The sequence below is a fragment of the Mesorhizobium sp. ESP-6-4 genome (assembly GCF_020164735.1).
Lineage (GTDB): Bacteria > Pseudomonadota > Alphaproteobacteria > Rhizobiales > Rhizobiaceae > Mesorhizobium.
The window spans coordinates 389102-444758 of record NZ_JAIUGS010000003.1 but is presented as its reverse complement, the minus strand read 5'-3'; the positions used below and the strand labels follow the sequence as shown (position 1 = coordinate 444758).

57 protein-coding genes and 1 tRNA gene (1 of these 58 only partly in view) are annotated in these 55657 nt (G+C 63.8%); 22 read left to right on the top strand and 36 right to left on the bottom strand.

The features are described 5' to 3' along the window. The first annotated feature begins 428 nt into the window (after nucleotides 1-428). Entirely contained in the window at nucleotides 429-1631 is a 1203-nt protein-coding gene (locus LB523_RS09310; protein WP_224602331.1) for an aromatic ring-hydroxylating oxygenase subunit alpha, read from the top strand. A gap of 44 nt (nucleotides 1632-1675) precedes the next feature. Here LB523_RS09310 and LB523_RS09305 read toward each other — a convergent pair whose 3' ends face one another. Then, nucleotides 1676-3094: an aminotransferase gene (locus tag LB523_RS09305; protein WP_224602330.1), complete on the bottom strand. Its 1419-nt coding sequence runs from the start codon at nucleotides 3092-3094 to the stop codon at nucleotides 1676-1678. A gap of 291 nt (nucleotides 3095-3385) precedes the next feature. On the opposite strand from LB523_RS09305, the gene LB523_RS09300 reads away from it, so the two are divergent. Genes LB523_RS09300 through LB523_RS09290 form a run of 3 tightly spaced genes read left to right on the top strand, consistent with a single transcriptional unit; the run spans nucleotide 3386 to nucleotide 6232 of the window. Continuing rightward, nucleotides 3386-4303 carry an ABC transporter permease gene (locus tag LB523_RS09300; RefSeq protein ID WP_224602329.1) on the top strand — a complete coding sequence of 306 codons (918 nt, stop codon included), beginning with the start codon at nucleotides 3386-3388 and terminating at the stop codon, nucleotides 4301-4303. After that, on the top strand, nucleotides 4300-5121 hold the full coding sequence (locus LB523_RS09295) for an ABC transporter permease (RefSeq protein ID WP_224602328.1): 822 nt from the start codon (nucleotides 4300-4302) through the stop codon (nucleotides 5119-5121). The genes LB523_RS09300 and LB523_RS09295 overlap by 4 nt, the downstream gene beginning before the upstream one ends. Nucleotides 5122-5158: 37 nt before the next feature. Continuing rightward, nucleotides 5159-6232: an ABC transporter ATP-binding protein gene (locus LB523_RS09290; RefSeq protein ID WP_224602416.1), complete on the top strand. Its 1074-nt coding sequence runs from the start codon at nucleotides 5159-5161 to the stop codon at nucleotides 6230-6232. Here LB523_RS09290 and LB523_RS09285 read toward each other — a convergent pair. The 4 genes from LB523_RS09285 to LB523_RS09270 form a co-directional block, all read right to left on the bottom strand. Further along, nucleotides 6196-7494 (bottom strand): flavin monoamine oxidase family protein, encoded by a 1299-nt coding sequence (locus tag LB523_RS09285; protein WP_224602327.1) that lies wholly within the window; start codon nucleotides 7492-7494, stop codon nucleotides 6196-6198. The two genes, LB523_RS09290 and LB523_RS09285, sit on opposite strands and share 37 nt — an antisense overlap. Further along, the gene (locus tag LB523_RS09280; protein ID WP_224602326.1) at nucleotides 7491-8573 is read right to left on the bottom strand and encodes an ABC transporter substrate-binding protein; all 1083 of its coding nucleotides are present in this window, start codon (nucleotides 8571-8573) and stop codon (nucleotides 7491-7493) included. Before LB523_RS09280 ends, LB523_RS09285 begins: the two co-directional genes overlap by 4 nt. Before the next feature lie 94 nt (nucleotides 8574-8667). Beyond that, entirely contained in the window at nucleotides 8668-9354 is a 687-nt protein-coding gene (gene betI, locus LB523_RS09275; RefSeq protein WP_224602325.1) for a transcriptional regulator BetI, read from the bottom strand. Between the two features lie 6 nt (nucleotides 9355-9360). Further along, nucleotides 9361-10155, bottom strand: a complete 795-nt coding sequence (locus tag LB523_RS09270; RefSeq protein WP_224602324.1) for a class I SAM-dependent methyltransferase — start codon at nucleotides 10153-10155, stop codon at nucleotides 9361-9363. Nucleotides 10156-10355: 200 nt separating this feature from the next. Here LB523_RS09270 and LB523_RS09265 point away from each other — a divergent pair, with 200 nt between their 5' ends. From LB523_RS09265 to LB523_RS09250, 4 genes are all read left to right on the top strand, one after another. Beyond that, nucleotides 10356-11975, top strand: coding sequence for a phytoene desaturase family protein (locus tag LB523_RS09265; protein ID WP_224602323.1), 1620 nt, complete (start codon nucleotides 10356-10358; stop codon nucleotides 11973-11975). After that, a complete protein-coding gene (locus LB523_RS09260) occupies nucleotides 11962-13536 on the top strand; it encodes a phytoene desaturase family protein (RefSeq protein ID WP_224602320.1) in 1575 nt (524 codons plus the stop codon). The genes LB523_RS09265 and LB523_RS09260 overlap by 14 nt, the downstream gene beginning before the upstream one ends. A 211-nt stretch (nucleotides 13537-13747) precedes the next feature. Further along, the gene (locus LB523_RS09255) at nucleotides 13748-14977 is read left to right on the top strand and encodes an aminomethyltransferase family protein (RefSeq protein WP_224602318.1); all 1230 of its coding nucleotides are present in this window, start codon (nucleotides 13748-13750) and stop codon (nucleotides 14975-14977) included. Between the two features lies 1 nt (nucleotide 14978). Then, nucleotides 14979-15245 carry a hypothetical protein gene (locus tag LB523_RS09250; RefSeq protein ID WP_224602317.1) on the top strand — a complete coding sequence of 89 codons (267 nt, stop codon included), beginning with the start codon at nucleotides 14979-14981 and terminating at the stop codon, nucleotides 15243-15245. 252 nt (nucleotides 15246-15497) lie between these two features. Here LB523_RS09250 and LB523_RS09245 read toward each other — a convergent pair whose 3' ends face one another. The 4 genes from LB523_RS09245 to LB523_RS09230 form a co-directional block, all read right to left on the bottom strand. Continuing rightward, entirely contained in the window at nucleotides 15498-16556 is a 1059-nt protein-coding gene (locus LB523_RS09245; RefSeq protein WP_224602315.1) for a dipeptidase, read from the bottom strand. Between the two features lie 289 nt (nucleotides 16557-16845). Continuing rightward, a complete protein-coding gene (locus LB523_RS09240; protein WP_095767389.1) occupies nucleotides 16846-17145 on the bottom strand; it encodes a GNAT family N-acetyltransferase in 300 nt (99 codons plus the stop codon). A 1-nt stretch (nucleotide 17146) separates the two neighbouring features. Then, the gene (locus LB523_RS09235) at nucleotides 17147-17776 is read right to left on the bottom strand and encodes an alpha/beta hydrolase (RefSeq protein WP_224602314.1); all 630 of its coding nucleotides are present in this window, start codon (nucleotides 17774-17776) and stop codon (nucleotides 17147-17149) included. A 4-nt stretch (nucleotides 17777-17780) separates the two neighbouring features. After that, a complete protein-coding gene (locus LB523_RS09230; RefSeq protein WP_224602313.1) occupies nucleotides 17781-18713 on the bottom strand; it encodes a VOC family protein in 933 nt (310 codons plus the stop codon). A gap of 214 nt (nucleotides 18714-18927) precedes the next feature. Here LB523_RS09230 and LB523_RS09225 point away from each other — a divergent pair, with 214 nt between their 5' ends. Continuing rightward, a complete protein-coding gene (locus LB523_RS09225) occupies nucleotides 18928-20481 on the top strand; it encodes an alkaline phosphatase family protein (RefSeq protein WP_224602312.1) in 1554 nt (517 codons plus the stop codon). Between the two features lie 162 nt (nucleotides 20482-20643). On the opposite strand, the gene LB523_RS09220 is transcribed toward LB523_RS09225, so the two are convergent. Further along, complete coding sequence (locus tag LB523_RS09220; protein ID WP_224602415.1) at nucleotides 20644-22008, bottom strand: PRC-barrel domain-containing protein; 1365 nt, start codon at nucleotides 22006-22008, stop codon at nucleotides 20644-20646. Between the two features lie 242 nt (nucleotides 22009-22250). On the opposite strand from LB523_RS09220, the gene LB523_RS09215 reads away from it, so the two are divergent. Beyond that, a complete protein-coding gene (locus tag LB523_RS09215) occupies nucleotides 22251-23171 on the top strand; it encodes a diacylglycerol/lipid kinase family protein (protein WP_224602311.1) in 921 nt (306 codons plus the stop codon). An 8-nt stretch (nucleotides 23172-23179) separates the two neighbouring features. On the opposite strand, the gene LB523_RS09210 is transcribed toward LB523_RS09215, so the two are convergent. Beyond that, nucleotides 23180-23383, bottom strand: a complete 204-nt coding sequence (locus LB523_RS09210) for a hypothetical protein (protein ID WP_095767385.1) — start codon at nucleotides 23381-23383, stop codon at nucleotides 23180-23182. A 157-nt stretch (nucleotides 23384-23540) separates the two neighbouring features. Between LB523_RS09210 and LB523_RS09205 the strand changes: the two genes are divergently transcribed. Beyond that, nucleotides 23541-25067, top strand: coding sequence for a sensor histidine kinase (locus tag LB523_RS09205; RefSeq protein ID WP_224602310.1), 1527 nt, complete (start codon nucleotides 23541-23543; stop codon nucleotides 25065-25067). 15 nt (nucleotides 25068-25082) lie between these two features. On the opposite strand, the gene LB523_RS09200 is transcribed toward LB523_RS09205, so the two are convergent. From LB523_RS09200 to LB523_RS09190, 3 genes are all read right to left on the bottom strand, one after another. Next, nucleotides 25083-25547, bottom strand: coding sequence for a phage holin family protein (locus LB523_RS09200; RefSeq protein ID WP_224602309.1), 465 nt, complete (start codon nucleotides 25545-25547; stop codon nucleotides 25083-25085). A gap of 6 nt (nucleotides 25548-25553) precedes the next feature. Continuing rightward, nucleotides 25554-25880 (bottom strand): YqjD family protein, encoded by a 327-nt coding sequence (locus tag LB523_RS09195; protein WP_095767382.1) that lies wholly within the window; start codon nucleotides 25878-25880, stop codon nucleotides 25554-25556. Between the two features lie 73 nt (nucleotides 25881-25953). Next, nucleotides 25954-26706: a Crp/Fnr family transcriptional regulator gene (locus LB523_RS09190; protein ID WP_224602308.1), complete on the bottom strand. Its 753-nt coding sequence runs from the start codon at nucleotides 26704-26706 to the stop codon at nucleotides 25954-25956. 149 nt (nucleotides 26707-26855) lie between these two features. On the opposite strand from LB523_RS09190, the gene LB523_RS09185 reads away from it, so the two are divergent. Further along, nucleotides 26856-27239, top strand: coding sequence for a response regulator (locus LB523_RS09185; RefSeq protein WP_095767380.1), 384 nt, complete (start codon nucleotides 26856-26858; stop codon nucleotides 27237-27239). 142 nt (nucleotides 27240-27381) lie between these two features. Here the strand turns inward: LB523_RS09185 and LB523_RS09180 are convergent, their stop codons facing one another. Together LB523_RS09180 and LB523_RS09175 are read right to left on the bottom strand one after the other, a co-directional pair. Then, nucleotides 27382-27933, bottom strand: a complete 552-nt coding sequence (locus tag LB523_RS09180; protein WP_040985057.1) for an RNA polymerase sigma factor — start codon at nucleotides 27931-27933, stop codon at nucleotides 27382-27384. A gap of 3 nt (nucleotides 27934-27936) precedes the next feature. Further along, the gene (locus tag LB523_RS09175; protein WP_095767379.1) at nucleotides 27937-28140 is read right to left on the bottom strand and encodes a NepR family anti-sigma factor; all 204 of its coding nucleotides are present in this window, start codon (nucleotides 28138-28140) and stop codon (nucleotides 27937-27939) included. A gap of 219 nt (nucleotides 28141-28359) precedes the next feature. On the opposite strand from LB523_RS09175, the gene LB523_RS09170 reads away from it, so the two are divergent. The 5 genes from LB523_RS09170 (at nucleotide 28360) to LB523_RS09150 (ending at nucleotide 31575) form a co-directional block, all read left to right on the top strand. Beyond that, the gene (locus LB523_RS09170) at nucleotides 28360-29154 is read left to right on the top strand and encodes a response regulator (RefSeq protein ID WP_095767378.1); all 795 of its coding nucleotides are present in this window, start codon (nucleotides 28360-28362) and stop codon (nucleotides 29152-29154) included. A gap of 169 nt (nucleotides 29155-29323) precedes the next feature. Then, nucleotides 29324-29488 (top strand): DUF1328 domain-containing protein, encoded by a 165-nt coding sequence (locus LB523_RS09165; protein ID WP_018429836.1) that lies wholly within the window; start codon nucleotides 29324-29326, stop codon nucleotides 29486-29488. A 223-nt stretch (nucleotides 29489-29711) separates the two neighbouring features. Then, complete coding sequence (locus LB523_RS09160) at nucleotides 29712-30683, top strand: sensor histidine kinase (protein ID WP_224602414.1); 972 nt, start codon at nucleotides 29712-29714, stop codon at nucleotides 30681-30683. Nucleotides 30684-30901: 218 nt separating this feature from the next. Next, entirely contained in the window at nucleotides 30902-31072 is a 171-nt protein-coding gene (locus LB523_RS09155; RefSeq protein ID WP_224602307.1) for a hypothetical protein, read from the top strand. 257 nt (nucleotides 31073-31329) lie between these two features. After that, on the top strand, nucleotides 31330-31575 hold the full coding sequence (locus LB523_RS09150; RefSeq protein ID WP_095767375.1) for a YMGG-like glycine zipper-containing protein: 246 nt from the start codon (nucleotides 31330-31332) through the stop codon (nucleotides 31573-31575). Between the two features lie 76 nt (nucleotides 31576-31651). On the opposite strand, the gene LB523_RS09145 is transcribed toward LB523_RS09150, so the two are convergent. From LB523_RS09145 to xylF, 4 genes are all read right to left on the bottom strand, one after another. After that, nucleotides 31652-33274: a CHASE domain-containing protein gene (locus LB523_RS09145; RefSeq protein WP_224602305.1), complete on the bottom strand. Its 1623-nt coding sequence runs from the start codon at nucleotides 33272-33274 to the stop codon at nucleotides 31652-31654. Nucleotides 33275-33406: 132 nt separating this feature from the next. Continuing rightward, nucleotides 33407-34207 (bottom strand): ATP-binding cassette domain-containing protein, encoded by an 801-nt coding sequence (locus LB523_RS09140; protein ID WP_224602303.1) that lies wholly within the window; start codon nucleotides 34205-34207, stop codon nucleotides 33407-33409. 26 nt (nucleotides 34208-34233) lie between these two features. Further along, complete coding sequence (locus tag LB523_RS09135; RefSeq protein WP_224602301.1) at nucleotides 34234-35586, bottom strand: sugar ABC transporter permease; 1353 nt, start codon at nucleotides 35584-35586, stop codon at nucleotides 34234-34236. A gap of 232 nt (nucleotides 35587-35818) precedes the next feature. Next, the gene (gene xylF / locus LB523_RS09130; RefSeq protein ID WP_095767551.1) at nucleotides 35819-36859 is read right to left on the bottom strand and encodes a D-xylose ABC transporter substrate-binding protein; all 1041 of its coding nucleotides are present in this window, start codon (nucleotides 36857-36859) and stop codon (nucleotides 35819-35821) included. A 268-nt stretch (nucleotides 36860-37127) separates the two neighbouring features. Here xylF and LB523_RS09125 point away from each other — a divergent pair, with 268 nt between their 5' ends. Beyond that, complete coding sequence (locus LB523_RS09125) at nucleotides 37128-38369, top strand: ROK family protein (protein ID WP_224602298.1); 1242 nt, start codon at nucleotides 37128-37130, stop codon at nucleotides 38367-38369. Between the two features lie 333 nt (nucleotides 38370-38702). On the opposite strand, the gene phoB is transcribed toward LB523_RS09125, so the two are convergent. The 7 genes from phoB to LB523_RS09090 form a co-directional block, all read right to left on the bottom strand. Next, complete coding sequence (gene phoB, locus LB523_RS09120; RefSeq protein WP_010911896.1) at nucleotides 38703-39392, bottom strand: phosphate regulon transcriptional regulator PhoB; 690 nt, start codon at nucleotides 39390-39392, stop codon at nucleotides 38703-38705. Nucleotides 39393-39407: 15 nt separating this feature from the next. Next, on the bottom strand, nucleotides 39408-40115 hold the full coding sequence (gene phoU, locus LB523_RS09115) for a phosphate signaling complex protein PhoU (RefSeq protein ID WP_224602296.1): 708 nt from the start codon (nucleotides 40113-40115) through the stop codon (nucleotides 39408-39410). A gap of 20 nt (nucleotides 40116-40135) precedes the next feature. Then, a complete protein-coding gene (gene pstB / locus LB523_RS09110) occupies nucleotides 40136-40939 on the bottom strand; it encodes a phosphate ABC transporter ATP-binding protein PstB (RefSeq protein ID WP_095767369.1) in 804 nt (267 codons plus the stop codon). Further along, entirely contained in the window at nucleotides 40936-41787 is an 852-nt protein-coding gene (pstA, locus tag LB523_RS09105) for a phosphate ABC transporter permease PstA (RefSeq protein ID WP_224602293.1), read from the bottom strand. Before pstA ends, pstB begins: the two co-directional genes overlap by 4 nt. 3 nt (nucleotides 41788-41790) lie before the next feature. Continuing rightward, nucleotides 41791-42777, bottom strand: coding sequence for a phosphate ABC transporter permease subunit PstC (gene pstC / locus LB523_RS09100; RefSeq protein ID WP_140633161.1), 987 nt, complete (start codon nucleotides 42775-42777; stop codon nucleotides 41791-41793). 64 nt (nucleotides 42778-42841) lie between these two features. Next, nucleotides 42842-43900: a phosphate ABC transporter substrate-binding protein PstS gene (pstS, locus tag LB523_RS09095; RefSeq protein WP_224602291.1), complete on the bottom strand. Its 1059-nt coding sequence runs from the start codon at nucleotides 43898-43900 to the stop codon at nucleotides 42842-42844. Between the two features lie 492 nt (nucleotides 43901-44392). Next, complete coding sequence (locus LB523_RS09090; protein ID WP_224602290.1) at nucleotides 44393-47737, bottom strand: response regulator; 3345 nt, start codon at nucleotides 47735-47737, stop codon at nucleotides 44393-44395. A gap of 198 nt (nucleotides 47738-47935) precedes the next feature. Between LB523_RS09090 and LB523_RS09085 the strand changes: the two genes are divergently transcribed. After that, on the top strand, nucleotides 47936-48283 hold the full coding sequence (locus LB523_RS09085; protein ID WP_224602288.1) for a hypothetical protein: 348 nt from the start codon (nucleotides 47936-47938) through the stop codon (nucleotides 48281-48283). Nucleotides 48284-48460: 177 nt separating this feature from the next. After that, complete coding sequence (locus LB523_RS09080) at nucleotides 48461-48676, top strand: hypothetical protein (protein WP_095767549.1); 216 nt, start codon at nucleotides 48461-48463, stop codon at nucleotides 48674-48676. Between the two features lie 151 nt (nucleotides 48677-48827). Here the strand turns inward: LB523_RS09080 and LB523_RS09075 are convergent, their stop codons facing one another. The 6 genes from LB523_RS09075 to LB523_RS09050 form a co-directional block, all read right to left on the bottom strand. Continuing rightward, nucleotides 48828-49199: a hypothetical protein gene (locus tag LB523_RS09075; protein WP_224602287.1), complete on the bottom strand. Its 372-nt coding sequence runs from the start codon at nucleotides 49197-49199 to the stop codon at nucleotides 48828-48830. Nucleotides 49200-49481: 282 nt separating this feature from the next. Further along, nucleotides 49482-50330 (bottom strand): glutathione S-transferase family protein, encoded by an 849-nt coding sequence (locus LB523_RS09070; protein ID WP_224602286.1) that lies wholly within the window; start codon nucleotides 50328-50330, stop codon nucleotides 49482-49484. Between the two features lie 23 nt (nucleotides 50331-50353). Then, nucleotides 50354-50935 carry a VOC family protein gene (locus LB523_RS09065; RefSeq protein WP_224602285.1) on the bottom strand — a complete coding sequence of 194 codons (582 nt, stop codon included), beginning with the start codon at nucleotides 50933-50935 and terminating at the stop codon, nucleotides 50354-50356. Nucleotides 50936-51078: 143 nt separating this feature from the next. Next, nucleotides 51079-51153 (bottom strand) — tRNA-Glu (locus LB523_RS09060). A gap of 85 nt (nucleotides 51154-51238) precedes the next feature. Then, nucleotides 51239-51652, bottom strand: coding sequence for a VOC family protein (locus LB523_RS09055; RefSeq protein ID WP_224602284.1), 414 nt, complete (start codon nucleotides 51650-51652; stop codon nucleotides 51239-51241). Continuing rightward, entirely contained in the window at nucleotides 51649-52032 is a 384-nt protein-coding gene (locus LB523_RS09050; protein WP_140693096.1) for a fimbrial protein, read from the bottom strand. Before LB523_RS09050 ends, LB523_RS09055 begins: the two co-directional genes overlap by 4 nt. 26 nt (nucleotides 52033-52058) lie before the next feature. Between LB523_RS09050 and LB523_RS09045 the strand changes: the two genes are divergently transcribed. Both LB523_RS09045 and rpoH read left to right on the top strand, forming a co-directional pair. Next, entirely contained in the window at nucleotides 52059-53129 is a 1071-nt protein-coding gene (locus LB523_RS09045) for an RluA family pseudouridine synthase (protein WP_224602283.1), read from the top strand. Between the two features lie 215 nt (nucleotides 53130-53344). Then, on the top strand, nucleotides 53345-54256 hold the full coding sequence (gene rpoH / locus LB523_RS09040; RefSeq protein ID WP_095767360.1) for an RNA polymerase sigma factor RpoH: 912 nt from the start codon (nucleotides 53345-53347) through the stop codon (nucleotides 54254-54256). Between the two features lie 13 nt (nucleotides 54257-54269). Here the strand turns inward: rpoH and LB523_RS09035 are convergent, their stop codons facing one another. From LB523_RS09035 to LB523_RS09025, 3 genes are all read right to left on the bottom strand, one after another. Next, nucleotides 54270-54467, bottom strand: coding sequence for a hypothetical protein (locus tag LB523_RS09035; protein ID WP_224602282.1), 198 nt, complete (start codon nucleotides 54465-54467; stop codon nucleotides 54270-54272). A gap of 47 nt (nucleotides 54468-54514) precedes the next feature. Beyond that, nucleotides 54515-55174, bottom strand: coding sequence for a peroxiredoxin (locus LB523_RS09030; protein ID WP_140847021.1), 660 nt, complete (start codon nucleotides 55172-55174; stop codon nucleotides 54515-54517). 184 nt (nucleotides 55175-55358) lie between these two features. Further along, a protein-coding gene (locus LB523_RS09025; protein WP_095767358.1) for a cell division protein ZapA crosses the window boundary here: on the bottom strand, nucleotides 55359-55657 show its 3' portion. 67 nt of this gene lie beyond the right edge of the window; 299 of the gene's 366 nt are visible here — the last part of the coding sequence; the start codon falls outside the window, past its right edge — the gene reads right to left on this strand; the stop codon is at nucleotides 55359-55361.

Sequence of the window (55657 nt, the reverse complement as noted above, 5' to 3'; positions counted from 1 at the left end):
CGCACCAGGTAACTGCCGGATGGTCGGCGATGATTGCCTGTGTAACAGGATTGAAACAGATGCCGGGGGCGCCAGCCTTCCCAATCCGAGGCAACCATTCGAGCGGCCATCGAAATGGTCGGCGCAGATATGCGCCTGCCGTGCCGGCCCGACTGTAAACAGCCTCACACAGCAACGCCTGAATCGAGCGCTCCGCCGCTGTCTACGCACGCCCGTGACCGTCGAAACAGGCCTTCTCCGAGACGGGTATCCGCCTTCTGAATTACCCTTCCGCTTCCTCAATTAAGACCCGGATTTTCCGGGATTTTTCCAGCCCGGGCGGGGCCGGATTTGCCGCCATGGAATTTTCATATTTCCGCAAGCCATTGCATTTCAATGAAAAATATGCTTATATTGAATGAGCATTCAACAAAAAGCAGAGCATATCCATGAACCCGCACCTCCGTGACGTGGCGATCCCCAACGATTGGGACCGGCGGGGTTTGCCGGGGTGGAGCTACCATTCCAACGCCGTTCTCGAGCTTGAGAAGGAGTACGTCTTCCGCAACCACTGGCAGATTGCCGGCCACGTTTCCGACGTGCCCAATTCCGGCGACTATCTGACCATGGATGTCATCGGCGAGCGCGCCCTGATCGTGCGCGGCAAGGACGGCGTCGTGCGCGCCTTCAACAACATGTGCCGCCACCGAGGCAGCCGCGTCGTCGCCGACAGCCAGGGCACCTGCAAGAACGCCCTGGTGTGCCCATTCCATGGCTGGGTCTACAATCTCGACGGCACGCTGCGCGGTGCTGCCCGTCCGCGTTCCTTTCCCGAGCTCGACAGGACCGAGTTCGGCCTGATGCCGCTCGACCTCGAAATCTGGATGGGCTTCATTTTCATCCGCTTCCGCAAGGGCGGCCCGCAGCCTTCGGTGGCCGAGCTGCTGAAGCCGATCGAGGCCGAGATGGCGCATTACAATGTCGCCGACATGGTCCCGTCCTGGGGCATCTGGACCCAGAAATCGCCGGTCAACTGGAAGTCGGTGCGCGACGTCGACAATGAAGGCTACCACGTCGCCATGGCCCATCCCGCGTTGCAGGACCTCTATGGCGAGACCTATTTTGACGAGCCCTTCATCAACGGCGTGTCGCGGTCCCTCGCCACCTACAATCCGCATGCCGGGCGGCGCTGGAGCGTTCGCGAGTACATCAAGCTCGCGCCCGAGGCCACGCATCTGCCGGAACATCTGCGCAAGGCCTGGATCTATTACGGCATCTTCCCCAACAACGCGCTGTCGATCATGCCGGAATCCGTCCAGTTCTATCAGGAGTTCCCGCTGTCGACCGGCGAGACGCTGCTGCGCGGCGCCATCTACCGCTACAAGGACGAGACGCGCCAACAGGCGGCGGCCCGCTACCTCGCCTATCGCATCGACCGCGACACCATGAACGAGGACGTGCAGCTCTCGGTGTGGTCGAACGAATCCATGCTGTCGGAAGCCTTCGAGGGCTTTTACCTCTCCGACCTCGAATACGGTGTGCGCACCCACCACGACCATTTGCGCAGGCAGGTCCCGGTGCTCAATCTGGAGACGCCGCCCGAGGAGAAGGACATGTGGGGGCTGAACGAGGCGCTAAGGTCGAGGGGATGAGCTCGCACCTTCTCGCCGTTCCACGGGGAGAAGGAAAAGGGCCGTCACCCCCGCCAGACCCCTTCCTTCCTTAAATCATCCATGGTGCGTGAAATACCTTCGCGCAGGATCGCCACCATGTCGTCGACCTGCTCGCGGCTGATGATCAGCGGCGGCGACATCACGCACATATTGATCAGCGGCCGCACCAGAAGCCCTAGCTCGTGGCAATGCACATCGATGCGTTTGCCCACATTCTTGTCGAGCTGCAGCGGATCCTTGCTGTCGCGGTCGGCGACGCATTCGACGCAAGCCATCAGCCCGACGCCACGCACCTCGCCGACCAGCGGCAACTCTTCCAGCGTCTTAAGTCGCGCCTGGAAATAGGCCGCGATCTCGCGCGTGTGGGCGAGCACGCCCTCTTCCAGCAGATCGAGATTCTTCAGCGCGACGGCGCAGCCGATCGGATGGCTGGTGTAGGTGAGCCCATGGCCGAACAGCGCATCGGGATGGTTGGAGCGGCGCAGCTCTTCGAGCAGGCGCTCGGAGATGATGACGCCGCCGAGCGGGAAATAGCCCGATGTGACGCCCTTGGCGAAGGTGATCATGTCCGGGTCGATGCCGAACACGTCGCCTGAGGCAAAGATATGGCCGAGCCGTCCGAAGCCGGTCACCACCTCGTCCGAGACATAGAGGATGTCGTTCTCGCGGCAGATCTCGCGGATACGCTTCAGGTACCCGTCCGGCGGCACGATGACGCCTCCAGAAGCCTGTACCGGTTCGCCGACAAAAGCGCCGATGCGCTCCGCGCCGACGCGCGCGACGGTGTCGCGGAACTGGTCGACCAGGAAATCGATGAAGGCGGCGATGCTCATCTCCTTCGGCCGCCGGAACGGGTCGGGCGAGGACAATTTGACCACCAGATCGTCGGCGCCGTCCATCCAGTCGCGGTCACGCGGCCGGCCGTTGAGCGAGGCCGACAGATAGGTCGAGCCATGATAGGCGCCGCCGCGGCTGAGGATCAGCTTCTTCTCCGGCCGTCCGCGCACATTGTTATAGAACTGCATGAAGCGCAGCGCCGTCTCCACCGCCGAAGAGCCGCCGGTGGTGAAGAAGGTGTGGCTGAGATCGCCAGGTGCCGCATCGGCGATGCGCCGGGCAAGCTCGGCCGAGGGCGCGTTCATCGTATACCAAGGCGTGTTGTAGGAGAGCGCCATCGCCTGGTCGTACATGACCTTGGCCAGCTCTTCGCGGCGATGGCCGACATTGATGCACCACATGCCGGCCGGGCCGTCGATGAGGCGCTTGCCGGAAGCGTCGGTGATGTAGATGCCGTGGCCCTCGCCGATCAGCGCGCGCGCCTCGTTGCCGACCGAGCCGGCATAGGGCCAGGGCTGCAAGAGATGGCGCTTGGCGAGCTCGACCGCGTCGTCATCGCCGGCATCGATGAGTTCGCTTGCCTTGATCTTGCTTTGAGCCGCCATTTTCGCCTCGCATCTGCCAGGTTTTTGAATTTCCACCGGATATCAAATTGCGCGGAAAACCATGGAAACTCAGCTTTTCATCACTTCATTTTGAATATCCGTTCAATCAATATCGCAGAAATAGCGCTTGATTTCAATCGGCGGATGCGCTCATGATGAAAGAAAGCCGGCAAGCCAGGGAGCGATCGCGCTCCAAGCATAATTCGGGAACAGGCAGCCGGCGCCACGAATGGGAAGGCGCATGGCGGGACAGTCCGAGCCAGCTACCGAAATCACGCCCGGAGCGCTGCAATGACGGTTGCCGCGGAAGGGTCGCCCCCGTTGCGCATGGCGGGATCGAGACGAAGGCCCCTTCTGCAATCGGAAGCCGTCCAGGGCTTTGCCCTGATCAGTCCCACCTTCGTCTACGCTCTCATTCTCCTCGTCCTGCCGATCCTGGTCGTCATCGCCCATTCCTTCTGGACGCAGAACTATCTCACCATCGACCACACATTCACGCTCGAGAATTACCGGATCGCGCTGACCGAGCCGATCTACCGCGACCTGCTCTGGCGCTCGCTCTACATCTCGCTGACCGTCAGCCTGTTGACCGTGGCTCTGGCCTATCCGATTGCCTATTTCATTTCCTTCCATGGCGGCCGACACAAGAGCTTGTGGCTGTTCCTCATCACCATCCCGTTCTGGACCAGCTACCTGCTGCGCGTGATGTCGTGGAAGGTGATCCTCGGCTATAATGGCGTGCTCAACTCCGGCCTGATGGGCCTCGGCATCATCGACGAGCCGTCGACGGCGCTGCTCTACAATTCCACCGCCGTCATCATCACGCTGACCCATGCCTGGGCGACCTTCGCGATCCTGCCGATCTTCGTTTCGCTGGAGAAGGTCGACCGGACCCTGGTCGAAGCGGCGACCGACCTCGGCGACGGGCCGCTGCGCTCCTTCCTACGCGTCACCCTGCCGCTGTCGGCGCCCGGCGTCATCTCGGCGGCGCTGATCGTCATGATCCCGACAGTCGGCGACTACGTCACGCCGAAGCTCGTCGGCGGCAAGGACGGCGTCATGATCGCCAACGCAATCCAGGCGCAATTCGGCAAGGCGTCAAACTGGCCGCTGGGTGCAGCACTTTCCGTCACCACGATGATTATCGTCTCGTTGATGGCCGGCGCCACTGTGCTGGTCTTCCGCGCCCTGCAGAGGCTGGCACGATGACGGCGATCAGACGTTACCTGCCCGGCTGGCTGTCGAGCTATGCCGCCCTCTATCTGCTGTTCCTTTACCTGCCGGTGGTCTTCCTGCCGATCTTCTCGGTCAACACGGCGGCGACGCCCAAATTCCCGCTCGAGGGCGTCACCCTGCACTGGTACGAAGACCTGCCGCGCACGCCGGCGCTGATCGACGCCACCTGGAACAGCCTCATCGTCGGCGTCTCCGCCTCGATCCTGTCGACGGTGCTGGGCATCCTCGCCGCCCGCTCGATCACCCGTTACCGCTATCCCAGCCGCCGCGCCATCAACGGACTGATCATGGCGCCGCTGGTGCTTCCCGAAGTGATCGTCGCTATCTCGATGCTGCTGGTCATGCTGCAGCTCGGCCTGAGCCTGTCGCTGTTCACCGTGGTGCTTGGCCATGTGCTGGTCTGCATTCCCTATTCGATGACCGTGCTGACCTCCGGTTTCGAGGGTTTCGATCGCAGCCTCGAGGAGGCCTCGGCCGATCTCGGCGAGAGCGCGTTCGGCACCTTCCGGCGCGTGACGTTGCCGATGGTCGCGCCGGCGATCATCTCCAGCCTGCTCGTCTGCTTCACCATCTCGCTCGACGAATTCATCATCGCCTTCTTCCTCACCGGCACCGAGGCGACGCTGCCGATCTACATTTGGGGCCAGTTGCGGTTTGCGGCCAAGCTTCCCGGCGTGCTGGCGCTCGGCACGTTGCTGCTCTTCGCGTCGTTCCTGCTGATGACGATTGCCGAAATCCTGCGCCGCCGTGCGGCGAGACGCACCCAGAACGAGGGAGGCCTCTATGCTTGAGCGGGTCCAGTCCGAGCGCACGCAATCGGATCGCACCATGATCGAGATCCGCGACGTTACCCGCAGCTACGGCTCCTTCAAGGCGCTGGACAATGCCTCGCTGGCGATCAGGGAGGGCGAGTTCTTCTCCCTGCTCGGGCCCTCGGGCTGCGGCAAGACCACGCTCTTGCGCATGATCGCCGGTTTCGACACGCCGACCAGCGGCTCCATCGCCGTCGACGGCCAGCCGATGGACGGCATTCCCGCCAACCGCCGGCCGACCAACATGGTCTTCCAGAGCTATGCGATCTTCCCGCATCTCAATGTCGAGCAGAATGTCGCCTACGGCCTGAAGCGGCTGAAGCTCGACGCCGGCGCGGAGAAGCGCCGCGTCGAGGAAGCGCTGGCGCAGGTCTCGCTTACCGGTCTCGGCAAGCGCCGCGCCACCGAGCTTTCCGGCGGCCAGCGCCAGCGCGTCGCTTTGGCCCGCGCGCTGGTCATGCGGCCCAAGGTGCTGCTGCTCGATGAGCCGCTCTCGGCGTTGGACAAGAAGCTGCGCGAGCAGATGCAGGTCGAACTGCGCCGCTTGCAGCAGGCGGTCGGCATCACTTTCGTGCTGGTCACGCACGACCAGTACGAGGCCCTGGCAATGTCCGACCGCATCGCCGTGATGTTCGGCGGCAAGATCGCGCAGGTCGCTTCGCCGAAGGAAATCTACCAGCGCCCGGTCAACCGCCAGGTCGCCGACTTCCTCGGCGGCATGAATTTCGTCAAGGCCGAGATCGTCGAGGAAAACGGCGCTTCGCTGGTGCTCGACACGCTGGGCTTCGGCCGCGTCAGGACCGACAAGCCAAGGGCTTTCGTGCGCAATGGCGGCGCGGCGACGCTTGGCATTCGGCCCGAGCGGCTGCGTGTATTGTGGGACAACGCAACGGCGAAGTTCGAGGTCTCAGGCAAGGTCGTCGAGCGCCACTATTTCGGCGAGATCACGCATCTGATCGTCGAGATCCCCGGACTGGAAAAGCCGCTCTCGGTGACCGAGACCAACGATTTCGGCGCCGACGACATTCCGGTCGGCGCGCCGATCCGTCTCGCCTACGACCCCGAGGCGCTGGTGGCGATGGCGGACTGAATTTTTGCAGCAGCGATGCGCCCCGCCACGATCGCGCCTTCGACATAGCCCGGGAAAGACGGCGACACTTCCGAGGCGGCGAAATAGATGGGCGGCGCGCCGGCAAGGATGACGCGCTCGGCATGCCGCGCGGTGACGTCGACGATGAGGTCGCTATAAGCGCCGCCGCTCCAGCGGTCATGCGTCCAGTCGCGCGAGCTGAAATCGACGATGTCGGCGGCCCGCGGGCCGAGCGCCTGGACAAGCCTCGCGATGATTTCCGCACGCAACGCCGCCTCGCCGAGCGTATGCCAGCGCAGCGCCAGCGGCCCGCCGACGAAGACGACAAGCGCGGCATGGTCGGCATCCGTGCTGGCGTCGCAGGCAAACAGCCCCGGCTGGTCGCGCCACATGACCATGCCGCACAGGTCGCGCTCGCGCCAAAAAGGCATTGCGTAACGCACCAGGATCTTGATCACCGCGCCGCTTTCCCAGACGCCGAGCGCGCTCGCCAGCTCAGTCGGCAAAGGCGGCGCGAAGTCGAGCTTCGCGGCCGTCGCCGGCGGCAAGGCGACCAGCGCTGCGCCCGCCTCGACAACACCGCCGGTCGAGACGACGCGAATGCCTTGCCGTCCGCGCTCGATCCGCGTCGCGGCTTCGCCCAGCCGCAGCCGGTCGCCGAGATCTGCTGCCAGATCATCGGCCAGCGACCGCATCGTCTCGCGCAGGAAATACTGCAGCTCGAACACTTCGTTGGTGATGCGGCGATCATTGTCGATCAGGTACCACAACGGCACCTTGTCCAGCGGCAGGCACCACAGGCCCTCGATCATCGAACGGAAGGCTGCCTTGGCGTCGGCCGTGTCCGCCTGGCGCTCGAGCCATGTCGCCACGGTCAACCCGGCGATCGACGGATCGTCCGGCTCGATCCCGTTCATGCGCTCGCGGATTGACATCGCGACATGATAGGTCCGCTCCGCCCGCGCCGGCGTCATCGACGGATAGGTGATGAATTCGCCCTCGACATAGGTCTCGACGAAGCTCTTGCCGTAGGCCCTCGCCAGCGCCATCACTTCGGGCATGTCCACGCACAAGAACTGGCCGCCGCTGTCGACCAATTCGCCGAGCCCATTGCGCACAGCCTCTACCCTGCCGCCGACGCGGTCGCGCGCCTCGAGCACAAGGAAATCGATACCGGCGCGCTTCAATTCGAGTGCGGTGGACAGGCCGGTGAAGCCGGCGCCGACGATGACGACGTCGGTCCTTTCGATGATGCTGCTCAATAGCCGGCCTTGATCTTCTCGAACTCGGCGATCATCTTGAGCTTGAGCTCCGAGGGCAGCGGCTGCTGGAACAGCGTCTTGTCGACCCATTTTTCCACGTTGTCGTAGCCCTTTTCCTTCAGGACCGCCGGATCGACGCCGGCCATGCCCTTGGCATTGGCCTGGCCGTAGCCCCAATCCTTGACCAGCACCTTGGCGACTTCCGGATCGTTGACGGCGTTGAGGTAGTCATAGGCTTTGTCGACGTTGCCGGGCGCGTCCTTGAACAGCACGTAGCCGCAGACCCAGGTCGAGATGCCTTCGTCAGTGTCCTTCTTGGATTTGATCGGCACGCCGGCCTTGACCGACTGCACGGTCGCATCGTTCCAGGCCCAGGCGAGGTCGACCTCGCCGCCGGAAAGCAGCTGCACGATGTCGGTGGTGTCGGTCCAGTAGGAGCGCACATTCTTGTGCACCTGGCGCAGGAAATCGGATGCCTGCTTGAACTGGTCGTCCGTCATCTTGGTCCAGTCCTTGAGCCCGATGGCGAGGCTGGCCAGCGCGTAGGCGTCGTCGACATTATCGCCGATCGAAACCCTGCCCTTGTATTTCGGATCGGCGAACGCCTTCAGCGACTGCACGTCCTTTTCGGCGATCTTGTCGGAATTGTAGGTGAGTTGGGTGTTGCCCCAGTCCCACGGCATGAACCAGGCCTTGCCGTCGGACGTCGTGGCAAGATCCTTCATCGCCATGATGCCGGGGTTGAGATCCTTCCAGCCTGCGATCTTGGAGGTGTCGAGCGGCTGCAGCAGCCCCGCCTCGCGCCACTTCACCACGCTCTGCGAGCACGGGTGGCCGAGATCGGACTTGAAGCCGGAGCGGATTTTTTCGAAGGCCTCGTCCTCGTCGCCGAAGAAGGCGAAGGTCGGCGAATCGCCGTTCTTCTCGACATACTTGCCGTGGAAGCTCGGATCCTCATAGCCGGACCAGTCGAAGACGATCAGATCCTTGTCGGCGGCGACCGCGAACGCCGCCGCCGAAGCGGCGAGCGCGCTCCCAAGCGCCAGGGTCAATGTCAGGCGTCGGCTGAGTTTCTTCATGCTGTTCCATCCTCTTTTGGTTTGCCGGTCTTATTGGCCGGCTGTTGCTAACCCGGCTTTTGCTAGCTCCAGTTCTCGCTAGCTCCAGTTCTCGCTAGCCATAGTGTTTCGGGAAGGCGGCGGCCAAAAACGCATTCGCCGCCTGCAATGCGGTCTCTCGCGTGGTGTCCTCAGTCCCCATCATCAGCCGCAGCCACAAGCCCTCGAGCATGGCGCTGAGCGCCAGCGCGATGACCTGCGGGTCATAGGTGTAGTTGCCGCTCTCTTTGAGCGTTGTACAGAGATCGATGAAGACCTGCTGATAATAGGCGTCGCGCGAGCTGCTCAGCGCCTGGTAGGTCGGCCGCGACTTGGCTTCGCCCCAGAAGGCGAGCCATGCGGCAAGCTTGCGCTTGTTGCAGATCGAGCGGTCGAAATCGGCCCATACCAGATGCTGCAGCTGTCTCGCCGGATCGTCGCCCGCCTTCTGCAGGGAAGTGCGCCAATGCGCCGAATATTCGTCATACATGTGCTGCAGCGTGGCGATCAGCAGCTTCTCCTTGCTCTCGAAATGGAAGTTGACGATGCCGCGCGACAGGCCCGCGCCGTCGGCCACGTCCGCCATCGTCGTTTCGGCATAGCCGCGCTTGGCCAGGGAATCGATCGTCGCCTCGATCAGCTGCAGCCGCCGGACCTCTTTCGAGGCCTTGCGGCCGCGCTTTTCGGCGTCGCCTTTCCGCGCCGTTTCGGGGAGAGCATCGCTCGCCTCTGCAGTCTTCATGGGTGTGACGATCTCCAGCATCGCCGGCTATCCAACCGGCTTCCAACCGCGCAGATGAGTGGGGCGGTGCTCGCCACTGTCAAGCACCTTCTGCATCGCCTCCCACGTCTTGATGTTCTTGTCGACATAGGCCGCGCCGACCGCTGCCGCGGCCTGCGCGTAGAGCGGTCCCTTGAGCCGCGAAAGCTCTTCGCGCGCGACCTCGCGGTACCACGGATTGCGGTCGCGGACCGTAATGTCGGTAAAGCCGGCGCGCCGCATCGCCTCGGCATAGCGCGCCGGCGAGGCCATGGCGAAGGAGAGCCCTTCGGCCGCGATATAGGCCTTCATCTGAGGCGACGGCTCGCCGTCATGCGAAATCATCCAGTTCGACGCCGCAAACACCCCGCCGGGCTTCAGCACGCGAAAGATTTCGGCGAACAGCGCGTCCTTGCCCGGCACATGCAGCAGCGCGTCCTTAGAGAAGACGACGTCGAAAGAGGCGTCCGTGAAAGGCAGCGGCCCCGGCGGCGCCTGGACAAAGCTGACACGGTCCTCGAGGCCCTGCCTGATAGCCCCTCGCCTCGCCGTCTCGATCACCGGCTTTTCGACATCGAAGCCGGTGGCCTGAGCAGCGCCGTGCCGCGCGACAAGATCCAGCGTGATGCCGCCGGCGCCGCAGCCGATATCGAGGATCGTTTTGCCCTTGAGGGAGAGGCCTTCGACCACGCGATCGACCTCGTCCGGACCGCCCGGCGACAAGTAACCCTCGCCCCATAGCGCTTCGAGGAAGCGGATGGCGGTGTCGTCATATTCCGGCTCGGCGTCGGCCGTCTCGATCATCGGATCCTCAATCTCAAATGCCGATGCGTATCAATCCAGAGATCAAGGCAAAGCCTAGCGCATCAATGGGAAAACGCAACATCATTTGTTGAACATTCATTCAATATGGCTGGACAAAAAACTGTGGTCCGTGCCAAATTCGGGCAATCGGGAACAAGACGCACCGAAAAGAAGGGCGGCCGGATGGAGGGTGAGCGCGCATGAAGGCATGGGACGCGATCGTCATCGGCGGCGGCCATAACGGGCTGGTCACCGCCTGCTATCTGCAGCGCGCCGGCCTGGACGTGCTGGTGGTTGAGAAGAACGATTGGGTGGGCGGCGCGGCCACCAGCCGCGAGCTGACGCCGGGCTTCCTCTATTCCAACTGTTCCTATGTCTGCTCGCTGTTCCGGCCCGAGATCATGCGCGACCTGGAGCTGCCGCGCTTCGGCCTGCAGGTTATCTCCTACGAGGGTGGCGCGGTATTCACGCGCGACGGCGACTACCTCGCCAACTACCGCGACCACGACGCGCATCGCCGCGAGTTCGCGCGCTTCTCGAAGCGCGACGCCGAGGCCTATGACCGCTATTCGCACGACGTCACGCGACAGTGCCGCTTCATCCAGCCGCTCTTGATGCGCACCGCGCCCGATCCGACGAGCTTCAGGGTGCGCGACCTGGGCGAGCTGCTTTATCTCGGCAAGAAATTCGCCGGCCTCTCGGCCGAGGAGATGGCGCTGACCTTGCGCTTCTGGACGATGTCGATCTCGGACTTCCTCGACGAGTATTTCGAGACCGACGTCATCAAGGCGAACTTCGCGCTGTCCGGCATCATCGGCACGGCGCTCGGCCCGATGTCGCCGGGCACGGCCTATGTGCTCCTCCACCACTATATGGGCGAGGTCGACGGCTCGGTCGGCGCCTGGGGCTACGCGCGCGGCGGCATGGGTGCCGTCACCAGGGCCCTCGCCGCTTCCTTCAAGGCTTCAGGCGGCACCATCCGCACCGGCGCCGAGGTCGATCATGTGCTGATCAGGAAAGGCAAGGCCAAGGGAGTGGTGCTTGCCGGCGGCGAGGAGATCTACGGCAAGCTCGTCATCTCCAATGCCGACGTCAAGCGCACCTTCCTGAAGCTGGTCGAGGAAAAGGAGCTGCCCGACATCTTCCTGCGCCGCGTCCGCAATTTCAAAATCCGCGGTTCGTCCGGCAAGGTCAACATCGCGCTCGATTCCCTGCCCGAGTTCCCGGCTTTGCCGAAGGATTCGCCGGTCTATCGCGCCGACATGCATTTCACCGATTCCATCGAGCGCATGGAGCGCGCCTATGACGACTGGAAGGCCGGACGCTGGTCGGCCGATCCCTTCCTCGACATGATGATCCCGACCACGCTCGACCCGACCATGGCGCCGCCGGGCAAGCATTTCATGAGCTGCTTCGTGCAATACGCGCCGCCGAAGATAAGGGGGGCGGACTGGACCGATGCCGATCGCGACGGCTTCGCCGAAAGCGTGATTGCGCAGATCGCGCAATATTCGCCCGGCTTCCGCGACCGCATCGTCCATATGGAAGTGCGCACGCCGCGCGAGATCGAGGCCGAGGTCGGCCTCACCGAAGGCAACATTTTTCAGGGCGAGCTCACCTTCGACCAGCTGCTCTTCAACCGCCCGGTGCCGGGCTACGCGCAATACCGCTCGCCGGTCGGTGGGCTCTATATGTGCGGCTCTTCCACCCATCCGGGCGGCGGCGTCATGGGCGCGCCCGGGCGCAATGCCGCCGCCGAGATCCTGCGCGATCTTGCCAAGCCAACCCTGCATATGAGCCCGGCCCATGACGTCATCTGATTTGAACTGGGACGTTATCGTCATCGGCGGCGGCCACAACGGCCTGGTCGCCGCCGCCACGCTGGCGAAATCCGGCCGCAAGGTGCTGCTGCTCGAGGCCGGCAACGAGGTCGGCGGCGCCGCGCGCACTGAGGAATTTGCGCCGGGCTTCCGCGTCTCCACGGTCGCGCATCTGCTCAATCGCCTGCATCCCGATGTCGTGAAGACGCTGGAGCTGGAACGCCACGGGCTGACGGTAGAGCGCGGCGACTTAGTGCCGTCGGTTGCGCTGTCGAAGGACGGCCCGCTGGTGCTCCACGGCGCCTATGGCGAGGTGCTGACGGGCGCCAGCGCTTCGGAACAGTCCGCCTGGAAAGATCTGCGCGCGCAATTGCTGCGCTATGCCGGCGTGCTGAAGCCTTTCCTGTCGCGCCGACCGCCTGATCTTGGCGGCATGTCGCTCGCCGATGTGACCGGGCTCGGCCAGACCGCGCTGGCGCTGAAGCGACTCGGCAAGGAAGACATGCGGGATTTCCTGCGCGTGCTTCTGATGAATGTCTACGATCTGCTCGACGAGCAGCTGTCGGACGACCGGTTGAAGGGCCTGCTTGCTTTCGACGCGACGCTCGGCTCGCATCTTGGGCCGCGCTCGCCGACTTCGCTGCTCGGCCTCTACTACAGGTTGGCCGGCGAGATTGGCGGCCTTGCCGGCGCGCAGGTCCAGCCGAAAGGCGGCATGGGCGCCGTCGTCGCCATCATCCGCGCGGCGGCGGAAAAGGCGGGCGTTTCGATCCGGCCGGCTTCGCCGGTCGCCAAGGTGATCGTCGAGAAGGGCCGCGCCGTCGGCGTCGTCACGCAGGGCGGCGAAACGCTGCGGACTAAGAGCGTGGTTTCCGCCATCAACCCGGCGACCACCATCCTCGACCTCGTCGGCCCGCGCGACGTCGATACCGGCTTCGTGCGCAAGGTGAAGAACATCCGCATGAAGGGCGATGCGGCCAAGCTGCATCTGGCGCTGGACCGGCCGCCGCAATTTTCGGGCGTCGACGCCGCCGGCCACAAAGGTCGCCTCGTCGTCGCGCCTTCGTCCGATCATGTTGAGCGCGCCTTCAATCCGTCGAAATATGGCGAGTTCTCGCCCGAGCCGGTGATGGAGATCACGCTGCCCAGCCTGGCCGACCCATCGCTCGCACCGTCCGGCGCCTGCGTGCTTTCGGCTGTGGTGCAGTACGCGCCTTATGCGTTGAGAGAGGGCTGGGCCGCCGGCAAGCCGCGCTTCCTCAAGGCGATCATGGCGCAGCTCGAGACCTATGCGCCCGGCATCGGCGCAACGGTCAGCCACGCCGAGCTTTTGACGCCCGCCGACATCGAGGCGCGCTACCGCATGCCTGGCGGCCACTGGCACCATGGCGAGTTGCAGGCCGACCAGATGCTGATGTCGCGGCCGGTCTCCGGCTGGTCGGGCTACGACACGCCGCTCGAAGGGCTGTTCCTTGCCGGCGCCGGCTCGCATCCGGGCGGCGGCATCTCCGGCGCGCCCGGCCTCAACGCCGCGCGCCGCATCATCGCGATGAGGGGGTGAATATGTTTTTGCAAATCGCTGAAGTCGCGCTCCATGGCGCCCCCCTCTGGCCTGCCGGCCATCTCCCCCACGAGGGGGGAGATCAGCAGCTCGATGTGTTAGCGCTTTTCTTGCGACGTTGGAGATTGGCGAAAGTCAGCGTGACGTCCAATCTCCCCCCTTGTGGGGGAGATGTCCGGCAGGACAGAGGGGGGCGCGAAGGAACGCCGTCATGAATCGTCATGTGAAAACCGACGCCGCCCGCACCCTCGCCCAATCCCACTTCCGCACGCTGCGGCTCGGCACCCCCTTCCAGCCGCGCATCGACGCGCTGGCGCTGACGAACGACTGGTACAACTGGGCCGGCTACCGCGCGCCGCATTCGCTGTGGGACGAGGAGCTCGAATATTTCGCCATCCGCAGCCAGGCGGCGCTCTTCGACATCTCGCCGATGACCAAGTACCGCATCGAGGGCCCGGACGCCGAAGCCTATCTCGACCGCGTCACGCTCCGAGACGTGACCAAACTGAAACCCGGCCGCGTCCACTACACCGCCTGGTGCGACGACGATGGCTTTGTCCTTGATGATGGCACTTTGTTCCGGCTCTCGCCGACACGCTTCCGTCTCTGCTCGCAAGAGCGCCATCTGCCCTGGCTGCTCGACAGTGCGATCAGCTATGAGGTCAGTGTCGAGGAAGAGACCGAAGCGGTCGCCGGACTTGCGCTGCAGGGCCCGACTTCCTTCGCCATCCTGCGCGAGGCGGGCTTTGCCGGCGTCGAGCGGTTGAAAATCTTCGACCTCGCCGAGTTCGCGCATGACGGCGCTGCCGTGACCATCTCGGGCACCGGCTTCACCGGCGATCTCGGCTACGAATTGTTCGTGCCGGCCGACAAGGCGCTGAGCCTCTGGGACCGGCTGATGGCGGCGGGCGAGCTGCGCGGCATCCGCGCCATCGGCTATACGGCGCTGAACCGGGCCCGGCTGGAAGCCGGGCTGATCGTCGCCAATGCCGATTTCACAGCTGCCGAGCACGCCATCCGCGCCGACCGCCTGCGCATGCCGGACGAGATCGGCCTCGGCTTCATGATCGATCCCGACAAAGGCCATTTCAACGGCCGCCGTGCCATCCTCGAAGCCCGGACGAAGAAGAAGCTGCGCCATGTGCTGGTCGGCCTGGAGATCGAAGGCAACATCCCGGCCGAGCATGCGATCGTCTACTACAAGAAAAGCCAGGAGGTTGGGCTGGTCAGCGCGGCGATATGGTCGCCCATGGCCAAGCGCAACATCGCGCTCGCCTCGCTGCGGCGGCCCTATGGCGAAACAATCGTCGACGACCTCTGGGTCGAGATTTACGCCATGCGCGAGCTGCAGTACCAGAAGCTGATGAAGAAGGCGAAGGTGGTGCAGCGGCCCTTCATCAGGCTCGACCGCCGCACCGCCAGCCCGCCTGCGGACTTTTGACATGGCAAGCGAAGCGGAAGACCTGGAAACGGAAGCCGCCGAGCAGTGGGAGCTGGTCAACACGCCACTCGGCGAGATGTGGTCCGGCCGCACCCGCTACGCGGCGGCGATGTATTTCTTCAAGCGCGGGGAGATGAATGCCGAGACGCTGGAGGTCTACCGCATCTGCGCCCGGCTCGACCATGAGGATCCCCTGCCAATCATCCGCGACCGCGGCGTCGGCAAGGAATGGCTGAAACGCATGGGTGCCTTGGCTTCGTCATTCTAGGGCGGAGCAAGGAGCGAAGCGACGCGGCGCAGACCCTAGAATCCATTCCGTGACTTCGAGGCGTTGCCACGTGCAGAAAAGCCTCTGTTCTGCGCCGCCTTTATCCTTCGCGCCAAGTCGCGGCATGGATCCTCGGGTCTGCGCGTCCGCTTCGCTCCCGCTCCGCCCGTGGATGACGAATTTCGGGGCGTCAGCCAATCCACACTGCAAGTTTACAACTCAGGCCGGCATCACCTGAATATCGACAGGGTCTCAGCCTATGGTGCGCTCAAGCACGCTCAACCAATTCCGGTAAGCGATCTTCTCGATCAGCGCGCGCCCGAAACCGCGCGCGGCGAGCGCGTCGATGAGCTTCGGCAGACCGGCGACGTCGCCGATGGGGGCCGGGATCATGGCGCCGTCGAAATCCGAGCCTAGCCCGACCCCGTCTTCACCCAGCGCCTGCAACAGCGAGTCGATGTGGCGCACCATGATATCAATGCTGGTGTCGGCGTTCATGCGGCCGTCCTCGCGCAGGAAGCCGGTGGCGAAGTTCAGGCCCACCATGCCGCCGGATTCGCGGATCGCGCCGAGCTGCCAGTCGGTCAGGTTGCGCGAATGGCCGCAGATCGCATGCACGTTGGAATGGGTCGCGACCAGCGGCGCATCGCTAAGCTCGGCCACGTCGCGAAAACCCTTCTCGTTGAGATGCGAGAGGTCGATCATGATCCTGAGCTGGTTGCACGCCTTGACCAGCGCCTTGCCGGCATCGGTGAGACCTGGCCCGGTGTCGGGCGAGGACGGAAAGCGGAACGGCACGCCGTTGCCGAAGGCGTTGGGGCGGCTCCAGACGATGCCCAGCGAGCGCAGCCCTGCGGCGTGCAGCACATCGAGCATGGCAAGCCCGGGATCGATCGCCTCGACGCCTTCGATGTGGAACACCGCCGCGATCGAGCCCTTGGCCATCGCGTCCCGCACATCGTCGGCGCTGCGGCAGACGGTCAATGCGCCGGCGCGCTCCAGCCGGAACAGGATCGAAGCCATGCCGATGGTCGAGGTGATCGCCTCGGCCTGCGGCAGTTCCGGCGGCAGCGGTTCATTGTCGCTCGGTGCCGGCGGCACGGCGCTGCGTTTCGACTTTTCGACCGGAGGCGGAAAGATCGCGAACATGCCGCCGGCAAAGCCGCCCTTCCTGGCGCGCGGCAGGTCGATATGCCCGCCCGGCGTCCCCTCGATGAACAGCTTTTCGACGTCGGCTTCCTTCGACTGGTAGAGCCGAAGCAGCGTGTCGTTATGTCCGTCGAAAACGGGGATCAGGTCGGTATCGGTCATCAGGGAAGCCATTCAAATCGGAGACGGGCGGGACGACAGGTTTCGTCCGGGCGAACCGTCAACTTAGGCAAGATGACCGGGCGGTGCAAATGCCAAGAGCTTCCCCTTCTCCCCTGGTGGGGTCCGAAGGACGGGCGAGACGCGTGGCTCGCCCCGGGCGGTGGATCGGCGCGCAGCGCCGAGACGGATGAGGGGTGTTCCAGGGAATGCGAACGTCTCACTCCGCTGGAACACCCCTCATCCGGCCGCTGCGCGGCCACCTTCCCCCACACGGGGGGAAGGCAAAATGCTACCGCTTCAGCACATCCGCCCATTCCGGGTGGCGACGGAACTGGGCGTTGGCGAAGGGGCAGAGCGGGATGATCTTCTTGCCGGCGGCACGCGCATCCTCGACCGCGCGGGTGACGAGCCGAAGCCCGGCGCCCTGGCCGCGAAAAACATCCGGCACCTCGGTGTGGTCGATGATGAGCTGGTGCTCGCCGATCTTGGTGAACGTCATCTCGGCCTCGGCGCCGCCCGGGCCGCGCAGCACGTAACGTCCCTTGGAGCCGCGGTCTTCAAGCTCGATCTCGGGCAGTTGGTCGGCCATGTTATTTGCCTCCTTCGGCAACCGGCGCCGGCGCGAAGAGCCGCCGCGCCGCCTCGATTTCATTCGGCCGAACCTCATGCCCGCCGTCGTGCCATTCCACTGTGACATCGGCGCCGTCGGCGCGCAAATAGGCCTCGAGCCGCGACGTCAAGTTGGGCGGACAGATCGGGTCGCGCCTGCCGGCCGTGATCAGGATGCGGCGGCCGGCAAGGCTGCCCTGGACGCGGGGTTCGAACGGGATCAGCGGATGCATCAGCGCCGTGGCGTCGAACAGGCCCGGCTCGGCGAACACCCCCGAGGCCAGGATGTTGGCGCCGTTGGAGTAGCCGAGGCCGAACACCGCCGAAGGTTTTGCGGTCTCGACATGCGCCTTGACGAAGCTCGCCATCTTCGATGTCGCGCGCGCCAGGTCGTCCATGTCGTAGACACCCTCGCCGGTGCGGCGAAAGAAACGGGGAGCACCGTGCTCCGACACATCGCCGCGCGGCGAGACGATCGTCGCCGAAGGCATAAGCTCGCGGCCGAAACCGAGAAGCTGGTTCTCGTCCGCGCCGGTGCCGTGGAGGACGAAGAGCAGCGGGCTGCCCGGCGTACCGGGCAGCACCTTGTGGATGTAAGCGTCCTTGCTCATGGCTTCAGTCTTCCAGCTTCTGCAGATGCTGTTCCAGATAGGGCCGCAGATGCTGGTGCTGCGCCGGCAGCCTCAGCGCCTCGCCGAGATGCGCGGTGTCCTCGTCGCGGTTGAAGCCCGGCTCGTTGGTCGACACCTCGAACAGCACGCCGCCCGGCGTGCGGAAATAGATCGCCCAGAAATAGTCGCGATCGATGACCGGCGTCACGCCATAGCCCGTGTCGACCAGCGCCTTGCGCACTTCCAGCTGTCTTGCGCGATCCTCGACCGCGAAGGCGACATGGTGTACCGAGCCGGCGCCGAGATTGGCAAAGCCGGCACCCGGCAGCGATTCGATGTCGACGACGTCGGCGCCGTTGCCGTTCTTGATCGCCAGCCGGCGAATATTGCCGGACTTGTCGACCTCCTCATAGCCCATGAATTTCAAAAGCTCCTCGGTGGCGCCGCCGTCCTTCAGCCGCAGCGAGACCGAGTGAAAGCCGCGGATCGCCTCGTCGCCGGGAACGCCGCCTTTGACCCACGGCGCGCGTTTGTCGGCCTTGTCCTCGACAAGCGCGAAACTGTCACCGTCGGGACCGGTGAAGGTAAGCCGCTTCTCGCCAAAAGCTTCCGTGCGGGCGACGTTGCCCACACCCTCATCGGCAAAGCGCTTTTCCCAATAGGCCAGCGTGCCTTCCGGCACCGAGAACACTGTCGAGCCCACCTCGCCGACGCCGTGCCGGCCCTTGGCGATATCGGGGAACGGGAAATAGGTCATCACCGAACCCGGCGTGCCGACCTCGTCGGCATAGTAGAGATGGTAGACATCCGGCGCGTCGAAATTGACGGTCTTCTTCACCCGGCGCAGGCCAAGCTTTTTCGTAAAGAACTCATTGTTGCGGCGTGCATCGCTCGCCATCGAGGTGACGTGATGCAGCCCCTGTATCTGATTGAGCACGATCCTGCTCCTTCCCTTTGTCCTTGTGCGGCCCTTGCCGCTGTCCACGCCAATATGAGGATGAGCGGGCCTGCGGCAAAGCGGGCAAACATAGAATGGACTGTATCATGAAAGTGAACGACAGTTCGAAACATGTTCACCGATCTGTCACCAAGCTTGGCTTGCAACGCGGGTGATTTCCGTTCCATCTGAACGCTTCCACAAGGAGACGATCTTGGACAATCGCAAGCACCGCCCGAACGTCCTGCTCATCACTTGCGACCAGTGGCGTGGCGATTGCCTGTCGGCGGCCGGCCATCCGGTGGTGAAGACGCCGAACGTCGATGCTCTCGCCGCGGAAGGCGTGCTTTTCCGCCGCCATTACGGCGGGGCGGCACCCTGCTCGCCTGCCCGCGCGTGCCTCTACACCGGGCTCTACCAGATGAACAATCGCGTCTGCCGCAACGGCACGCCGCTCGACACGCGCCATGGCAACATCGCGCTTTCGGCGCGCGCGGCGGGCTATGATCCCACCCTGTTCGGCTACACCGATGTCGCGCTCGATCCGCGCCGGCTGCCGGCCGGGGATCCGTGCCTGCGCAGCTATGAAGGCGTGCTGCCGGGCTTCACCGTGCGCCAGGCCCTGCCCGAGCATCAGAAGCAATGGCTGTCATGGCTGCGGACCCAGGGCATCGACACCGGCGCAGGCAGCCCCGACATCCACCGTCCGGCCCGCGGCCAGGCGGAACGCGACGTGACCAACGCGCCGCCGGTCTATTCGAAAGACCAGACGCCGACCGCGTTCCTGGCCGGCGAATTCATCCGCTGGCTTGGCGAGCAGGAGAAGCGCGCGCCGTGGTTCGCGCATATCTCCTTCATCAGCCCGCACCCGCCCTTCATCGTGCCCGAACCCTACAATACCATGTATGATCCGGCTGAAGGTCCCGCGTTCAAACGCGCTGCAAGTTGGCAGGCCGAGGCCGGCAGCCATCCCTATATCGCCCACGATCTGGCCGGGCAGAAGCGGACGAAATTCATCCCCGGCATCGAGGGCAACGTGCCCGACTGGAGCGAGGAGAACTTTCGCCGCATCCGCGCGATCTATTACGGCATGATCTCCGAGGTCGACGCGCAGCTCGGCCGCATCTGGCGGGCCATCAAATCAGCGGGCGCCTGGGACGACACCGTGATCGTGCTCACCTCCGACCATGCCGAGATGATGGGCGATCACTTCATGCTCGGCAAAGGCGGCTTCTTCGACGCCAGCTACCACATTCCGTTGATCATCCGCGATCCGCGCCGGGAAGCCACGGCCGGTTCGTCCGTGGATCGCTTCACTGAAGCCGTCGATATCTTCCCGACTATGCTCGACCTGATCGGCGCCGCGCCGCAGCGCCACCTCGACGGCCGCTCGCTCGCGCCTTGGCTGGACGGAACGGAACCGGAAGCCTGGCGCGACGCCGCGCACTGGGAGTTTGATTTCCGCACGGTCGCCCAAGGCGAAGCCGAACGCCATTTCGGTGTCGCATCGAACGCCTGCAACCTCGCCGTTATCCGCGCGGCGGACTTCAAATATGTCCATTTCGGCGGCGGCCTGCCGGCGCTTTTGTTCGACCTATCGAAGGACCCAGGCGAGCTGAACAATGTGGCGAATGACCCGGCCTATCTCCCGGTACGGCTCGAGTTCGCCGAGAAGATGCTTGCCTGGCGTGCCGCTCACCTCGATCAGTCCCTTGCCTTGGCGGAACTGACGGAAGATGGAGTGATGGGATACGTGAGTAGGCAGTAGGCAGTAGGCAGTAGGCAGTAGGCAGTAGGCAGTAGGCAGTAGGCAGTAGGCAGTAGGCAGTAGGCAGTAGGAGATGGTCCGCGTTGGATGGCCGGAGGCAATAGCCTCTTTCCCTATTCCCTATTCCCTACTGCCTAATTCCTACTGCCTACTGCCTGATCGTCACTTCAGAATCATCCGCTGCTGGTCGCGGTTGGCGGCATAACTGCTCTTGTCATAGGCCGTTTGCGCCTGCAGCTGCTCCTTGGTGAAGTTGGTGTAGAGATACTTCTTGCCGTTCTTGTCGGTCATGAATTTGAGCTTATCCATGCCGATCGCCACTTCCTTGGCGCCGATGCCGAGGAAGCCGCCGACATCGACGATGACCGCGTCCGGCTTGTTGTCGGGCGTCAGCACGACGTCGCCGATCGAACCGATCTTCTCGTCGTTGGCGCCGTAGACCGTTGTGCCCTTGAGGTCGTCGACGCGCATGTTGCCCATCGGCATCTCAGTCAGTGTAGACTTATCGATGGAAGCCGTCTTGGTCTGGTCGGTGGCAGCGCCGCTATTATCGGCGGGCTTGTTCTCAGCCGTGCTCTGGGCTGGCGGCGTCGCAGGCTTGTTCTCGGCCGTCGACTTGGCGGGCTCTGCCGGCTTCGCTCCCTTATCGGACGTCGTGCCCGAAGCGACCACCGCAGGCGTGGTCGTTGCCGGCGCGTTGTTCGCGGCCGTCGTCGTGCCGGGCGCCGGATCATAGGGCTTGCGGTCGAACTCCGGCTGGGCCTGCAGCTGCTCCTTCGTTGTCTCGGCCACCAGCCAGCGGTCGCCGTTCTTCTCCGCCCATTTCGCCTTGTCGAAGTCGAAAGTGACGTTCTTCGTGCCGATGCCGAGGAAGCCGCCGACGCCGATCACCAGCGACTCGGCCTTGCCGTCCTTGGCAAGCACGATGTCCTTCACGTCGCCGATCTTCTGGGCATCGTCCGCAGTGCCATTATAAACCGACTCGCCCATGATGTTGGTGGCGATGTTGCCCTCCGCCTTCTTCACCGGCTCGGCCGGTGCGGCCGCGGGAGCCTGGGCTGTCGTCGTGTTATTGGCGGGCTGCGTAGCACCGGTCGACTGCGTCGGCGCCGGATCATACGGCTTGCGGTCGAATGACGGCAGAGCGTTCAGCTCCTCTTTGGTCGACTTGGCGACCAGCCAGCGGTCGCCGTTCTTCTCTGCCCATTCCAGCTTGCCGTAGTCGAAAGCGACGTCCTTCTTGCCGACGCCAAGGAACCCGCCGACCCCGATAATGGCCGACTTGGCATTGCCGCTGGCATCGAAGACGACATCGTCAACCTTGCCGATATTCTGTGCATCGTCTCCCGTGCCGTTATAGACGGACTCGCCGATAATATTGCTCATCAGGGCGCCATCGGCGCGCGGGACCGGCGCCGGATTCTCGGCTGCTGGGGGCTGTGGAGCCGGGGCGGGCGTCGTCTGCGCGAAAGCCCCGGTTGCTAGAAGGGTTGCGATCGCGGTCGTCGCAAAAAGAGTGCGGATCATCATGATGGTCTCTCCTCGTGCCTGATCTGCGCATGACGCTTCTTGGCCAGCCTCTTGACGGCAGGTCGGAAGCGGCAATGTCTACAGGTTCACAACGTTGTGACCGGAGGGTTGTTCCAACCGCAACACGTTCACGCGTCCATGGATTGCTGACCTCCCGGCGGAACCTTTGCGGCGGCCTCCTCGTTCAGCCTGCGGCTGAGGGTCTGCCGGCTCAAAATGACTCGAACACGGAGCGCGATATGCGGTTTGCTGCGGTGCTGAACCAGGACGGCGGCACCCTCCGCACCATCGACATGGAAGCATTTTCCGAAAAGCTGCGTCAGACCCTCGAAGCGGCGGGGCATTCGGTCGAGATCGACATCGTTGCCGGTCGCGACGTCGCCACGGCGCTGGAAAAGGTCATCGCCAGGCGAAATATTGACGTTGTTCTCGCCGGAGGCGGCGACGGCACGATTTCCACCGCGGCATCCCTCCTCATGAACAAGAAGAAGGCCCTGGCCATCTTGCCGGCCGGCACGATGAACCTGTTTGCGCGCGGCCTGGGCATCCCGCAGACATTGGAAGCGGCGTTGCAGTCCTTTGCCGACGGCGAGGTGATTGCCGTCGATATGGCGAGCGCCAACGGCCAGCCTTTCGTGCATCAGTTCTCCGTCGGCATGCACGCCAAGATGGTCCAGTTGCGCGAGAAAATGGATTTCGGCTCGCGCCTTGGAAAGATGCAGGCGTCCGTGCGCGCGGCGTGGGCGGCTATCAAGAACCCGCCGGCGCTCAAGGTGAGCCTGAGCATCGGCAAGGCCGAGATCGTCACCCGCACGACCGGCATCGGCATCTCCAACAATCTGTTCGGCGAAGGCCACCTGCCCTATGCCGACAACCCGGCTGGCGGCGTGCTCGGCATCTATGTCAGCGTCGCGCGCCGGCGTCATCATCTGGCGAAGCTGCTGCTGGACATGCTGCGCGGCAGGTTGCGCCAGAGCGCGCATGTCGAACTGCATCAGGCTGGCAAGGTCGTGCTGAAAATCCGTTCGCCCACCAGGAAGTTCAGCGCGGTGCTGGACGGCGAATTGATCAGGCTGGAGAGGGAAACCACGGTCGAGAGTCACCCCGGCGCCCTGAACGTGCTTGTCCCGTCCCGCAATGCGCAGGCGAAGGCGGCGTGATGGAAAGATCAGCTGCCTTGAGTGGATTTCTGCTCGGCGGGCGGCGCCGTCGGCACGTTCTGCTGGGTCGTCGGCGACTTGATCAGCTCGCCGTAGATCTCGACCGCGCCCCACGCGATGAAGGCGAGCAGCAGCCCGGCGATGAGGATTCTGAGGGCGTGCCAGCCCCAATGCCCCTGGCGAGCTTTGTCTTCAGGTACGATCTTGGTCACGATTGGCCTCCATGCTGCGCGGCGGCGGGCGCTTCAGGCACGACATGGTCGGTAACGGATCCTGTTCGGGAAGGTTCCGTGTCGGAAAAGACGCCCCGCAAGCATGCGGCAACCGATTGCGTGTATATGATGGCCGATTGCGCGGCGTTTTGAGGGAATGGTGAGCAGCAAGGCGGATAGTTTGCCAGCGGACGTCAGCCGCGTCGTGATCGATGCGGAACGGCTCGCCCTGCTTCAGGGCCTGGGCGCCATGGATACCGCAACCGATCCGGACTTCGACCGTATCACCGGTCTCGCTGCGGCAATCGCCGAAGCGCCTGTCGCGCTGGTGAGCCTGATCGGAAGCAGTCGCCGGCGGTTAAAGGCGCGCATCGGCCTCGATGAGAAGGAGACGCCGGCCAGCACTTCCTTCTGCGCCCACGCCATCGCCGCCGGCGACGAACCTATGGTGGTGACCGACGCCACGCTCGATCCGCGTTTCGTCGACAATCCGCTGGTCACGGGCAAGCAGCACATCCGTTTTTTTATCGGCGTGCCGATGATGGTGGCCGATGCCAGGATCGGTACGCTCTGCGTGCTCGATCGCCAGCCGAGACCGTTTCCGGCCGAGGACAAGGTAGCAAAGCTGAGAATGCTGGCCGACCTCGCGGCCAGCCTGTTCGCGCTGAAGGACGCCACCCGCGACGGCGCCATCGCCAAGGCGGAACTGGCGCGCGAGGAAAAGCGCCGCGCCATCGCGCTCGACGCCGCCTCACTGGCGAGCTGGGCGTGGGACATACGCACCGACATGATCGAATGCGACACGCTTCTGGCCGAGCTTTTCAACCTGCCGCCTTCGAACCGGCTGAAGGCGCGCGACATCCTGCGCGCCATCGACCCGCGCGACGTCTACCAGACCGAGACGCGTTTCCGCGACGCGCTGAGCGGCAGCGACGACTATTTTGGCGAGTACCGGGCCAAGGGGGTCCATCCACCCCGCTGGATCGCCACGCGCGGACGCGTGATCGAACGCGACGGCGAGGGCAAGCCGACGCTGATCTTCGGCGTCAACTACGACATCACCGAGCGCAAGCTCGGCGACGAGCGGCAGCGCCTCTTGCTGCGTGAGCTCAACCACCGCGTCAAGAACACATTGGCGACCGTGCAGGCGCTGGCGACGCAGACCGTCCGCCACGCTCGCCAGCCGAGTGCGTTCCTGGAGGCCTTCGGTGCCAGGCTGCAGGCGCTCGGCGCCGCCCATAATCTGCTGTCCGACCGCGAATGGCGCGGCATTGGCATCGGCGAATTGGCACGCATCGAGGTCAGGGTTTTCGACACGGGCCGCCAGCCGCGCATCGCAATTTCGGGTCCCGAGCTTCTGCTCTCGCCCGATCAAGCGGTCGGGCTCGGCCTGATCCTGCATGAGCTCGCCAGCAACGCGATGAAATACGGCTCGCTCTCCGCGCCGTCGGGAAAAGTCGATCTCGACTGGAAGACGCAAGGCCGCAAAGGTGCGCGCCGCCTGGTGCTGACCTGGCGCGAAAGCGGTGGGCCGCGGGTCGAGCCTCCGGATCGCCAGGGTTTTGGCTCGATCCTGATCCGCCGCAGCCTCGCCAAGGTCATCGACAGCGAGGTGACCCACGAATTTCGCCCGGAGGGCGTCTTCGCCGAAATATCGATGCCGCTCGAGCCGTCCTTGAAATGAGCGCTCCGGCACTGCTCAAGGCAAGTCTTCCGGGTCCGGCTTCGACGGCCCGGACTTGGTGTTCTCGCGATAGATAGCATACGCGACGACCGCCAGGGCAGGCGCGACAACGGCTCCAAGCCCGCCTTTGCTTTTGGCGAGGGCCGGAAGCAAGGCAAGTGCTGCGGTAACGCCCGCCGCCGTCATATTGGCCTGGCGTCGCCGCGCGCGGCGCTTGCTGCGTATGCCGGCCGCCAGCTTGTGAATGACGAGGATGAGCCCGGCAACCACCAGGAAGCCGATGCCGAAGCCGAGACTGGTCGCCATCGGTCCGAAGCGGACCGCCAGCCAGATGTAGGCGGCGCCGATGAGGAAGCCGACACCGCACAAGGCGAAAATGGCGGCAAGCCCGTAAAGGATTGCCGCGGTCCGCGCCCTATGCAAAGCGGCCATCGCCTCGCCCGAGGCGAGGGCCGAGATCAGCGAGACAAGCGTCCCCATCTGCGGTTAGCGGCGGGAAAGCAGGGCGAACAGGTAACCGACGCCCGCCGCGATGGCCAGCGAGGTCACCGGCTTCTCGCGCACCTTGGCGATCAGCTGCGCTTCGATATCCTCGGCTCTTCCCCGCATGCTCTCGAACGCGGCTTCGCCCTGCGCGCGCAATTGCTCGACGCCGTCGGCGGCGGCGCGACGGGCCGCGCCGTAGCCGTGTTGACCGGTCGTGGCGAGTTGCTCGGTGAGTCGCTGGATGTCCGCTTTCAGTTGCTCGATATCGGCCTCCAGATCGGCGGCGGTTGCTTCGTCTGTGGCGGATTTGCCTGCGGCGGTTGCCATTCTCTAACTCCTTGTGTTTGCGTTGGTTTCAACGCCCGTTCGGCGCCATGGTTCCGGTCGTCGCAAGCCAAACCTAGATCAGCGGCCTGCATTCCTCGCCTAGCCCCTCCCAGCGGGCAAGCTTCTTCAGCCCGTCATAGTCGATCACTTCGCAGCCGCCGTCCCGCCACATGATGAGCTTGCGGTCCATCAGCTTGCGGATCGTCTTGTTGGTATGGACCAGCGAGAGGCCGAGCGTGTCGGCGATGTGCTGTTGCGTGATCGGGATCTGCACCGGTGTCTTGCCGTTGAGGCCGGCGCCGCGAGCCCGGCGGGCGATGAAGGCGATAAGATAGGCGGCGCGTTCAAGCGCGGTGCGGCGGCCGATGCTGAGCAGGTTCTCATCCAGCATGCGCTCCTCGCGCGACGCGATCCAGGTGATGTCATAGGCAAGGCTGGGATGGCTGCGATAGAGTTCCTGCAGCTGATCGCGTTCGAAAACGCAAAGCAGCATCGGCGACAGGGCTTCGACGGAATGCTGCATTTCGCCCATCAGACTTCCCTGCAGGCCGATGAGGTCGCCAGGCATGGAAAAATTGAGGATCTGCCGGCGCCCGTCGGGCAAAAGCTTGTAGCGGAACGCCCAACCCGACAGCACCGTGTAAAGATGCGCGCTGTGGCTGCCTTCGACCAGCACGGTCGCACCTCTGTCGACCGCCAATTCGCCACGCTTGAAGGTGTCGATAAATGACAATTCCTGCTCGTCGAATTCGCGGAAGGCCGGCAGCGGCCGCAGCGGGCATTTTTCGCAAGGATATTGGCGAGTGGCAACCAAACGTGCGGACATTCGACCCCTCTTCGAAATCCCTGCCCCAGGGGGCGCAAGGAAACGTTTGAGGGGGACAGCGGTTCCGCTGGGTCATGTCCATGTCTTTTTTAAATGACATCGTGACGGATTGCGCGCATGAGTGCGGCTGCCAAGGAGATACCCCATAGGTGACAGCATTGCTTGACGGATTGCGCATTCTTGTCCTCGAAGACGAGTTCCTGATAGCGATGGATGTCGAGCAGCTTTGCCGTGACCACGGCGCCGCGGATGTGACGATCGCGCGCGAGATCGCCGACATCGACGGGCAGGCGCTGCCTTCGAGCTTCGACGCGGCAGTTGTCGATCTGATGCTTGGCGGGGTGTCGACCCTGGATTTCGCCGCGCGGTTGCGCGCAGAGGGCGTGCCGTTCGTATTCGCCTCCGGCTATTCGGATTCGGACGAAGTCAAGAACTCGTTCCCCGACGTTCGACTGGTGACCAAGCCTTACTCGGGCGACGATCTCGTCGAAGCCGTGGCGATCGCCTGCGGACGGGCCGCCCCGGCGGCCTGACGGTCGCCGCCGAGGCGATCTCAGGCCGCCTTGCGCGCTCACATCATGGCCGGTGCGAATCCGGGTTCACCAAGGAAATGCCGGATACGTCAAGCGTGCCGAATGGCGCGAGCAGGAACTTGTCGCCTTCGCGTCCCGAAAGTTAAGCCGCGTTCGAACCTGTGACCTGCGCCGAGATCGCGTCGGGTCCGAACTCGTCCTCTCCGGAAATCTTGAGGATCTCCTGCAGCCTGGCGCGCGCTCGGCTGACGCGGCTTTTGATCGTGCCGACCGCGCAGCCGCAGATCTCGGCGGCTTCTTCATAGGAGAAGCCGGAAGCGCCGATCAGGATGATGGCTTCGCGCTGGTCCTCGGGCAGTTGCTCGAGCGCGCCGCGGAAATCCTTGAGATCGAGCTGGCCATGCTGAGCCGGATGAACGGCAAGCCTGGCCGTCATGATGCCGTCGCTGTCCTGTACTTCGCGGCCGCGCTTGCGCATCTGCGAATAGAATTCGTTGCGCAGGATGGTGAACAGCCAGGCCTTCAAATTGGTGCCCGGCTGGAAGCTCTCATGCTTGTCCCATGCCTTGACCAGCGTTTCCTGGACGAGGTCGTCGGCCCGGTCGGCATTCTGCGTGAGCGACACGGCGAAAGCCCGCAAGCTCGGAATCGCGCCGAGCAGCTCGGTCTTGAAGCTCTGGGATACCGCCGCCATGCCTCAGTCCTTTTTCTGGGCAGGTTCGGTCTGTTCCAGCTGGCTGAGCAGCTGAGCGAAACGGTCCGGTACATGATCCGAGACCAGTTCGTCATAATACTGCTTGAGCTTGCGGGCGATTTCGGAGTTTGCACCAAGCGGATTGCCATCCCCGTTCCGATGCCTGCTTGCGGCATCAGCCATCTGTTTTTTTGACATTTCCTTCATAATAGCCCTAATTTCCAGCACCCGAGCCGCTCTTCGACTTCAAACCACAACGCAAGCGGAACCCTCGTCTGGTTGCCCATCCCTGGATCCGAAACGCTTGCCTGCTAATTTAGTTCCGCGGCCGGGCGGAACTTTTTCCGGAAGCCGGCGTTTGAAGCAGAGGGGCTTGCAACCAATGCGGCCTTGAACATGAAACGTCATCTGAGGGAGACGTCAATAATGAGTCTGTCCGCAACCATCGCTCCGCATCTCCCGTTCCTTCGCCGCTTCTCGCGCGCGGTGTCGGGATCGCAGGAGAGCGGTGACGCGCTGGTCGCCGCGATGCTGGAAGCCATTATCGCCGATACCAATATCTTCCCCGAAGCCTCGAGCGACCGCATCGCGCTGTACAAGGTTTTCGCCAGGCTGTTCACCTCCGTGGCCATCCGCGTGCCGCAGGAACAGGCGCAGACCGCCTGGGAGCAGCGGGCCGCGGCCAATCTGAATGCGATCGCGCCCCTGCCGAGGCAGGCTTTCCTTCTGGTTGCCGTCGAGGGCTTCAGCGAGGACGAGGCGGCGGAGATCCTCGACGTCGACGAGGATGAGTTCTCGGAGCTGCTTGCCCAGGCGAGCAACGAGATTTCCCGGCAAGTTGCGACCGACGTGCTGATCATCGAGGACGAGCCGCTGATCGCCATGGATATCGAGGAGATGGTCGAGAGCCTCGGCCACCGCGTCGTCGGCACGGCGCGCACGCATGCCGAGGCTGTGGCCTTGTTCGGCAGGACGCGGCCGAAAATGGTTCTGGCCGACATCCAGCTCGCCGATGGGAGCTCGGGCATCGAAGCCGTCAACGAGATCTTGTCCTCGACGCCTGTGCCGGTGATCTTCATCACTGCTTTCCCTGAACGCCTGCTGACCGGCGAACGGCCCGAGCCGGCCTTCCTGGTCACCAAGCCGTTCAATCCCGACATGGTCAAGGCTTTGATCAGCCAGGCCCTGTTCTTCGACCGTCAGGCCAAGGCCGCCGCCTGATCCCTTCCTAACCTGGATCTCGAGTGTCATGCCAGGGCTCCGCGCCATGCGTGACGCTTGGTTGTGTGCGGTCTGAAAAGCTCGGTTTGGGGGATCGTCTTTTTCAGCAAATGGTGGAACAAACGGCATCTGGCCACGTTCTTTTCCCGACATAAGAAGGAGACGCATCATGCTGTACTGGGCGCTCGTATTTCTCGTAGTTGCGATCATCGCCGGCGCGCTTGGGTTCGGCGGCATCGCCGGCACTTCGGCAGGCATCGCGCAAATCCTGTTCTTCATCTTTCTCGCCTTCCTGGTGATTTCGCTCATCGCAGGCCTCTTCAGGAGAGCCTGACCGCAACACTGGAAGCCGCACCCCTCAAACGGTTTCCAGCCACCGCCGGACGGCGCCTCGAAAGAGCACCGTCCGGCGGACCGTTTTTGGAAAGCCCAATTTCAGGGTGTCGTCTCGTGCGGAACAAGTTGCGGATTGGGCCGTTCAAGGCCCGAGTGGGGGATTTCCGATGCCTTCCCAAGGTCCCACACAAAACAGGCTCGAAAAGCGCGAAGTGATCGCGATGCATCCCTCGGAAAGCGGGATGCAGGTGGGGCGGGCCTTGCTTCACGCCCTGCACAACGCAGGGATTTCGGTTCTCTACCAGGATCGGCAGATGGAAACGGTCTGGGCGCGCAACATGAACGCGCCCTGGGCCGCCGATACAGCCGACGGCAAGGACTTGCTCTCGCCGGCGCAGGCCGAACGCATAAGGGCCGCCAAACTCAAGGTGATCGAATCCGGCAACCCGGACCAGCTCGAGCTCAGCATTCCGGGGCACCAGGGGGTACGCTGGTTCCAGCTTTGGATCGATGCAGACCGCGGGGAGGCCGGCGATGTCCTCGGCGTCGTCACGACGATGGTGGAGACGACGGAGCAGAAACGCCGCGAGCAGACCCTGAAGACATTGCTGCGCGAAGTTAGCCATCGATCGAAAAATCTCCTCGCCATCATCCAGAGTGTCGCCACTCAGACCGGGCGGTATACGGAGACGCTCGGCGAGTTCCTGGCGCGGTTTCGCGGCCGGCTGCAATCGCTCGCGTCCTCGCAGGATCTCGTCACATCCTCCAACTGGCGAGGAGCAGCGCTGCACGAGCTCGTATCCGGCCAGGTCGGCCGCTACAGCAGCGATCTGGCTCAAAGCCTGCGGTTCGCGGGCGAAAATCCTTACCTCAACCCCAACGCCGCCCTGCATATCGGTCTCGCCATGCATGAGTTGGCCGTCAACTCAGTGAGCTATGGCGCACTGTCGCGGCCGGACGGCCATGTCGAGGTGCGGGCCAAGCTCGAGGCTGAAGACGGAACCTCGCCCAACCTCTTGCTGACCTGGACGGAGGCGGTCGGCGACGCGCAGCGCAATGAGAAGCGTTTCGGCAGCGTGGCGCTGGAACGCGTCGTGCCGATGTCGCTGAATGGCTCCGCGACGCTGGAAATCGGCAGAGACCGGATGGAATACCGTCTCACCGTCCCGCACGGGAATTTCGAGACCGATTGAGATCGCTGCCGATGGTGTAAGAGCATTCCAGGCAAAGTGCGCAACGGTCAGGCGGCTCGCCGTAACCATCCGTCCGCAATTGCGTCAGACGGAGACGGGAGCGCTTTGCCGGCGGAGGCGCTTTAACCGGCTGTTCACCATTAAGTCCGATCCTATGCTCCCGGCTGACGATACGCCGGAAACCCATCCGCGCCCCGGCGCGACCTGGGGAGACCGAAATGATGTTTGCCGACATGAACAGGCTGGAGCAGGCCGCCCGCGTCTCGATGGGCGGCTTCCAGGATGCCGAGCTGCCGCCGGCGCCGCGGTCGTCGCATCTTTCGCTCCGCCTGGGCGCGATCGCGCTTCTGGCCGCCGTGGCCTTGACCGCGGCCTGGCAATTGTTCTGACCCCGCACGCGGCTTTGACTTGTCGGCTACTATGGATCCCGCGCTGGACGACTGCGATCAGATCGTCGGGAACGTGCGGCCCGACGGCACGCAATTCGCAACGCTGGAGGTGCCCGGCATGCTTGTCGCGTCGAACGGCAAGCGTTCCGAAAACACTACGTTAGGCAACAGTAAAATCGGGCAGGCAAAGCACCTTTTTTCATGCTAAATGGTTGCTGGCACTGCCGAAAGTGAGGACAAAAGTGAGGAGCAATTCTATGCGGAAGATGATGATTGCCATGGTTGCCGTGGTCGCTGTCAGCGGCTGCACAACGACCGAGCAGGACGTCGTCGGCGGCGGCCTGATCGGCGCCGGCGTAGGCGGCTTGGTCGGCGGCAGCAAGGGTGCGCTGATCGGCGCGGCCGTCGGCGCCGGGTCGGGCCTTCTGGTTCGCAACCTGCGCAACGGCTATTGCCAGTATCGCGATCATCGCGGCCGGATCTACACGGCTCGCTGCAACTAGTTCAGCACGGGAAAGACCGGGGGCCGGCAGCCGGCCTCCGGTTTGCTCTAAATCAAATTCAAGTCGCTGTTTTGCCTTACGCGCCCAGCGGGATCCTGATTTCCACCTTCAAGCCGTCGGCGTGGTAGTCGCGCGCGATGGTGCCGCGCAACTCGCGCGTGACGTTGAGATCTATCAATTTGGTGCCGAAGCCAGTCTTGACTGGCGCTTCCAGTTCCTTTTGACCCGCCTCGCGCCAGTTCAGAACCAGCGTCCGCTCGCGACCGCGGCCGTTGACGCTCCAGTCGACCTTGAGGGCGCCCACCGAACTGCCCGCCTCGCCATATTTCAGCGCGTTGGTGGCAAGTTCGTGGAAGGTCAGCCCGAGCGCCTGCGTCGTCGTCTCGTCCAGCAGCACTTCCGGCCCTGACAACACGCCGTCGGGAAGGTCCTTGCCGAACACCTGCCCGAGCTCGATGCGCAGCAGGTCGCCAAGATCGGCCTTCTGCCAGCGCGAGCGGGTCAGCATGTCCTGCGATGCAGCCATGGCCTGCAGGCGCGCCGAGAACGAAGCCGAAAACTCCTTCACGTCGGTGGCTTGCGAAGCCGTCTGTCGCGCGATCGCCAGCACGCGGGTGATCGAATTCTTGATGCGGTGCTTCATCTCCTGCAGGATCAAATCCTTTTCCAGCAGGCTCTTCTCGGTCGCCTCATGCAGCGCCGATTTCGCCTCATAGGCGCGCTCCTGGTAACGCGCCACCAGCGCGATGGCGCCGGCAAGCAGCAGGCCGAACAGCCCGAGCATCACCGGAATGGCGCGCGAGGACGGCGGTTCGAAGGCGCTTGTCGGCCTGAACAGCACGGTCCAGGGCCGGCCCGCGACAACGATATCGCGACGCGCCAGAAGCGTCGCCCCGATGCGTTCTGCCGGCGGCGCCTCCGAACGGAACAGAAGATTGCCGTCCTCGGGCTTGCCGTCATAGACCTCGACATTGACCGGCAGCAGCGGAGAACGGCTGAGCGCGACCTGGAACAAGTCCTGCGCGCGGAAGGCAGCGTAGAGAAAGCCGGACGTGGAGGAGCGGCTTGCATTGATCACCTCGGGCGCGGTTTCGACGTTCAGTCGCACGAAAACCAGGAACCCGGTGAAGGTCTGCGCCACGCCGGCGCCCTGGCCGAGCTGGACCAAACCGCTCGCATGCTGCCGGTCGTCTGCCATCGCCTTTTCGATCGCCGCGCGCCGAACCGGCTCGGTAAACATATCGAAGCCGATGATCGACTGGTTGGAGGCAGCGAGCGGCTCGAACAGCACGATGGGCGTGCGCCATTGCTGCGTCGTGGCAGGATAGATCGGATGCGCCGACCCATGATCGTGCAGGATGTCGCGTTCCACCTCCGCCTCGTCGCCGGTCTTGGCGAGCCTCAGGAAGCCGATGCCGCGCAGCCCGGCGAAATTGTCGTCGATGTCGAGGGCGGTGAAGAAGGCCTTGAATTCGCCGCGCGAGATGTCGCCGTTGCGGGCATCGAACAGCGCCTGCGTCGAACGCAGCAGCGACAGATGCAGGTCGACGCGGCTCTCGATGCGGTTGAGCGCGTCGTCGGCCGTGCCCTCGAACTTGATCCGCGCCGCCTCCTGCGTCGCGAAATAGGCGAACCCTGCCATGGTCAGGCTGATCAGCGCGACGGCGACAAAGGCAAGGATCGGAAAGAGCTTCTTCAAATCAAGGATGCGGCCCGTGGACGGTCGACGATCTTTATGGGCAAGTCTCGGCGCCAACACAATGGCGCCGTCAAACCATCACCGCGGCTGGTACATCACGCAGCTGTTAATTAGCCGGCTACCAGTTCGACTTCATGCCGCGATTTTCAGCGCCCCCGGGCCCGGAATGGCGCCTGGCGGGCACCTGCCGAGGATGATCATGCCGAGCACCTCGTCCTGGGTGACATCGGTCGTGCGCGCCGTGCCGACCACCTGGCCGTTCTTCATCACGCAGACCCGGTCGGCAAGCTCGAACACGTCATGGATGTCGTGGCTGATCAGGAAGATGCCGATGCCGTCGGCCTTGAGCTGTTTGACCAGTTCGCCGACCTGCGCCGTCTCTTGCGGGCCGAGCGCCGCCGTCGGCTCGTCCATGATCAGGATACGGGCGTTGAACAGGATCGCGCGCGCGATCGCCACCGACTGCCGCTGTCCGCCCGACAGCTTCATGACCGGCTCCTTGAAGCGCTGGAAACGCGGATTGAGCCGGCCCATCACCTTGCGCGCCTCGGCTTCCATGGCGACGTCGTCGAGCGTGCCCCAACCCGTCATCAGCTCGCGGCCGAGGAAGAGATTGGCCGCGGCATCGACATTGTCGGCCAGCGCCAGCGTCTGATAGATCGTCTCGACGCCATATTTCTTGGCGTCGCGCGGATTGGAGATCGAAGCCTCCACGCCATTGATGAATATCTGCCCGCTGTCGCGCTTATAGGCGCCGGACAGGATCTTGATCAGCGTCGATTTGCCGGCGCCATTGTGACCGAGCAGCGCCATCACTTCGCCGGGGAAAAGATCGACGGATGCGTCGTCGACGGCGCGGATGCCGCCGAAGGCGATCGAAACGTTGCGCATGTCGACCAGCGGAACGCCGGCGGGAGCGGTCTTGTCAGCCATGATCCCTTTCCTCCCTATAGTCCTGCTCAGACGCGCTTGCGATAGAGGGTGTCGAGCCACACCGCCACGACCAGCACGGCGCCCACGACGATGCTCTGCAGCGGTGAATCGACGCCGAGCAACACCATGCCGGACTGCAGCGACTGCATCAGCAATGCGCCCAGCATGGCGCCGAGCACGGTTCCGGAACCACCTGCGAGCGACGTGCCGCCGATGACCGCCGCGGCGATGACCAGCAGTTCATCCAGCGTCCCCAGCGCGTTTGTCGAGGAGTTCTGCCTGGCCGACGAGATCGCCGCCGCGATCGTCGCCAGCACGCCCATGATCATGAACACCTTCATGGTGATCCAGCGCGTGTTGATGCCGGCAAGATTGGCGGCTTCCGGATTGCCGCCGATGGCAAAGACGTAGCGGCCGAATCTAGTGCGCTTGGTGACGAAGGTCATGATCAGGCCGGCGGCGACCGCCATCAGCACCGGAATGGCGATGCCATGCGCGATGAACAGCCCGCCTTCGGGCACGGTGATGTTGTTGGCCGCGGCGTAGCGGTTCACGATGCCGACCGGCCACGGATAGGAGTTGGCGAGCCACACCGCGCCCAGGATGACCGCGCAGGTGACCGTGGCAAGCAGCGTCTCGGCCCAGACCGGACGCAGCGGGAAGCGGAAGCGCTTGCGCTGCACGCGGCCGTTGAAATGCATGAAGATAACCGCCAGGCAGGCGACGATGCCGACGGCCCAGCTCCATTTGGCGCCGATCGAGCCCGCCGGGCCGCCGCCCATCAACTGGAACGTGGCGTCGAGCGGCGCAACGGTCTGACCGCTGGTGACCCACCAGGCAGCGCCCCGCCATACCAGCAATCCGCCCAGCGTGACGATGAAGGCCGGCACTTCGAGATAGGCGATAACGAAGCCCTGGAAGGCGCCGATGATAAGGCCGAGCGCCAAGCCGATCAGCAACGCCAGAACCCAGATCCAGGGGTTTCCCAGTTCAAGCCCGACGAAGCGAACCAGGAAATGCGCCTGGGCAAAGCCCATGACCATGCCGATCAGCCCTTCGGCCGACCCGACCGACAGGTCGATGTTGCGCATGACGATGACCAGCACCATGCCGGAGGCCATGATCGCCACGGCCGAAGACTGAACCGACAGGTTCCAGAGATTGCGCGGCGTCAGGAACGTGCGGCTGTCGAAGTCGAGCGGGTTGACGCCGAGCCGCAGGCTGGAAATCACATGCAGCCCGATCCAGATGAGGAGCAGCGCACCGATCATGCCCAGCATGCGGGTGTCGAGCTCGGTCGCCTTCAGGAACCGGGCAACAGTGCCGAGTTCCGACGCTCGCGCGGTGTCCGCCGGTTGGGTAGACGTCGTGTCGGTCATGATTTCCTCCCACCGGCTTGCCGTCTGGCGCGGATGCCGGAACTCAGCCTAGAAGCTATCCGCCTGAGGCAGAACGGCAAAATCTTTTGAGAAAACGCCGCGGCTTTAAGACAATCCCCAGGAAAGTGCGTAGCGGGTTTCCGTCCGGGATTGCGGCAACAAAAACCAGGAGCGGTTCATTGAACCGCTCCTGGCCGCGGCGCAGGTATTTTTGATCGAACGTCGGCAAGGCTCAGTTGCAGACCTGGACGCTGCCGGCGGGCACGCCCGCGCAGACCTCGTCCTTCTTGATCCAACCGGCGTCGATGACGACGTTGAGATTGTCCTTGGTGATCGCGACCGGCGTCAGGAACAGCGACTTGACGGTGTTGCCGCCGGGCGTCGTGAAGTCCTTGGCGCCGGCGATGTCGCCCATCTTCTTGCCGTCGGCGAGCTGCGAGGCGATCTCGGCGGCGTTCTTGCCGAGCTCGCGCGCGTCTTTCCACACCGACACGGTCTGCGTGCCGAGCGCGATGCGGTTGAGCGCCGCGTGGTCGCCGTCCTGGCCCGAGACCGGCACGGTGCCGGCCAGCCCCTGCGCCGTCAGCGCCGCGACAACGCCGCCGGCGGTGCCGTCATTGGCAGCCACGACCGCGTCGACCTTGTTGTCGTTGGCGGTCAGGAACTGCTCCATGTTCTTCTGCGCGTTGGCCGGCAGCCAGCCGTCCGTGTAGGCCTCGCCGACATTCTTGATCTTGCCGCTGTCGATGGCGTCCTTCAGGACTTCCATGGAGCCCGCGAACAGGAAGTCGGCGTTCGGATCGGAGCCCGAGCCCTTGATGAAGACATAGTTGCCTTCCGGCTTGGCCTTGAACACCTCGCGGGCCTGCATGCGCCCGACTTCCTTGTTGTCGAAGGTCAGGTAGAACACGTCCTTGTTCTCAATCAGGCGGTCGTAGCCGACGACCGGGATTCCTTCATCGAGCGCCTTCTGCACCGCCGGGCCGATCGCCGAGGCATCCTGCGCCAGGATGATCAGCGCGTTGGCGCCCTGCGAGATCAGGCTTTCGACGTCGGTCAGCTGCTTGCCCGGATTGGACTGCGCGTCGGCCGAGATATACTTGTCTCCGGCGGCCTCGATGGCGGCCTTCATCGCTGCTTCGTCGGTCTTCCAGCGCTCTTCCTGGAAATTCGACCACGACACGCCGATCACCTTGTCCTTCGCCTCGGCGACGGACGCCAGCGTCAGCGACATGGCAACGCCCGCCAGAATGGCGGCTGCAAATTTCTTCATGATATCCTCCCTGCGCCCGTGCGGCGCGACCCAGACTGGCCCAAAGGCCGGCACAGAGGCTTTTTTTCGAGCCTCAAAAAAATAGTGGTCCAGCACAACAGCGCTGTCAACCGAGATTTTGATGGGTTTTGATGGGCTCAGGCATTTTTTTCGGTGTTCGCAATAAATAATGACATGGCCCCTGGCTTCTGCCACAATCCCTAGCGTGTCAGCGACAGGCCATGGCATTATCACAAGGCCGCGATGACCGGGGAGGACGTGCGAAACGATGTCGGTCGGAATCCGCCATGACGATTTGCGCCGGCGCAACCGCGCCATGGTGATTTCGGCGGTACGCCGCGCCGGTCAGCCATCACGAACCGAAATTGCCGCCACCACCGGGCTCAGCCACTCGACCATTTCGGCGATCTCCGCCGACCTGATCCAGGAGGGCATTCTCACCGAAAGCAAGGCCAGCGAGCCGACGGCGTTGAAGCGCGGCCGGCCGCAGATCGGCCTGGCGCTGAACCCTGAAGCCGCCGCGGTGCTGACCGTGGTGTTGTCGCTGAACTTCCTGTCGGTCGCCGTGATCGATTATGCCGGTCAGGTTGTTGCCGAGGAGCAGCAGCGCCTGGACACGCTTGTCATGCCCCGCGACGAGCTGATCGGCGAATGCGTGGCGATCGTGCGGCGCCGGCTGCAGGATCCCGACCTCGACGTTGGCAGCGTCGCCCGCATCGCCATGGGCATTCAGGGCATCACCGATTCTAATGCACGCGCCATGCTCTGGTCGCCGATAACGCCGCTGACCGACATTCCTTTCGCCGACATTCTCGAGAAGGAGTTCGGCATCTCCGCCACCATGGAGAACGACTGCAACATGATGGCGGTAGCGCTGCAATGGCGCGACCCGGAGCGCTATCGCGACGACTTCATCGCCATCCTGTTGTCGCACGGCATCGGCATGGGTCTCGTGCTCAAGGGTGCGCTGTTCACCGGCACGCATTCCTCCGGCGGTGAGTTCGGCCACATGATTCACCGCCCGGGCGGGGCGCTTTGCCGCTGCGGCCGCCGCGGCTGCGTCGAGGCCTATGCCGGCAACTATGCGATCTGGCGCAGCGCCATGAAAATGAGCGAGGACGCCGAGCCGGTCGACGTCGGCGACGCCGACATGCGGGCCCTTGCCGCGAAGGCGCGCGAGAGGGACGGCCCCGAACGGGAGGCTTACCGCCGGGCCGGCGAGGCGCTTGGTTTCGGTCTCGGCAGCCTGTTCGCCCTCATCGACCCGGCGCCCGTCGCCATGGTCGGCGTCAGCGCGGCCGCCTTCGACCTGATCGAGCCGGCGCTGCGCGAGGCGATCGCCCAGACGGCCGGCGGCCAGCACTCCGAATCGATCTCCTTCGACACCGAGCCGAACGAACTGCCGCTGATCCGCGAAGGCTGCGCCATGCGCGCGCTGACCTTCGTCGACCAGGAGATTTTCGCGCCGGGAGGCCAGGCAAGAGCGGGGACGGGAAAGAACGTGGCCTGAGGCAGCCTTGAAGAGGTCCGGGGACAGCAGCAGACGATTGAAATTAGCGAAGGGAAGGCCCCGCAGCTTCGTCATTCCAGGGCGGAGCAGGAGCGAAGCTCCGTCGCGGAGACCCTGGAATCCATGCCGCTACCTCACGCGTCGAGCGCAGCGGCACAGAATTCTGGACTGTCGCAACGCATCGACATCACGGAATGAATCCTCGGGTCTGCGCTGCGTCGCTGCGCTCCTTGCTCCGCCCGTGGATGACGAAGCACAAGCGTCTCGGCTAATCGCCAATGCACGCGATCCGATGCTGGAGACAGAATCCGTCAGCGCCTCGGCGCCTTACCCCTAATCTTCCCTGATCGCGTAACCTGCGCCTCGGATGGTACGTATGACATCCGGCATGCGGCCGTTGTTGACCGCCTTGCGCAGGCGGCCGACATGGACGTCGACGGTGCGTTCGTCGATATAGATCGTCTCGCCCCAGACATTGTCGAGCAGCTGGCTGCGCGAGAACACCCGGCCGGGATGACGCATCATGAATTCCAGCAGCCGGAACTCGGTCGGGCCGAGCCTGATCTCGCTCTTCTTGCGGTAGACGCGGTGCGACTCGCGGTCGAGCACGATGTCGCCGACCTTGAGCACGCTGGACAGCACCTCCGGCTTGGCGCGGCGCAGCAGCGCCTTGACGCGCGCCATGAACTCCGGCGTCGAGAACGGCTTGACCAGATAGTCGTCGGCGCCGGTCGAAAGGCCGCGCACGCGGTCGCTTTCCTCGCCCCGCGCTGTCAGCATGATGATCGGCAACCGCTCTGTCTCGGGCCGCATCCTGAGACGCCGGCAGAGCTCGATGCCGGAAACCGCCGGCACCATCCAGTCGAGCACGAGCAGGTCGGGAACGTTTTCCTGAAGGCGGATTTCGGCCTCGTCGCCGCGGGTCACCACTTCGACCTGGTAACCCTCGGATTCGAGATTGTAGCGGAGCAGCACCCCAAGCGGCTCCTCGTCCTCCACCACCATGATGCGTGGCGCGATCATTGGCAGGTACCTTCGTCAGGCCGCCGGCGCCGACATTGTCGTCTCGTCCTGCTTGGGACGATTCGCGGGCAATTGCGTGCCGGTCAGCACATAATAGGCGTTCTCGGCGATGTTGGTCACATGGTCGCCGATGCGCTCGAGATTCTTGGCGCAGAACAGAAGATGCGTGCAGGCGGTGATGTTGCGCGGGTCTTCCATCATGTAGGTCAGGAGCTCCCGGAAGACGGATGTGTATTTGACGTCGATGCGCTCGTCGTCGTTGCGAAGCTTGGCCAGCGCCGTGGCGTCGCCCACCGTATATTCCTGGATCACGGCCTGGACCTGGATCAGCACCAGCTGCGCCATGGAATCGATCGAATGCGTGAGGTCGCGCGGCGCGGCGCTGACGCCGACCGAGCCGACGCGCTTGGCGATGTTCTTGGCGAGGTCGCCGATGCGTTCGAGGTCGCCCGCCATGCGGATCGAGCCGACCACATTGCGCAGGTCGTCGGCCATCGGCTGGCGCTTGGCGATCAGCGTGATGGCACGGTCGTCGAGCTCGCGCTGGCGCGCGTCCATGATGGCATCGTCGGAAACGACGCGCTGCGCCATGGCATTGTCGGTCTCGAGCAGGGCCTTGGTCGAAGCGCCGACCATCGAGCTGGCGAGATCGCCCATGTCGTTGATGAGCCGGCTGATCTGCCTCAGATCCTCGTCGAAGGAAGCGACGGTATGTTCGGCCATGATGATGTCCTCGTATGAGCTCAGCCGAAGCGGCCGGTGATGTAGTCCTGCGTGCGCTTTTCGCGGGGCGAGGTGAAGATCTTCTCGGTCCGGTCGAACTCCACCAGCTCGCCCAGATACATGAACGCCGTCTGCCGCGACACGCGCGCCGCCTGCTGCATGTTGTGGGTGACGATGACGATCGTGTAGTCGGCCTGCAGCTCGTCGATCAGTTCCTCGATCTTGGCGGTCGACAGCGGATCGAGCGCCGAGGCCGGCTCGTCGAGCAGGATGACCTCGGGCTTCACCGCAACGGTACGGGCGATGCACAGGCGCTGCTGCTGGCCGCCCGAGAGGCTGAGGCCGCTGGCGTTGAGCTTGTCCTTGACCTCGTTCCAGAGTGCTGCGCGCTTCAGCGCCTGCTCGACGCGGCTGTCCATCTCGGCCTTGCTGATCTTCTCATAGAGCCTGACGCCGAAAGCGATGTTCTCGTAGATCGACATCGGGAACGGCGTCGGCTTCTGGAACACCATGCCGATCTTGGTGCGCAGCAGATTGAGGTCCTGCGAGCGGTCGAGGATGTTCTTGCCGTCGAGCAGCACCTGGCCCTCGGCGCTCTGTTTCGGATAGAGCTCATAGATGCGGTTGAGCACGCGCAGCAGCGTCGACTTCCCGCAGCCCGACGGGCCGATGAAGGCGGTCACGCTGCGCTCGGGCAGGGACAGGTTGATGTCCTTCAGCGCCTTCGACTGGCCATAGTAGAAATTGAGGTTCTTGACCTCGATCTTGGCCTTCTCGACGGTCGTGTCGGCTGCGTTCAGGTCGGTGGACAACATCGGTTTCATCTGTCCTCTCTGCGTCCGGTTAGGCTGCGGGCGATGATGCTCAGCCCGAGAACCGTCAGGGTGATTATGAGTGCGCCCGTCCAGGCCAGTTGCTGCCATTCCTCGTAAGGGCTGAGAGCGAACTGGAAGATGGTTACCGGCAGGCTGGCCATCGGCGCATTGAGATTGCTCGACCAGAACTGGTTGTTGAGCGCGGTGAAGAGAAGCGGCGCCGTCTCGCCGGAGATGCGGGCGATCGCCAAAAGGATGCCGGTGACGATGCCGGAGAGTGCCGCGCGATAGGCAACCGAGCGGATCACCACCCAGCGCGGCGCTCCGATGGCGGTGCCTGCTTCGCGCAGCGCGTTGGGCACAAGGTTCAGCATGTCCTCGGTGGTGCGCACCACGACGGGGATCACCAGGATCGACAGCGCGACCGCGCCGGCAATCGCCGAGAAGTGCCCCATCGGCCGCACCATCAGCTCGTAGACGAACAGGCCGATGATGATCGACGGCGCCGACAAGAGGATGTCGTTGATGAAGCGCACCACCGTCGTGAGCTTCGAAAAGCGTCCGTATTCGGCCATGTAGGTGCCGGCCAGCACGCCGATCGGCGTGCCGACGATGATACCGATGATCGTCATGACGATGCTGCCGTAGATGGCATTGAGCAGGCCGCCGGCATCGCCGGGCGGCGGCGTCATTTCTGTGAATACCGGAAGCGACACCCCGGAAAGCCCCTTGTAGAGCAGGGCGCCGAGAATCAGCGCCAGCCAGGCCAGCCCGATGCCCGCCGCGACGACGCACAGCGTCATCATCACGGCATTCTTGCGCTTGCGACTTTGGTGAAGCGATGCGGCAGTCGACATCGGTCAGGCTCCCGTGCGGCTATCGATGCGCAACAGCATGTAGCGTGCGAGCGCGAGGATGATGAAGGTGATGATGAACAGGATCAGACCGAGCGACACCAGCGAGGATGTATAGAGGTTGCCGTCGGCTTCGGTGAATTCGTTGGCGATGGTCGCCGAGATCGTCGTGCCCGGCGCAAACAGCGAGGCGCTGATGCGGTGCGCGTTGCCGATGACGAAGGTGACGGCCATCGTCTCGCCGAGCGCGCGGCCGAGGCCGAGCATGACGCCGCCCATGATGCCGACGCGGGTATAGGGGATGGTCACGCGCCGGGTCACTTCCCAGGTCGTGCAGCCGATGCCGTAGGCCGATTCCTTCAGCACCGCCGGCACCGTGTCGAACACGTCCTTGGTGATCGAGGTGATGAAAGGCAGCACCATGATGGCGAGGATCAGCGACGAGGTCAGCAAGCCGATGCCGTAGGGCGGACCGGCAAACAGGCTGTCGAGGCCGGGGATGCCTTTGAACAGCCAGATGATGAAGGGCTGGACCGTCGTCTGCAGGAACGGCGCGAAGACGAACAGGCCCCAGATGCCGTAGATGATCGAGGGAATGCCGGCGAGCAGCTCGACCGCGATGCCGATCGGACGCCGGAGCGGGCGCGGGCAGAGCTCGGTCAGGAAGACGGCGATGCCGATCCCGATCGGCACGGCGATGAGAATGGCGATGGCCGAGGTGACGATGGTGCCGTAGATGGGCGCGAGCGCGCCGAAATTCTCGGTGACCGGGTTCCAGGATTCGGTGGTCAGGAAGGAGAAGCCGAACTTCGACAGCGCCTCCCACGATCCGGCGACCAGCGATATCGCGACCCCGCCGAGCAGAACGAGCACGAGCATGGCGGAAAGGCGCGTCGCCGTCCGGAAAACCATGTCGGTGACGGCGAAGCGGCGCACCGTCGCTTCTCTGGTCCGCATGGCGGACGATGTCGCGGCTTCGGAAACGGCTGTCATTTAGCCCCTCGCATTTCGAAAGAGACAGGAGGGCGCCGTAGACGCCCTCCTTATTTTGCGGGAATTACATGCCGGAGTAGAGCGGCTTGCCGTTCGCGTCGACGATGTCCTTGCTCCACATTTCCTCGACGCTCTTCACGACCGCGTCGGGCATCGGAACATAGTCCAGGCCGGCGGCCAGCTCATCGCCCTTGGCATAAGACCAGGCGAAGAATTTGAGCGCTTCGGTCGTCGCCGCGGCGTCATCGGGCTTCTTGTAGACGAGGATCCAGGTGGCGGAGGTCATCGGCCAGGATTCGGCGCCGGCCTGGTTGGCCAGGATGACGCCGTAGCCCGGCTGCGAGCTCCAGTCGGCATTGGCCGCAGCGGCCGAGAACGCGGCGGCGGTCGGCTCGACCTTCTTGCCGTCCTTGTTGATCAAGTCGGTGTAGGTCAGCTTGTTCTGCTTGGCGTAGGCGTATTCGACATAGCCGATCGCGCCGCCGGTCTGCGACACGTTGTTGGCGACGCCTTCATTGCCCTTGGCGCCGATGCCCACCGGCCACTCGAGCGCGGTGTTGACGCCGACCTTCGACTTCCAGTCGGCGCTGACGTCGGCCAGGTAGTAGCTGAAGTTGAACGTGGTGCCCGAGCCGTCCGAACGGTGGACGACGGCGATCGCCTGGTCGGGCAGCTTGACGTCGGGGTTGAGCTTCTTGATTGCTTCGTCGTTCCAGTTGGTGATCTTGCCGGCGAAGATGTCGGCGAGCGTCGGACCGTCGAGCACCAGCTCGCCCGGCTTGATGCCTTCGAGGTTGACGACCGGAACGATGCCGCCCATCACCATCGGGAACTGCGCGAGCCCGGTGGAGTTGAGATCCTCGCCTTTCAGCGGCGCGTCCGAAGCGCCGAAGGTCACGGTCTTGGCCTTGATTTGCTTGATGCCGCCGCCGGAGCCGATCGACTGGTAGTTGAGACCGATGCCGGTCTCCTTCTTGTAGGCGTCGGCCCACTTCGCGTAGATCGGATAGGGGAAGGTGGCGCCAGCGCCGGAAATGTCGGCTGCCATCGCGGCGGCCATGCTAAGGGTTGATGCCGCAGCCATTGCAATTGCAACGGCCGCCGAGCGGATGAAATGTCTCATGTGGCCTGCTCCTGTTCGGAAGATGGTCTTTCGGCACCCGTTGTATCGGCGCCCGGTCAGCGCAATAGCCCTCGATTATTACAGTCGCATGACAGTTTCGTGTCAGCCCGGTAACGCCTGAACGGGGATGCACGGAAGGGTCCGCGTCAGCCTCGAAGGACCGGCCGGAGTTTGCCGCGGAAATCAGCAACTTGTCTGACTTTTGAAACAAAATTTATCCCGGCGGCCGGATGACGGCCGCCGGGAAATAAAATCCGGACGAGAGTGCGTTGCCAGTAAGCCAGAGCGGATCATGGCGTGGCCATCGCCGAAAACAGGGTCCGTTGGGGTAGAGTCGACGCTGTTTCTTGTCGGCGGTCGCTGCTCCCGCCCGTAACCGAAGAGCGGAATCAATGTCATGATTGTCCGAGCTTGGCGCTTGCTTTGGTATGGTGCGATCGCACCATACGCATGCGTCAGCCCCTTGCCGCCGTCCTGCCCGCCAAATTCGTTTTAACCGGCGTTGCGCCGGGTCTCGACGTCCGAACCCAGCCAGCGCTCGAGCTTTTCGAGCAGCGCCCGCGGACTGATCGGCTTCGGCAGGTAATCGTCCATGCCGGCTTCGAGGCAGCGTTCGCGGTCGCCCTTCAGTGCATGCGCGGTGACCCCGACGATCGGCACATGCGTGCCCATGTCCTCCTCGAGCCGGCGGATGGCGCCCGTCGCCTCCAGCCCGTTCATTTCCGGCATCGATACATCCATCAGGATCATGCGCGGATTGAGCCTGCCGAAGGCGTCGAGCGCCTTGCGGCCGTTGCCGACGATCTCGAAGCGGTAACCGGTCTCGCCAAGAATCTGGGTGAACACCATCTGGTTCACCTCATTGTCCTCGGCGACGAGGATGTCGAGCCCGCGCTCGGCATCGGCGGGGCGCGGACGCGCCCGCGCCGGCGGCGGTTGCAGCATGGCGCGCTCCGATGCCGCCGTCTGCGCCGGGGCGGCTTGCGGGGAGCTGGCGGTGCCAATGGCGGGTTGCGCCGCCGCGCTGCTGTGGCGGTGGCGCTGGATGGTCGAGACCAGCGTTTCCAGGAGAATGGAGGAGCGCGCCGGCTTGATCAGCTGCGCATCGATGCCGAGGTCGCGATAGGTGGTGTTGGCAAGCGACTGGTCGACCGAGGTCAGCATGATGATAGGCGTATGCGCCAGGCCCGCCGTATTGCGCACGATGCGCGCCATCTCGGCGCCGGTCATGCCCGGCATCTGGTAGTCGAGCACCACGCAGTCGACCGGCACGCCGTAGGCGGCGGCGGCAATCAGCACCTTCAACCCTTCGGCGCCGCTTTCGGCCGCGCAGGAATCGAACGTCCATGACGCCATCTGCTCGCTGAGGATCGAGCGGTTGACGGCATTGTCGTCGACGATGAGCACGCGCGCGCCGGTGACGTCGACCGGCATGATGCGCTGTCCGCCCTGCTCGGCCTTGGGCAGCGTGATCGTGAACCAGAAGGTCGAACCTTTCCCTTCGGCGCTGTCGACACCGATCTCGCCGGCCATCATCTCGACCAGACGCGAGGTGATGGCAAGGCCAAGCCCGGTGCCCTCATGCCGCCTGGTCGAGGAGGTGTCGACCTGGCTGAACTTTTCGAAAACCTGCTTCAGCTTGTCTTCCGGAATGCCGATGCCGGTATCGGTCACGGAAATGGTGAGCCTCGTTCCCGCCGGAACCCGCTCACCCGTCACGTCGACCAGGACATGACCCTTGTCGGTGAACTTCACCGCGTTGCCGAGCAGGTTGGTGACGATCTGCCTGACACGGCCGACATCGCCGACGAACTGGCCGTCGAGGCCCGGCTGGATGCGAACGATGAGCTCGAGGTCCTTCTCCTTGGCGCGCGTCGAGACCAGCGTCGCCACATCCTCGATCGCCTCGGCCAGATTGAAGGGTGCAGGGTCGAGCACCAGCTGGCCGGCATCGATCTTCGAGAAGTCGAGGATGTCGTTGATGATGGTGAGCAGCGCATTGCCGGATTTGACGATGATGTCGGTGAACGTCTTCTGCTTCGGATCGAGGTCCGACTTTGCCAGCAGCTCTGCCATACCAAGAACCCCGTTCATCGGCGTGCGGATCTCGTGGCTCATATTGGCGAGGAACTCCGACTTGGCCCGGTCGGCGAGCACGGCGCGCCGGCGTGCCTCGCTGAGCTCCGCCTCGCGCTGCTTGAGCTCGGTGATGTCCGTGGTGGAGCCGATGAGATAGAGCGAGCCGTCCGAGGCGATCATCGCGCCCTTGCGCGCGAATTGATGCCTGACGCTGCCGTCCGGCATCGTCACCGTCTCTTCGATCTCCTGCGTCTCGCCGGTGCGAAGCACAGCAAGGTCGCCGGCGACGAAGGCTTCGCCGTCCGCGCCGAAAATCTCGACGTCGGTCTTGCCGATCGCTTCTTCCCTGCTGAAGCCGGTGAGATCGCACCAGCCCTTGTTGACGTAGAATTGCCTGAGGTCCGAGCGCTTGGCGTAGATCGACACCGGCACATTGTCGATGAGGCTGCGGAACACCTCGTTCTCGCTCATGCTCTGCCGCAGCGCCTGCTCGCGCGCCTTGACGTCGGTGATGTCGGTGCTGGAGCCGACCAGATGCACCGACCCGTCGATCGCCACCAGCCGACTCTTGCGCGTCATCAGCTGGCGCACCGTGCCGTCGCGGTGGGTGACGGCTTCCTCGATCTCGCGTCCCGCGCCGGTCGCCACAACTTCGTTGTCGTCATTGCTGAAACCGTCCGCCTCTTCGGCCGCGAAAAGCTCGCGATCAGTCTTGCCGAGCACCTCGTCCTTGGGCAGTCCGGTCAGCGCGCACCAGGCCTTGTTGACGAATTCTATGCTGAGATCGTCGGCCTTGATGAAGGCTGCCACGGGCAATTCGTCCATCACATGCCGGTAAAGGTCGATCTGGCGCATGGAATCGCGCAACGCCTTCTCGCGCGCCTTGATGTCGGTGATATCGACACGCACGCCGATGAATGTGCCGTCGTCGGTACGCATGTCATAGACCTGGTACCAGCGCCCGTCGGCGTTGAGGCGTTCGTAGGCCGAGCTCGGCAAACGGTACCGCTTGAGCATGGCGTCAAGCCAACGCTCGGTGTCGACGCCATACAGGCTGTCGATTCCGGGGTCGCCGCTCGAGCGGAAGTAGCCGACGGAGTGGCCAAGCGCCAACGCCTCGCGGAACGTGCGGCCAGGCTGCCAGGCCGGCTTCAGCGCCGGCAGCGTATCCTGCAGCTTGCGGTTGGCGAAGACGAAGCGGTCGTCGCGATCGTAGATGATGACCCCCGCCGGCAGCGACTCCAGCACGGTGACGAGGTTCTTGCGCGCGTCCTCCGTCTCGGTCTCGCGCTGTTTCATGTCGGTGATGTCGACATAGGAGATCAGCCGCTTGCCGCCTGGAAGAGGCGCCAGCGAGGCTATCAGCGTGCGGCCGTCCTTGCGCGGCAACTGCCTGGACCCTGCGCTTCCAGCCCGGATTTCGGCCTCCCGTTCGGCCACATGTCTTTGCCAGGCCTGTTCCTCGGCGCCGAACGGATCGGCATCACGACTAGCTTCCATGAGGTCGCGAAAGCGACTGCCGGCCGGAGCGCGCCGCGGATCGATCTGCCAGAAGTCGTAAAATGCCCGGTTGACCACCTCCGCCCGCAATTCGGCATCGAGAACGATGACGCCGATCGGCATCGAATCGACCATCAGCCTGAGATTGGCAAGCGCCTCCGAGGTCCCGGCCATATCGTGGACGTCGCCGAAAAAGGCCTCGTTGCCGCGTCTGTCCGCCTTGTTGTCCGCCTCGACAGTCCCGTCCGTATCCGCCATTCCTACCCCCAAGGCCGAACTGTGCCGGTCCGTCGGGGGAATGTGCCCGACAAGCATTAACGATCCGCTAACCATAATGATTGCAACCGCCTGCCCCCGGTGCCGTTGAGCCAGCTTCCGGTCCTGGCGCCGGCTGCGGTAATCCGCCCGTTGGCGATCATGGCAACAACGCATTATAAGGTGCCTGAGGTGTTGCTAATGTTTGGTCGAATCGCGGCTTTCATCCTGTGTCCGGCGCTGCTTGCGGCGGGCGGCTGCGCGCGCAGCGACGACGGCACGGTGATCGTCCCGAGCCGGATGGACGTCAGGCGTGTCTGGGACAAGGCGCCGCCGGGAACGACCGCGTCGCGGCAGATCGCGTCGGACGTGTTTCCTTTGCCGCCGCCGGGCGCGCCGCAAGGCCCGTCGGTCCGGCGCTATTCCAGGTCTCCGGCAAGGCCCTCACATAACCAGAATCTGGCTGATCAGCCTTCGGGCGAGCAGACCGCTCTTACCTGCAGGAATGTCGGCGAAACCGGCAAGCGCTACCGCGTCGTCTGCGAGTAGCTTTGCCTCAATCCGCCGGTCGATGCCGGCTGGATCCACTGCCCGTGAAGAAAGACAGCCCGACAGATTCAGCCCGGCCGCGACCGCGGCGCGATCACGGATCGCTGATGAAACCTTTGCCCGGTGACGGACGTTGTTGGCGTTGATGTGACGCGCGCTGCGCAGAGGAGACTGAAGATGTCCTTTCACTTCACCGTCTCGGGCCTGACCAGGAACCTGATCCATTCGCTGGGGCTGGAGCACGCGCCGAGAGCCCTTACCCCCGAACAAAGCCTTCTGCTGGATTGCTACCTGGCCGGGCAGATCCCGGACTCCGCCTGGAACGATTATGTCTTCGAGATGCCGGAACTGGAAAAGCACGCCCAGATCAGGCGCGCACGCGGTTTGACCTGAAAGCAATTCCAGGAAAGTGCGACACGGTTAGAACATGTCTGCCGAAAGTGGGAACCGATTTCGGGATAAAGACATGCCCAAAAACCTAAAGCGCATGGAGCGAATCTAGAACGATCGCGACGCGCCTTAGGCTCGGTGCCTTCGCCGTGACCTACTTCTTCGGCGAGTTGAACTGCAGCGTGAAGACGTTTCCGGCGATGCCTTGCGCCAGCGAGGGCGAAAGGCTGAGCGGTAGACAATCGTTCAGGGCCTTGGTCGCGGCGTCGATATACGCCTTACGCGCCTTGTCGTCGCCGCTGACATGGATAGCGGTTGTTTTCGGCGGCCCGATCAGCGTGCCGTCGCGTTTGAAGCTGAAGCTGAGCGTCACCGAGGAATTGTCGGAATTGGCCGGCGGCGTCCAGCAGGCGAGCAAGGCGGCGCCAACCTCGTTCATACCGTTGAGCGGCGCGGCTTCGGCCGTGATGGCGGCGCTCGCCAGGAGCGCGACCGCGACCGCGGAAAATTTCACCGTTCTTGTCATCGCCGTCCTCATCGCTTTTTGCCCGGCTCGCACCTGTCAACCCCAGGGTATGGTAGGATCAATCCCGCCGATGACAATAGGATTTCAACCAGTCTGGCACCGGATAAGTCGTATGTCGTGATTGCCGGCGGGAGGCGATACAACCGCCGGAAAAGCAAAAGGCCGGCGCTGGGCCGACCTTTCCCTTCGCCTCCGCTTCGCGCCAGTACATCCGTGGTCGCGGCGAGGACTGTGACCAGTAGACAGGCGTTGGGTAAATGAAACCTTAACCTGAGCCGGCTGTTAGGCCCTGGCCTGCGATTTCACATGCGCGATGTAGCCGCGCACGTCGCCTGCCGGCTCCGCATAGGCCTTGCCGAGCTTCTTCTCCATGGCCGCCATGTATTCCTTCGCCCAGCTGGGCAGCGCGTAGTCGATGACCGCCAGGAATTCCAGCGTCGCCGCCAGCCTTATATCCGCGATCGACGGGTTGTTGCCGCCGATGAACGGTTTGCCGTTACGAAAGAAGGAGTGAAACACCTCGAGCGGCTCGGCGATCGCAGCCATCGCCGCCTTCTGCGCTTCCGATTTCTTGTCGGGATGGGCGTCGCTGTGGCCGACCTCGCCAGCATATTGCGGAAAGCCGAGCGCCGGATACGTCGCGCGCGCGACATAGGGATAGAGCGTGCCGACCAGGTAGAACATGGCGCTATCGATCATCGCCCGCTTGGCCGGCGCCTTCGGATAGAACTTGTCCAGCCCGTGCTTGTTGGCGAGATACTGCATGATGGCGCAGCTTTCCCACAGCACGCCGCGCGGCAGGCCCTTGTCCTCGATCATCGGCGTCAGATGCGCCGGATTGCGCGCCAGGAATTCGGGCGAACGCGTAAGGCCCCAGGCATCGGTCTCCGCCGGATCGAGCCCGGCCGCGCGCGCGAACACCCGCACCGTCATGTTGTTGACGCTCGGCCTCAGCATGCTGAGTTTTATGCCCGGCTTCTTAGCTGGCTTCGCCACTTTCGAGGTCGCGGCCGCTTTGGCAGTCGCCTTCGCCGATGCCTTGGCGCCCGATTTCGCGGCGGCTTTTACCGCGGCTTTCGGCGCTACCTTGGCAGCGGGTTTCTTCGCGCTCTTTGTTGCGGCTTTTGCCATTTCATGTCCCTCCCTTTGCTCGCTCAGTACGGATTCTTCGGCGCCCTGTTTTCCGACAGGGTAGCGCGTGACCGCTCGACCAGCGCCTGGATGGCGTCGGCAAGGTGCAATTCGGCGATGTTGTAGTCGTCGCGCGCCACGCGGATCTTGTGCGCCTCCATCAGCACGTCGGCATGGGTGAAGCCGACCGGCGGGTCGAAGCGGTAGGACGCGAGCTCGATCAACAGCCCGAGCGGATCTTCGAAATAGATCGAATCCATGAAGCCGCGATCCTTGACGCCGCTGTGCTTGATACCGCGCTCGTCGAGCCGCGCGACTGCCTGCAGGAATGTGACCCGCGACACCGAGAACGCGATGTGATGGACGCAGCCTATATCGGTCGGTGTCCGCCGCTTGACCGGGACCCGGGTCTCGTCGGTGAAGACGGTGATCAGCCGCCCGTCGCCGGGATCGAAGTAGAGATGGCTTTCGCTCGCCTTGTCGAGATTGGGCTGCTCGAAGATGAAAGGCATGCCGAGCACGCCCTCCCAGAAGTCGATCGAGGTCTGGCGCCCGGCGCCGACCAGCGTGATGTGATGAACGCCTTGCGACTGCAGCTTCCGCATTGGACTCCTCCCGCCCGCACTTGCGGCAGGCTTTGTGCAGAGAATGCTAAAGCAACTGCAAGCGCTGCGCCAGAACGGACGAACGCGCGAACGCCAGATTGGACCCAGCAGGGATTGGTCTTTCGGTCTACAGGAGAGTTGCTTGGTACGCCCAAGGGGAATCGAACCCCTGTTCCCGCCGTGAGAGGGCGGTGTCCTGACCGCTAGACGATGGGCGCGCTCAAGAACCGGCTACATAGGCTGGCCGCTGGGAAAAAGCAACTGGGGTTTCAGGTTGTCCGTAGACTTAGCGAAATGCCCCGGTCAGCCCTGCCGTTTCGGCTCGATCAGGTCCCAGAGATTGCCATAGAGATCGGAAAAAACCGCCACCGTGCCGTAGGCCTCGAAGCGCGGCGCTTCGCGGAACTCGACGCCCTTGGCGAGCATCGCCCGGTGATCGCGGGAAAAATCTTCTGTCTCGAGGAAGAGAAAGACCCGGCCGCCGGTCTGGTTGCCGATGCGGCTTGCCTGCTCTTCGCCGGATGCTTCCGCCAGGAGCAGCCTCGCCCCCTTGCCCTTCGCCGGCGCGACGGTGACCCAGCGCTTGCCGCCGCCGAGATCGACATCCTGGCTCAGCACGAAACCGAGCCGCTCGACATACCAGGCGATCGCCTCGTCGTAATTGCCGACGACGAGCGCGACGGTCGCAATGCTGCGCTGCTCGGCAAAGCCGCTCATTTGTTGCGAACCGCGAATTGGCCGATGATGCGGCGCTCCGCGATGTCGTAGACGAAGATCGAACGGCCGCCATCGGCAAGCTCGGCGTCGATCGACAGGCGGTTGCCGGAGAGCGACTGGCTGATCACCTTGGCGCCGACGGGCAACACGATGTCGCCCGAGAGCGGCGCACCGGCCGGAGCCTGAACATCGCCGGCGGGCGCCGATCCGGCCACCGGCGCGTTGCGGGCTTTGTAGACAAGCGCCCCGATCACCACCATAAGGGCCAGGAACAGAAGGCCGAGATTGACGATCATGAAGCGGACGAGCTTGCGGCGCACATTCTCGGCCGCGGGGTCGAGCGGCTTTTCCTCATCTTCTTCGGCGATCGGCCGGGCCATGGCTAAACAATCCGCAACGGGTTTCGATGAGCGCTCATAACGAAGAGAGTTCGACATTGATAGGGGAGGAACCGACGGACGGTGAGTTGGCCGCAAGCGAAGCCACCGTCCTGGAAGCCGGCGCCGATGCCGCCGGCCAGCGCCTCGACCAGTGGCTTGCCGCCAAGCTCGGTCCGGAGCTCTCGCGCAGCCGCGTGCAGGCGCTGATCAAGCAAGGCGCAGTCTCCATCGCCGGCAGGAAGGTGCTGGAAGCCAAGCGCAAGCTGACGGTCGGTGAGACGATCGAGATCCTGGTGCCCGCTCCGGAGCCGGCGGAGCCACAGGGCGAGGACATTCCCCTCGACATTCTTTACGAGGACGACGAGCTGATCGTCATCAACAAGCCGGCGGGACTGGTCGTCCACCCCGGCGCCGGCAACTGGACCGGCACGCTGGTCAACGCGCTGATCCATCACTGCGGCGACAGCCTGTCCGGCATTGGCGGCGTCAGGCGTCCTGGCATCGTCCATCGCCTCGACAAGGAAACCAGCGGCGTCATGGTCGTGGCCAAGACCGACCGCGCCCACAAGGCGCTGTCGGAAGCCTTTGCCGATCATGGCCGCACCGGCGACCTCGAGCGCGCCTATCTGGCGCTGGTCTGGGGCATCCCGCAACGGCCGACCGGCACCATCGAGGCTGCCTTGGGTCGCGCCGCCGACCGCGTCCGCCGCGCGGTGGTGTCTGAAAGTCGCGACGACGCCCGCCATGCCGTCACCCATTTCAGCATTGTCGAACGTTTCGGCGAAGGACAGCAGGCTTTCGCCACGGCAAGCCTGGTCGAATGCCGGCTGGAGACCGGCCGGACCCACCAGATCCGCGTCCACATGGCCCATATCGGGCACCCCGTGATCGGCGATCCGGATTACGGGCAGGCTTTCCGCACCAAGGCCAACCGGCTGCCCGGACCCTTGAAGGCCAAGGTCAAAGCCTTTCCCCGGCAGGCCCTGCACGCGTGGCTCCTTGAATACCGGCATCCGACCACCCATCTAACGATGAGGTTCGAAGCGCCGATACCGGGAGACATGGAGGAACTCGTCGGCGACTTTCGAAAACTCTGAACCGACCCGCCACGAACAAGCTGCAAACCAGCCATCAAAAAACCTGACCGGCGTTGTTCACTTTAGCTTGACAGACTGTTTAGCGTTGAACAAATGCCTGTCTTTTCTGGTTTTGTTCCTATATACACAGGTTGTCGCGGATGAGCCTTTGGCATCCGTGACGAACGCCCGCCGCGTTTCGGGGGCATCCACTCCAAAGAGAGAGGGGCGCTATCATGGCCCAATCATTACCCAGTATCGTTTCCGGTGAAGGCGGTCTCGCCCGTTACCTGGAAGAAATCCGCCGCTTTCCGATGCTTCAGCCGCAGGAAGAGTACATGCTCGCAAAGCGTTATGCCGAGCATCAGGACACTACGGCTGCGCACAAGCTCGTCACCAGCCATTTGCGGCTCGTCGCCAAGATCGCCATGGGCTATCGCGGCTACGGCCTGCCGATCGGCGAGGTGATCTCGGAAGGCAATGTCGGCCTCATGCAGGCCGTGAAGAAATTCGAACCGGAGCGTGGTTTCCGGCTCGCCACCTATGCCATGTGGTGGATCAAGGCCTCGATCCAGGAATACATCCTGCGCTCATGGAGCCTGGTCAAGATGGGCACCACCGCCAATCAGAAGCGTCTGTTCTTCAACCTGCGCAAGGTGAAGGGCAAGATCCAGGCGCTCGACGATGGCGACTTGAAGCCCGAGCAGATCGCCGAGATCGCCACTCGCCTCAACGTTTCCGAGGCCGAAGTGGTGTCGATGAACCGCCGCCTGTCGGGCGACGCTTCGCTCAACGCCCCGATCCGGGCGAGCGAAGGCGAGTCCGGCGAATGGCAGGACTGGCTGGTCGACGACCACGAGAGCCAGGAAGAGATGCTCATCGAGCAGGACGAGCTGGAAAACCGGCGCACCATGCTGTCGGGCGCCCTGTCGGTGCTCAACGACCGCGAGCGGCGCATCTTCGAGGCGCGTCGCCTGGCCGAAGAGCCGCTGACGCTGGAAGAACTCTCGGCCGAGTTCGACATCAGCCGCGAGCGCGTGCGCCAGATCGAGGTGCGCGCCTTCGAGAAGGTGCAGGACGCGGTCAAGGCGGCCGCCAAGCGCCAGACCCAGGCGCTGCGGACCATCGAGGCGCAGCCGGCGGCGTAACAAGCTCAAGGAATCAATCAATAAGGCGGCGCTTCGGCGCCGCCTTTTTTGTTTGGCGAAAGCGGTCGCGCGCCCCTTTCCCCGTCACTATACGGGGAGAAATGCCCGGCAGGGCAATGAGGGGCAGCGCCGAGGCAGCGAGGTTGTCTTTTCCAGCGACTGTCTTCGCGAGGCCGCCGCGCTGATCCTCGACCGCGGCGCCGCCCCTCATCCGCCCTTCGGGCACCTTCTCCTCGTGGAACGGGGAGAAGGAAAGGCTCAGGCCGTCGGCTGCTTGGTCTTCCTGAGGTACGGCAGCACCGTCTCATACGCGCCAAAACGCTTGATCGCGTCTTCGTTGGAGACGGCGGCGGTGATGATGACGTCGTCGCCCTGCTTCCAGTTGGCCGGCGTCGCCACCTGGTGCTTGGCCGTCAGCTGGATGGAATCGATGACGCGCAGGATCTCGTCGAAGTTGCGGCCCGTGGTCATCGGATAGGTCAGCGCCAACTTGATCTTCTTGTCCGGGCCGATGACATAGACCGAGCGCACGGTGGCGTTGTCGGCCGGCGTGCGGCCCTCGGAGGTCTCGCCGGCGCCTGCCGGCAACATTTCATAAAGCTTGGCGACCTTGAGGTCCTTATCGCCGATCAGCGGGTAGTTCACCGTCTGGCCGGTGGCGGTCTTGATGTCAGCCTGCCACTTCTCGTGGCTCGATACCGGATCGACCGAGATGCCGATGATCTTGACGTTGCGCTTTTTGAACTCGCCTTCCAGGCCGGCCATGGTGCCGAGCTCGGTGGTGCAGACCGGCGTGAAATTCTTCGGATGGCTGAACAGCACCGCCCAGCCGTCGCCGATCCAGTCGTGGAACTTGATGGTGCCCTGCGTGGTCTCGGCCGTGAAATCCGGCGCGACATCGTTGATACGAAGACTCATGACCTATCCCTACCCTTTTTTATGAAACGATGGCCGGCGCGGCCGGCAAGCATTCTAAGCTACCACCATCGCGGCATCGGTCAAACGCCAGGAGCCGTAACCTAGCCCGCTGCAGCCAAATATTTTTTTGGCGAGCACGGGGCTCTTCGGCAGGATTTTGCGCTTTCGCGAGAGGGTGGGCCGCTCAGGCTTTCCTTATCGCGAGCGTCGCCGTGAGGTCTTCCATGCGCTGCGCGAGCGCGCCGAGCGCGGTCGTGAGCACGCTGTCGCTCTTGTCGGCCTTGGTCAGCGCCTCGTCGCGCGTCTTGCGCAAGGTCAGCACTTCGCTCTCCATGCCTTTGACACGCTTAGTGAGCTCCGAGAGCTCGTCCATCACCATGATGCCGGCCATGACGGTGAGCCGCTGGTCGCCGATCTCGCCGAAGGAATCCTTCAGGTGCGAGACATAGCGGTCGAAGCGCTCGGCAAGGTCGATCAGATGCT

Coding starts and splice junctions, on each gene's coding strand:
- LB523_RS09250 (WP_224602317.1), top strand. CDS start 14,979: ATGGCAAGCGAAGCGGAAGACCTGGAAACGGAAGCCGCCGAGCAGTGG.
- LB523_RS09190 (WP_224602308.1), bottom strand. CDS start 26,706: ATGTCCGCACGTTTGGTTGCCACTCGCCAATATCCTTGCGAAAAATGC.
- LB523_RS09075 (WP_224602287.1), bottom strand. CDS start 49,199: ATGACAAGAACGGTGAAATTTTCCGCGGTCGCGGTCGCGCTCCTGGCG.
- pstS (WP_224602291.1), bottom strand. CDS start 43,900: ATGAGACATTTCATCCGCTCGGCGGCCGTTGCAATTGCAATGGCTGCG.
- pstB (WP_095767369.1), bottom strand. CDS start 40,939: ATGAAACCGATGTTGTCCACCGACCTGAACGCAGCCGACACGACCGTC.
- LB523_RS09085 (WP_224602288.1), top strand. CDS start 47,936: ATGTTTGGTCGAATCGCGGCTTTCATCCTGTGTCCGGCGCTGCTTGCG.
- LB523_RS09170 (WP_095767378.1), top strand. CDS start 28,360: ATGAGTCTGTCCGCAACCATCGCTCCGCATCTCCCGTTCCTTCGCCGC.
- LB523_RS09165 (WP_018429836.1), top strand. CDS start 29,324: ATGCTGTACTGGGCGCTCGTATTTCTCGTAGTTGCGATCATCGCCGGC.
- betI (WP_224602325.1), bottom strand. CDS start 9,354: ATGCTGGAGATCGTCACACCCATGAAGACTGCAGAGGCGAGCGATGCT.
- LB523_RS09080 (WP_095767549.1), top strand. CDS start 48,461: ATGTCCTTTCACTTCACCGTCTCGGGCCTGACCAGGAACCTGATCCAT.
- LB523_RS09255 (WP_224602318.1), top strand. CDS start 13,748: ATGAATCGTCATGTGAAAACCGACGCCGCCCGCACCCTCGCCCAATCC.
- pstC (WP_140633161.1), bottom strand. CDS start 42,777: ATGACAGCCGTTTCCGAAGCCGCGACATCGTCCGCCATGCGGACCAGA.
- LB523_RS09135 (WP_224602301.1), bottom strand. CDS start 35,586: ATGACCGACACGACGTCTACCCAACCGGCGGACACCGCGCGAGCGTCG.
- LB523_RS09200 (WP_224602309.1), bottom strand. CDS start 25,547: ATGGGGACGCTTGTCTCGCTGATCTCGGCCCTCGCCTCGGGCGAGGCG.
- LB523_RS09305 (WP_224602330.1), bottom strand. CDS start 3,094: ATGGCGGCTCAAAGCAAGATCAAGGCAAGCGAACTCATCGATGCCGGC.
- LB523_RS09245 (WP_224602315.1), bottom strand. CDS start 16,556: ATGACCGATACCGACCTGATCCCCGTTTTCGACGGACATAACGACACG.
- LB523_RS09035 (WP_224602282.1), bottom strand. CDS start 54,467: ATGAGGGGCGGCGCCGCGGTCGAGGATCAGCGCGGCGGCCTCGCGAAG.
- LB523_RS09155 (WP_224602307.1), top strand. CDS start 30,902: ATGATGTTTGCCGACATGAACAGGCTGGAGCAGGCCGCCCGCGTCTCG.
- LB523_RS09240 (WP_095767389.1), bottom strand. CDS start 17,145: ATGGCCGACCAACTGCCCGAGATCGAGCTTGAAGACCGCGGCTCCAAG.
- LB523_RS09030 (WP_140847021.1), bottom strand. CDS start 55,174: ATGAGTCTTCGTATCAACGATGTCGCGCCGGATTTCACGGCCGAGACC.
- LB523_RS09140 (WP_224602303.1), bottom strand. CDS start 34,207: ATGGCTGACAAGACCGCTCCCGCCGGCGTTCCGCTGGTCGACATGCGC.
- LB523_RS09180 (WP_040985057.1), bottom strand. CDS start 27,933: ATGGCGGCGGTATCCCAGAGCTTCAAGACCGAGCTGCTCGGCGCGATT.
- LB523_RS09215 (WP_224602311.1), top strand. CDS start 22,251: ATGCGGTTTGCTGCGGTGCTGAACCAGGACGGCGGCACCCTCCGCACC.
- LB523_RS09125 (WP_224602298.1), top strand. CDS start 37,128: ATGTCGGTCGGAATCCGCCATGACGATTTGCGCCGGCGCAACCGCGCC.
- LB523_RS09195 (WP_095767382.1), bottom strand. CDS start 25,880: ATGGCAACCGCCGCAGGCAAATCCGCCACAGACGAAGCAACCGCCGCC.
- LB523_RS09065 (WP_224602285.1), bottom strand. CDS start 50,935: ATGCGGAAGCTGCAGTCGCAAGGCGTTCATCACATCACGCTGGTCGGC.
- LB523_RS09290 (WP_224602416.1), top strand. CDS start 5,159: ATGATCGAGATCCGCGACGTTACCCGCAGCTACGGCTCCTTCAAGGCG.
- LB523_RS09265 (WP_224602323.1), top strand. CDS start 10,356: ATGAAGGCATGGGACGCGATCGTCATCGGCGGCGGCCATAACGGGCTG.
- LB523_RS09220 (WP_224602415.1), bottom strand. CDS start 22,008: ATGATCCGCACTCTTTTTGCGACGACCGCGATCGCAACCCTTCTAGCA.
- LB523_RS09260 (WP_224602320.1), top strand. CDS start 11,962: ATGACGTCATCTGATTTGAACTGGGACGTTATCGTCATCGGCGGCGGC.
- LB523_RS09280 (WP_224602326.1), bottom strand. CDS start 8,573: ATGAAGAAACTCAGCCGACGCCTGACATTGACCCTGGCGCTTGGGAGC.
- phoU (WP_224602296.1), bottom strand. CDS start 40,115: ATGGCCGAACATACCGTCGCTTCCTTCGACGAGGATCTGAGGCAGATC.
- LB523_RS09235 (WP_224602314.1), bottom strand. CDS start 17,776: ATGAGCAAGGACGCTTACATCCACAAGGTGCTGCCCGGTACGCCGGGC.
- xylF (WP_095767551.1), bottom strand. CDS start 36,859: ATGAAGAAATTTGCAGCCGCCATTCTGGCGGGCGTTGCCATGTCGCTG.
- LB523_RS09175 (WP_095767379.1), bottom strand. CDS start 28,140: ATGAAGGAAATGTCAAAAAAACAGATGGCTGATGCCGCAAGCAGGCAT.
- LB523_RS09045 (WP_224602283.1), top strand. CDS start 52,059: ATGAGCGCTCATAACGAAGAGAGTTCGACATTGATAGGGGAGGAACCG.
- LB523_RS09055 (WP_224602284.1), bottom strand. CDS start 51,652: ATGAGCGGCTTTGCCGAGCAGCGCAGCATTGCGACCGTCGCGCTCGTC.
- LB523_RS09050 (WP_140693096.1), bottom strand. CDS start 52,032: ATGGCCCGGCCGATCGCCGAAGAAGATGAGGAAAAGCCGCTCGACCCC.
- phoB (WP_010911896.1), bottom strand. CDS start 39,392: ATGATCGCGCCACGCATCATGGTGGTGGAGGACGAGGAGCCGCTTGGG.
- LB523_RS09090 (WP_224602290.1), bottom strand. CDS start 47,737: ATGGCGGATACGGACGGGACTGTCGAGGCGGACAACAAGGCGGACAGA.
- rpoH (WP_095767360.1), top strand. CDS start 53,345: ATGGCCCAATCATTACCCAGTATCGTTTCCGGTGAAGGCGGTCTCGCC.
- LB523_RS09295 (WP_224602328.1), top strand. CDS start 4,300: ATGACGGCGATCAGACGTTACCTGCCCGGCTGGCTGTCGAGCTATGCC.
- LB523_RS09300 (WP_224602329.1), top strand. CDS start 3,386: ATGACGGTTGCCGCGGAAGGGTCGCCCCCGTTGCGCATGGCGGGATCG.
- LB523_RS09150 (WP_095767375.1), top strand. CDS start 31,330: ATGCGGAAGATGATGATTGCCATGGTTGCCGTGGTCGCTGTCAGCGGC.
- LB523_RS09205 (WP_224602310.1), top strand. CDS start 23,541: ATGGTGAGCAGCAAGGCGGATAGTTTGCCAGCGGACGTCAGCCGCGTC.
- pstA (WP_224602293.1), bottom strand. CDS start 41,787: ATGTCGACTGCCGCATCGCTTCACCAAAGTCGCAAGCGCAAGAATGCC.
- LB523_RS09070 (WP_224602286.1), bottom strand. CDS start 50,330: ATGGCAAAAGCCGCAACAAAGAGCGCGAAGAAACCCGCTGCCAAGGTA.
- LB523_RS09160 (WP_224602414.1), top strand. CDS start 29,712: ATGCATCCCTCGGAAAGCGGGATGCAGGTGGGGCGGGCCTTGCTTCAC.
- LB523_RS09270 (WP_224602324.1), bottom strand. CDS start 10,155: ATGATCGAGACGGCCGACGCCGAGCCGGAATATGACGACACCGCCATC.
- LB523_RS09310 (WP_224602331.1), top strand. CDS start 429: ATGAACCCGCACCTCCGTGACGTGGCGATCCCCAACGATTGGGACCGG.